Origin of the sequence: Micromonospora sp. NBC_00860 (assembly GCF_045207375.1) — a bacterium.
GTDB classification, from domain to species: Bacteria; Actinomycetota; Actinomycetes; order Mycobacteriales; family Micromonosporaceae; genus Micromonospora; species Micromonospora vinacea.
On the sequence record NZ_CP108825.1, the window covers coordinates 228,092 to 283,592 of the forward strand.

The following is a 55,501-nucleotide window of genomic DNA, read 5'->3' on the forward strand; positions in this document are numbered from 1 at the left end:
TCCCGGATGCCCGGCGCGGACCAGGCCACCTGCTCGACCTCGGCCCGTTCGGGCATCGAGTGCACCAACCCGGCGAGTATCGCTGTGTCGCCGTGCACCCGGACGCTGATCCGTTCGACCTCGGTAGCTCCGGCCCGGGCGAGGGCGTCGACGATCCGGTTGGCCAGGTCGCGGCCGTCCGGCGCGGTGGCCGGTCGGACGGTGATGCCGTTGCTCACCCCGCGTACGCCGGTCAGCCGGGCGACCGCCCGTTCGGCGGCTCGCCGTTGGTACTCCCACTCGACGTCGCCGTGCAGTGTCACCCAGCCGGCCGAGACGGTGACCTGGAGCTTCTCGATGGGCACGAACGCGTCCCACTCCAGCCCGTGGCTGGCCGCGGCGGCCAGGTCGCTGTCGGCGCGCTCGGTGTCGTTGGTGAGCTGTACGGCCACGTCGTTGGCGACCGCCCGGACCGACGCGACCCGGTGGGTGGCCCGTTCGGCGGCCCACTTCTTGGCGTAGCTGTCCACCCGGCCGGTCAGGGTGACGACGCCCTCGGCGACGGTCACGCCGATCTCGTGCGGCTGCACCCGTGGTTCCCAGGTCAGCTCGTCGAGCACGGCGGACTGGATGTCCTGGTCGGTGCGGTTGATCTCGGCGATGGCCATCTGTCCCTCCTCCGCTGTTCCGTTGGCGGACCGGGTGGTGGCTGCGGCCGGAGGTCCGCCGTGCTGCGATCCTGCCGCCGCCCCGGGTGAGCCGTCCTCGCCCGGACCGGGTGACGGCATGGCCGGACCTGGGCGGAGCGGGCGGGAGACGCGGACGAACATCGATGATGGGAGCGCTTCCAAAGCGAGCCGCTTTCGGTTACGGTAATCGCGTTCCTCGATCGCGGGAGCCGTCGCGTCGGGTGGTGGAGCCAGGGCAGCTCCGCCCGTCCCCGTCGTCGTGCTCGTCCCCCGAGCCACGGCGTCACCCGTGCGATCGACCCCGTCCCCCGGGGCTCCATCCGAGAGGAACCGCAGATGCGGAGAAGTCTCGCCGCCACGGTCGTGTCCGTGTTGGCCGCCGCCACAGCCGTCGTGGTGGTCCCGTTCACCGCCGCTGGGTCGGCCCCCACCCCGGCCGCAGCGGAGGCGTACACCTGGCGAAACGTCAGGGTGGGCGGTGGCGGCTTCGTACCCGGCATCGTCTTCAGCCCCACCGAGAAGAACCTCATCTACGCGCGCACCGACATCGGTGGGGCGTACCGCTGGGAACAGGCCAGCCAGTCCTGGACGCCGCTGCTCGACTGGGTCGGCGCCGACCGGTGGGGCTACAACGGCGTGGTCAGCATCGCCACCGACCCGGTGCAGACCAACCGGGTGTACGCCGCTGTCGGCATGTACACCAACGGCTGGGACCCGAACAACGGCGCGATCCTGCGCTCGGCCGACAAGGGCGCCACCTGGCAGGCCACCGAGTTGCCGTTCAAGAACGGCGGCAACATGCCGGGCCGGGGAATGGGGGAGCGGCTCGCCGTCGACCCCAACCGGAACAGCATCGTGTACTACGGCGCCGAGGGCGGCAACGGGCTCTGGCGCAGCACCGACCACGGCGTGACCTGGGCCCGCGTCGCCGCCTTCCCCAACGTCGGCAACTACCGCGCGGACCCCAGCGACCCGAACGGCTACAACGGGCAGAACCAGGGCCTGACCTGGGTCAGTTTCGACAAGAGCACCGGCACCGCCGGCTCCACCACGCAGACCATCTACGTGGGCGTGGCGGACAAGGAGAACCCCGTCTACCGCAGCACCGACGGCGGCGTCACCTGGGCGCGCATCCCCGGTCAGCCCACCGGCTACCTGGCCCACAAGGGCGTCGTCGACCCGGTCGGTGGACACCTCTACATCGCCACCAGCGACACCGGCGGCCCGTACGACGGCGGCAAGGGCGACGTCTGGAAGTTCACCCGGTCGACCGGGGCCTGGACGCGGATCAGCCCGGTGCCCTCCACCAGCGCCGACGCCTACTTCGGCTACAGCGGGTTGACCATCGACAGGCAACGTCCCAACACCCTGCTGGTGGCCACCCAGGTCTCCTGGTGGCCCGACGCCATCTTCTTCCGCAGCACCGACGGCGGGGCGACCTGGACGCGGATCTGGGAGTTCAGCAACTATCCGGAGAGGTCCCGCCGCTACACCATGGACATCAGCTCGGTGCCCTGGCTGACCTTCGGACTCAACCCGGCACCCCCGGAGGACGCGCCCAAGCTCGGCTGGATGAACGAGTCGGTGGAGATCGACCCGCACGACTCCAACCGCATGATGTACGGCACCGGCGCCACCATCTACGGCACCACCGACCTGACCAGGTGGGACACCGGCGGTCAGTTCACCCTCCGGCCGATGGTCCGGGGGCTGGAGGAGACCGCCGTCCTCGACCTGATCAGCCCGCCCAGCGGGGCACCCCTGATCAGCGCGCTCGGAGACGTGGGCGGCTTCCGACACACCGACCTGGACGCGATTCCGTCGATGCTGTTCACCCAGCCGGTGTTCACGAGCACCACCAGCCTGGACTACGCCGAGAGCAAACCCGCGGTGCTGGTGCGCGCCGGCAACTTCACCGACGCCGACCGGCCCAACGACAGTCATGTCGCCTTCTCCACCGACGGCGGCGCCACCTGGTTCCAGGGCACCGAACCGTCCGGGGTCAACCTGGGCGGCACGGTGGCCGCCGCCGCCGACGGCAGCCGCTTCGTCTGGGCACCCGGTGACGCGGGCCAACGCGTCGTCCACTCGGTCGGGTTCGGCAACTCCTGGGCAGCCTCGACCGGCATCCCGGCGAACGCCACGATCGAGTCCGACCGGGTCGACCCCACCCGGTTCTACGGCTTCAGCGGCGGGCGTTTCTACCGGAGCACCGACGGCGGGGCCAGCTTCACCCCGACCGCGGCGACCGGGCTGCCCACCACCGACGTGCGGTTCAAGGCCCTGCCGGGTCGGGCCGGCGAACTGTGGCTGGCCGGGCCTGGTGGTCTGTGGCGCTCCACCGACGCCGGCGCCAGCTTCACCAGGCTGGACGGCGTCAGCGCCTCCGGCAACGTCGGTTTCGGCAAGGCGGCACCCGGGCGGACCAACCCTGCGGTGTTCCTCTACGGCACAGTGAACGGTCAACCGGGCGTGCACCGCTCCGACGACGCCGGCGCGACCTGGGTACGCGTCAACGACGACCGCCACCAGTACGGCAATCCGACCGAGGCGCTGACCGGCGACCCGCGGGTCTACGGTCGGGTCTACCTCGGCACCAACGGTCGCGGCATCCTGGTCGCCGACCCCACCAGCGGCGAGCCCCCGACCACGCCACCGCCGACGACCCCACCGCCCACCACCCCGCCCCCGACCACTCCGCCCCCGACCACCCCGCCCCCGACCACTCCGCCGCCATCCACTGGTTGCGCGGCGACCTACCGGGTGACCGGCTCCTGGTCAGGCGGATTCCAGGCCGAGCTGGTGGTTCGCAACGCGGGAAGCGCCCCCATCGCCGGCTGGACGCTGGGCTGGACCTTCGCCGACGGCCAGCGGATCGACCAGCTCTGGGGCGGCACCCACACCCAGACCGGGGCCGCCGTGTCGGTCCGGGACAGTGGCTGGAACGGCGCGCTCGCCGCCGGGGCCAGCACCACCGCCGGTTTCCTCGGCTCGTGGACCGGCAGCAACACGTCCCCGGCCGCCATCACCTGCACGAGTCGCTGAGCAGGTGATCCGGGCCGGAACCCCGGATCACCACGAAGCACCGGTCCGCCGGGCCGCCTGAGGGGTCCGGCACCCGGCGGACCGGTCCCACCCCACTACCACTGCGGGCCCCGATCGACTCAGGTCGATCGGGGCCTGCAGTGGTGCTGTCGTTCAGACGGCGGGGGAGTTGGGGCGGTCGACATCGACGAACTCCACGTCCTCGACGGCACGGTCGTCCCGGCTGCCGGCGGCCCGTGCGGCGGAGCCGACGGCCCAGCCGACCGCCGCGCCGACGAGCGCGGCGCCGATCAGGAGCGTCCAGGGCAGTGCCGGCTGGCGGCCGGCGAGCGCGTCGAAGGCCAGCGAGGCGCGGCGTCGCGCCTCCTCGGCCGCGGATCCCACCAGGTCACCCGCTCCGTCGGCGAGGTCGCTGCTGTTCTGGCGGGCCGAGCGGGCGGTGTCCCGCACGCTGTCTCCGGCGTAGCTGACGGCTGAGAGCAGGTGCTCCCAGGCCTGGTCCGCGATCCGCTCCGGCTTGCTGCGGCGGTCCAGCAGGTTGGTTCCGAACATCGTGGTTACCTCCTCAGGTGCCGAAGCCGCCGGCCACTTCGGACTTCGGCGTCTTTCCAGCGCGTCACGGTGTCGCCTACCCCGCAGTGCCCCGCGTCAGCCGGCCGCAAACCCCGACCGCCGCGGAGCACCGGTAACTCGGGGCACCGGAACTCCGGCCCCCGACTCAGCGCACCGCTGACACGGCCACGCCCCGGGCGAAGTCGTCGTCGTCATCGTCGTCATCGTCGCCCCCGCCACCGAAACCGCAGGCCAGGACGAGGGCAAGCAGAACGCCGACGCCGGCCAGGCCGGCAAGTCGCTTGATCATCGAAGATCCTCTCCGTCGCGGTGGTGTCCCGGCCGATGCTAGGACGCGTCGGCAACCGGGGCGTGGATCGCCGCTGGCCGGCGGTGGGCGACACGCCGACGGCACACGGGGAAGGTGTAGGTGGTGGGCCGGTTGTCGGGTGTGCCGGCCGCGGACCGCTACCCTGGTTCGGCGGCGCGTCGGTCACGACCGATCGTCGGTGCTCAAATAACAAAAAGTCTTGAGTAATCAGATACTGAAAAGTGCGGATATGGGTGGCTTTGTGGGCCCGGATCCGCGAATTGCTCATCCCGAGGGGTGGCGACCGAGGCCGTCGGAGGAATACTCTCGGTCGCGGCCCGCGTACTGATGAGGCGCCCGGGGGACGGGCGGGTGGAGGTGCTCGCGTGAGCCTGTCGATCGTGAAGTCGGTTCTGTCCGGTGGTGTCGTGGAGATCGCCCCTCGGGGCGAGATCGACGTCGACACAGCGTACGAGGTGCGCGAAGCGATCGCAGAGGTGCTGGCCAAGGGCCGCCCGCTGCGCATCGAACTCAACATGAGGTTGGTCACCTTCATCGACTCCGTCGGCATCAGCGCCATGGTGGCCGGCTTCCAGACGGCCGAGGTCAGCGACGTCAAGCTGGTGGTCACCGAGCCGAGCCGGTTCGTGCACCGGCAGCTGTGGGTGACCGGTCTGCTCGGCCTCTTCGGTGCCCCGGAGCCCTACTTCGCCGGCGCCGCCACCCCCGAGGTGCTGCCCGGCGCCTGAGCGCGCCGCAGCACCCCGTCAGGGCTGCTCGTCCAGGCCGGTCAGGTCGATGTCGGTCGCCTCGGTGACCGCCCGGATGGCCGTCACCGACGCGTACCCGGCGGCCAGCAACGCCACGTCCGTGCCGGGCTGTGCGGCCTGCCCCGGCTCCTCCAGCGAGGTACGGACGAACCCGTGGCCGGACTCGGCCACCGTCATCTGCACCTGACCGAAGCTGGCCAGGCTGCCTCGCCGCACCCCGCGCAACTGCCCGTGCGGCAGGTCCGGGGCGTTCACGTTGAGCACGCTCTCCATCGGCGCGGAGGTCAACCGGGGGAGCAGGTCCAGGGCGACCCGCGCGGCGGTGCCCCAGTGCCGCTCGGCGTCGCGTACCCGGGCGGCGGCGTCCACCGCCGCGCCACCGCTCGCGGCCGTCGCCTCACCGGCCGAGAGCACGTCGAGGGAGACCGCCATCGCCCGGCAGCCATTCGTGGCGGCGGTGAACGCGGCGCCCACGGTCCCGGAGTGCAGCACCGCCCGGCCGGCGTTGGCGCCCCGGTTGACCCCGGAGAGCACCACCGACGGCGGTGGACCGAACGCCCCGTGCAGGGCGATCAGCGTGATGAAGCCGGGGGACCCGGCGACCCCGTACGCAGGCACCCCCGCCAGGTCCGGCAGCGGGTGGTCGTTCACGACGACCCGCCCGTCCCGCTCCATGGCGCTCATCGCGGCGCTGGTGCCGCTCGCCTCCTCCATCGGCGCGGCCACCACCACGTCCAGGCCCCGCTGCCGGGCCGCCCAGGCCAGCGCCTGGATGCCAGGTGCCGCGATCCCGTCGTCGTTGGTGATCAGCACCCGCACTGTCATCGCTCGACCACCCGGCCGGCCAACTCGTCAGGGGTGGTCCGCTCCTGTTGCCGACTGTCCGCCGGCACCAGCCGGACCCGGTCCACCAGGCCGGTGATCGAGTCCAGCCGCCCGGTGCCCAGGCCGTGCCGGGTGACGTTGAGCGCGCCGGCGGCGGCCCCGGTGCGGATGGCGGTCCTGATGTCACCGCCCCTGGCCACGACGGCAGCCACCCCGGCGGTCATCGAGTCACCAGCGCCGCGCGGGTCGGCGGCCTCCAGCCGGGGCATCTCGACCTGGAACAACTCCCCGTCGATGAGCGCCAACGCCGGCTGGTCGGCGCGACTCACCACCACCGTCTCGGCGCCGCCCGCGTGCAGCTCGTACATGGCCCGGGTCAGCTCCTCGGTGTCGTCGCTGCGGGCGCGGCCGTCGCGTATCAACTCCTCGTGACTGACCTTGAGGAAGAACACCCCGCTCTCCAACACCGAACCGAGGTGGTCGCCGGAGAGGTCGACCACCACCCGGCCGCCGTTGGCGCCGAGGTCGGCGGCGAAGCGTCGGTACAGGTCGGCGGGTACGAGCCAGGGCTCGTTCGGCCCACTGAGGATGCTCACCGAGGCCCGTAGGCCCTCGCCGAGGGCGAGGTTGTACAGCTCGTCGATCTCGTGCCGGCTCAGCGGCTGTCCGGGCACGTCGGCGATCTCCTGCCGGGAGCCCTCCCGGCGATCGTGCACGTACCCGCCGCTGCCGGAGTCACGGACCACCACCTTGAGGTTGACGCCCTCGCTGACCAGCAGCGGCTCCAGCACCTGGCCGATCTCACCGCCGAGGGCGGCGCAGAGCACCACGTCGACTCCGAGGGAGATCACCATCCGGGCCTGCCAGACGCCCTGCCCGCCGGGGTGCAGGTGCAGCTCGGGGTGGTCGTTGGGCTGGTCCACTGTCACCGTCAGCTGTGGAGTGGGCGCGAAGACCATCACGTGCCCGCTCATCGGTCGTCGCCGTTCATGCTGGCCGCCCTCCGGCATCTTCGGAAGATTTTGTACTAACCGACCTTAATGGCGCAGGTGGTGACAGGTCGTCGCATCCGCCCGGTCCGGCGCGGCGCTGGGGGCCGCCGGGCGTTGCCAGGCAGACATCGGTACGGGACGATCGGGCGACCAACGACGGCGGGAGACGGTGTGCTCAGCAGCGATACCTTCAGCTACACCGTCCAGGCCCGGTGCTCACCCGCCGAGGCGGCCGCGTTGCTCAGTGACCTGACCCGGCAGGGCGAGCTGCATCCGCTGATCGTCCGGGTCCGCCGGGTGCCGCCCCGGCCCGGCGCCCAGGCCAGTTACACGATCAACGACCGGTTGGCGGCCGGTCCGCTGCGCTTCCGGACCACCTACCACGCGGACGTGCTGATCAGCGAGGCCGACGAGATCGTCATGGTGGCCCGCCAGTGGCCCGCCACCACCGTGCGCAACCACACCCGACTACGCGCCGAGCCGGACGGCCTGGTCCGCATCGACGTCGAGATCACCCTGACCGCGCCGACGCCACTGTTCCGCTACGCGTTCCGCCAGGCGCAAGCCGCTCACCTGGCCCTCGCCACCCGGCTGGGCGCGGCCCTCGACCGCACCGGCAACCCGCCGCCCACCTGAACCCGGCGCCCCGAGGCTCGCGCACCCGCTTCGTCGATCTTGCAGTTCCGGTTGTCGATATCGGTGAGATGCCCCCTTTGTCGGGACAGCAAGTGCAAGATCGCGGCGCAGGGCAGGCCGTGACCTTGGCGCGTACCGCGGGTGGGCACCTAGGTTGTGGTCGCGGCGCGAGCGCGGTTCGTGCGGGTGGTTCGGGCGGCGGGACGCCGGCCCCACGGCTTGTAGGTGGACAGCACCGTCGCGATGATCATCAGGCTGGTCGACACCGCCGGCGCGATGACCAGATCGGCGCGATCGCGTGCGGGCAGGGCGGCGCCGACCGCTCCGGCGTGGCGCAGGTTGGGGGTGAGCAGGAACAGCACCAGCCCGACCATCACAGTGGTGAGCACCAGCTTGACCAGCACCCACCGGTGGCGCAGCAGGCCCCACGGGGTGAGCAGCGAGCTGGCGACTCCGATCAGCCAGACCAGGACGCTCAGCGGCGCGAACAGCAGCGTCCCGACCAGGGCCGTGACCGGATAGACCACCGCCGGGTCGGCGCCCCGCTGCACGGCGATGCCGAGGGTGAGTAGCACCAGGTCGGCGCCCAGCCAGCCGAGCGAGGTGACGAGGTGCAGGGTGAGCAGCGCCTTGCGGGTGGCGGGTCGGATCCGAGGCATACGCCGATGCTGCCCGCCGGCCCCGGCCGGGTCGTCCGACGAGCGACGACATCAGGGGTACGCCCGGCGACGTAGCCCGGCCCCGGACACGCGTGATGCCTGTGAGCCGTCCCGGTGGCTCACAGGCATCACGACGCGTGGGTCAGTAGACCGACAGGTGCACGTGGTTGGTGTGGTCGGTGGACGGGGTGCCGTGCGCCCCGCTGTACGACTTCCACCCGCTGCTGGGCAGCCAGATCTGCCTGTACCAGATCACGTAGAGCACGGCGAGCCGGTCGGCGTTGCGGATGAAGTACGCGGCCAGGTTGTTGCCGTACGTCTTGTCGCCGCCGGTGGCGTTTCCGCCGAAGCCGTTCTTTTGCGCGGCGAAGTCGCAGGCCCGGCCCTTCGGGTGCTCACCGGAGCCGCTGGGGCGGTGGCACGAGACGTACCGGGTGAAGCCCGCGGACTTGGCCTGGTTGAGCGCGTGCAGGGTGCGCGGGGTGATGCAGCCGTTGGCCGGCGTGGGGTCGTTGACGCTGCACGACTCGGAGGGCCAGGAGCCGTCGGAGTTGCGCGGCGCGGCCTTCGCGTTGGCGCTGGAGGTGCCCCGGTTGGAGCCGGCGTCGGCGGTGGTCTGCGGCTTGGGCGTGGTGGCCACGGTCAGGGCCCGTTCGGCCTGGTCCTTGCGCTTGGCCATCACCGCGACCTGCTTGCGCTGTTCGTTGATCTCGCCGTCCAGGGCCACCCGGGTGCGGTTGGCCTTGTCCTTGCTGTCGAGCAGGTCGCGAAGCACCCGGTCCTCGTTGGCGGCCACCGCGTCCAGCGCGGCGGCCCGGTCCATGAAGCCTTCCGGGGTGTTGCTGTTGAGCAGCGCCGACATCGCGCCGAGCCGGCCGGTGCGGTACGCCACCTCGGCGATCTCGCCGACCTTGCCGTTGCGCTGGCCGATCTCGACCTCGATGGTCTTCAACTGGGTGGCGAGCTGCTGTTGCCGTTTCACTGAGGTGTCCAGGGCGCGCTTCGCGTCCAGGTAGCCCTTGCTGGCGGCCTCGAGTTGGGCGCGCAACGCCGGGGTGCCGCCCTCCTCGTCTGAGTCGGGTGCGGCGGCCCGCAGGCCGGTCGGGGGAGCGGCCGAGGCGGTGCCGGCCGGGAGCGCGACGCCGAGGGTGAACATCGCGACGATCAGGGCCGCCAGTCGGGCGGCGGGTGGTCGTGCTGGTGCCACTGCGCATGTCCTTCCGTCAGCCGCCGACCGGGTTAGCTGACGGGTTCGGGACGGAAGATCCCTACCGCTGACGCGGATACACCCCAGGAACATGGTTCCCCGGTTCGCCCGCTTGGGCGATTAGGCGGCGGCCGCCACCGGCGCCGGGAAGGCGCCGCCTGGTGGAGGCCGGGACCGAGCCTACCGGTGCCGGTGGGGCGGCTGCAGCCAATGTGACGGACGGTGCGTGCGTCACCACGGAAAATTACGGCAAGAGCGGAGGAAAGCTCCGAAAAGCCCCCTCACCACTCGATGGAGCCGCACGCTCCGGAGGCGGCGCCCGGCTCGATCTGCAACGTCGCGTGCTCGATGCGGAAGTCGTCGTGCAGGGCGGTACGCGCCGCGGTGAGCACCGCGCCGACCTCCGCGCCGGGTGCCATGGTCAGGTGTGCGGAGGCCACCTCCATGCCCGAGGTGAGCGTCCAGACGTGCAGGTCGTGCACCTCGACGACACCCGGGACGGCGGCCAGTCGGTCGTGCACGGCGGTCACCTGGAGGTGCTCCGGGGCGGCCTGCACCAGGATGCGGATGGCGGCGCGGGCCAGCCGCCAGGTGCGCGGCAGGATGAACACGCCGATGGCGACCGCGACCAGGGGATCTGCCCACCACCAGTCGGTGACGGTGATGAGCAGGGCCGCGCCGATGACGCCGAGCGAGCCGAGCAGGTCGCCGACCACCTCCAGGTAGGCGCCCTGGAGGTTGATGCTCTCCCGGGCCCCGGCGCGCAGCAGGGCGAAGGCGGCGACGTTCGCGAGCAGGCCGAGCACTGCCACCGCGAGCATCGGGCCGGCGATGACCTGGTGCGGGTCGCCGAAACGGCGGATCGCCTCGATCACCACGTAGATCGCCACGCCGGAGAGCAGGACGGCGTTGGCCAGCGCGGCGAGCACCTCGAGCCGGTAGAGCCCGAAGGTGCGCTGCGGGTCGCCGGTGGCCCGCCGGGTCGCCGTGATCGCGGCGAGCGCCATCCCGATGCCGAGTACGTCGGTGAACATGTGCCCGGCGTCGGAGAGCAGGGCGAGTGAGCCGGTGTGCAGGGCGACCACCGCCTCGACCACCATCAGGGTGGCGAGCAGCCCGAACGCCGCCCAGAGTCGACCTCGGTGCTGGTGTGCGGCATTGGCGACGGACCCATGGTGGTGGTCATGACCTGCGCCCACGAGAACCACCTTCCGCCGCTGGTCGGGACCCGGTCAAATGTATGCTCACATCGCTATGTGTGCAAGTGTACGGGCAGCGCCTCCCGCCGGCGGCAGTCCGCACACGTCAGCCGGTCGGGTCGATGGTGGTGAGCCGCTGGGTGGCCCGGGAGAGCGCCACGTACAGGGTGCGTACCCCGGCGCCCGGATCGGCCCGGATCTCGCTCGGGGCGACCAGCACCACCCCGTCGTACTCCATGCCCTTGGCCTCCAGGCTGGTCACCACCTGCAACCTCGGCGCGCCGAGTGCGCCGAGCCAACCGGCGACCTCGTCCCGGCGGGGGACCGGCGTGATCACCCCGACCGTGCCCTCCACCTCGGCCAGCAGGCCGGCGGCGGCCTCCACTGTCGCGGTCTCCAACCCCGACGCGGGCACCACAAGCTCGACCGGCTCGACCCCGGTGGAGCGGACGGCGGTCGGCAGCGGCAGGTCGGGGTAGAGCCGACGGATCTCCGCCGCTGCCACCGCGAAGATCTCCGCCGAGTTGCGGTAGTTCGTGGTGAGCGTGAAATCGTGTCGCTTGCGCCGGCCCAGCGCCTGGTCGCGGGCTCGGGTCAGCTCCTCCGGGTCGCCGGTCCACGCGGTCTGCGCCGGGTCGCCCACCACGGTCCAGGACGCCAGCCGGCCGCGTCGACCGATCATCCGCCACTGCATCGGCGAGACGTCCTGCGCCTCGTCCACCACCACGTGCGCGTACTCCCGGTAGTCCTCCGGACGCTCCCGGGCCGCAGCGCGGGCGGCCCGCTGCCGTTCGCCGAGCGTGCTCAACTCGCGCACGCCGCCGGCGAGCTGGAACGGGTCGCGTCGGGCCTTGGCCGCCTGCGCGGGCTTACCGAGCAGGGCGTCCAACTCGTCCAGCAGCGCCACGTCGGCGATGGTCAGCCCGGCCGAGTCCAGGTTCCGGTACGCGGCGTTGAGCAGCCGGATCTCCGCCGAGGAGAGGATGCCCCCGGCGTAGCGGCGCAGCCGGTCGGGCTGCGCCAGCCAGCCGAGCACGTGCCGGGGGTGCAGCCGGGGCCACCACGCCTTGAGGAACTCCCGGAACTCCGACCGCTCGGCGATCTCCGCCTCGAAGGCCGGCTGCTCCGGCAGCCGGCCGCTGCTCAGCTCACGGGCCTGCGCCCAGAGCGCCGCGAACACCCCGTCGAAACCGGCCCGGCGCACCTCGTTGCGTCGTGCGCCGCGTTGCAGCGCGCGGTCCCGGATCCGGTCCAGCGCGGCCCGGTCCAACCGCAGCAACGTGCCCCGGTAGAGCAGCCGCAGCTCACCCGGGCCGCCCGGCACCGCGTCGCGGGCCGCCCGCTCCAGCACCCGGCGCATCCGCAGCGAGCCCTTCACCGCCGCCACCTCGGGCGGGTCGGGGCGGGTGGCGGTCATCCCCGGAAAGAGCGTGCCCAGCGAGTGCAGGGTCGCGGTGTCCTCACCGAGCGACGGCAGCACGGAGCCGATGTACTCGACGAAGACCGAGGACGGGCCGACCACCAGGATGCCGCCGCCCGCGTAGCGGCTGCGGTCGGAGTACAGCAGGAACGCGGCCCGGTGCAGGGCGACAGCGGTCTTGCCGGTGCCGGGGCCGCCCGCGACGATCGTCACCCCGGAGCCGGGCGAGCGGATCGCCTCGTCCTGCTCCCGCTGGATGGTCGCCACGATGTCGCGCATGCCCCGGCCGGTGGCCTTGGAGAGGGTGGCCAGCAGCGCGCCGTCACCGACGACAGTCATCCCCTCCGGGGCGGCCGACGGGTCGAGCAGGTCGTCCTCGATCCGGGTGACCCGCTCGGCGCGCGACTGGATGGTGCGCCGCCGCACCACGTCCAGCGGCTGTGCCGGGGTGGCCTGGTAGAAGGCGGCGGCGGCCGGCGCGCGCCAGTCGACGACAAGCGTGACGGCGTCCTCGTCGCGGATCCCCAGTCGTCCGACGTGCAGCACCTGACGGTCGCGCAGGTCCAGCCGGCCGAAGACCAGCCCCTCGTGCTCGGCGTCCAGGGTGTGCCGCCGCTGCGCCGCGTGGAAGACCATCGCGTCGCGCTCGACCAGAGCGCCGTGCGTGCCCACCCGGGCCATCCGGTAGCCGTCACGCTCGGCGCGCACGGCCGACCGTCGCAGCTCGGCCAGTCGGGCGTACACCCGGTCGAGGTGTCGTTGCTCGACGGCGATCTCCTGCTCCAGGCCGGTCTGGTCGGTCAACGCACGCTCCTTCAGAGGTCGCCGGCAGGCGGCGGGAACCGCGCGGGCCAACCGAGAAGAGTACGGCCCCGGGCCCGACCCGCCGCGCCCGAGGTGCGCGAACGTACTCAGGCGCCCGTCTCGGCGGGGGTCGCTCCAGGGTGGGCCGGCGACGATTCGGTGAGCACCCGCCGCAGCACGCCGGTGAGCGCGGCGTTGACCTCGTCCGGCCGTTCCATCATCAGCATGTGCCCGGCACCTGGGCAGACGGTCAGCTCGGTGGCCGGCAGAGCGGCCGCGATCGACTCGGCGCACGGCGGTGGGGTCAACCGGTCCCGGTCGCCGACCAGGGCGGCGGCCGGCAGGTGGGCCAACGCGGCGAGGGTGTCCAGTCGGTGCTGGGTGCCGATGGAGGCGCGGAACCCACCGATCGAGCGCAGCGAGGCCCGGGCCACCGCCGACGTCACCAGGCGGATGTCGGCCGGCTCGCAGCGGTCACCGAAGAGCATCCACCGGATGCTCGGTTGCAGCGCGTTCAGCAGTGCCCGGGGCGCGCGCCACGAGCCACACCGGGCCAGCACGCCGGCGCCGGTCGTCTCGGCCAGCCGGATCAACCGGGCGATCCGCGGCGAGAGCCCGTAGACGGTGTGCGTGTGCCCCTCGGCGGTGGTCGAGACGAAGACCAGACCAGTGGTGCGGGCGGCGAAGTGCGCGGGGTGGCGGTGGGCGTACTCCATGATCGTCATACCGCCCATCGAGTGCCCGACCAGCACCACCGGGCCGGTCGGCGCCACGGCGTCGATCACCGCGGCCAGGTCGTCACCCAACTGGGCGACTGTGGCCGTGGGCAGCGCCATGCAGCTGGACCGGCCGTGCCCCCGCGCGTCGTAGGTGACCACCCGCACCGCGTCGCCGAACGGTGCCGCGGTGAGGGCTTCGACCTGCCGGTGCCAGGCCCGCCCGTCCAGCGTCCAGCCGTGCAGCAGGATGGCGGTGACCTGGGCGTCCGTCGGACCCGTCGCCTCGACGTTGAGCCGTACACCGTCCGGCAGGCCGACCTCGAACCGCTCCGGCATCGCCACCTCCCCAGGGCCGCCCAGTACCACCAGCACCGGGATACCCGGCGGTAACACCGGCTACCCGCCATGACACCACGCCAATCGCGCCGTCGCGAACATTCCCGACCTCGCCCGTGCGGGACGGCGGCGGGCCAAGCTGAACGGCATGGGGTCGTCGGGAGCACCCATGGGGGCGACGTCGGGGCAGGGACGGCAGGCCGGCGGTACGCCCCGCGCCGCGCTGGCCGACCTGCTCGCCGGTAACCGGCGGTTCATCAGCGGTCAGCCGGTGCACGGGCACGACGTCACGGCCGCCGCCGCCGCGGCCTCCGGCGACCAGCAGCCGTACGCCGTGGTGCTGGGCTGTATCGACTCCCGGGTGCCGTTGGAGGCGATCTTCGACCAGACCTTCGGTGCGATCTGTGTGATCCGTACCGGGGGCCACGTGCTCGATCGCGCGGTCTGCGGCTCGATCGAGTACGTGGTCGGCCAGCTCGGCGTACCGCTGGTGATGGTCCTCGGCCACGAGCGGTGTGGCGCGGTGGAGGCCGCCGTGGCGGCGCTACGCACGGGGCAGCGTCCCGGGGGGTCGCTGGCGCACCTGGTGGACGAGATCGCCCCGGCGGTGGCCGAGGCGGGGATCGACGATCCGGCGGTGCAGCCGCTGGCGATCCGCCGGCACGTCCGGCGCACGGTGCGCACCCTGCGCGAGGACGACCTGCTGGCCGGCCCCGTGGCTGCCGGCCGGGTCGCCGTGGTCGGTGGCCTCTACGACCTGGCCACCGGCGAGGTCACCCTGCTCGATCCGGGCTGACCCGGACCATGGACACGCGAAACCGCCCGCCGGGAACTCCCGGCGGGCGGTTTCAGTGGTGCGGTGGTGGAGGGCTCAGCCCTCGAAGACGCCGGCCGCGACCAGGCGCTTCTCGGTGGCCTCCCAGCCGTCACCCGGGTGGGTGGCAGCCAGGTTGTTGATCTCCGCCCGGATCTTGGCGGCGTGGCCGGCGGCGGCCAGCACGCGGATCTCCTCGACGAAGGCGTCGGAGTCCGTGCGCAGGTGCGCGGTCTTGCCGTTGGTCAGGTTCCGCACGTAGGCGTGCTTGCCGCCGTTGAGCGGGATGAGGTACTTGAACTCGCCCAGCACGCTGAGGGCGCCACCCTGGCCAGCCTGGCCGGCCCGGACGGACGCGCGCGCGGTCTTAGAGGTGTTGCTCGCCACGGAGGTACTCCTTGCAAGACGTACGGGAGGACTGGACGTCCGGGGGCTGTGTGCGGGTCGTACGTGACTCGGCCCGCGAAGGTGTAACGCGGCATAAGCCGCCGGTGGAACTGTACAGGACCACGACATCATGCTGGTCGTCGCGGTGTCCTGAGAGGCAACGGCGACCACCCGTCCGGCTATTCCACCCGGCGTTTTTTCCGATTCCCTGGCGCACCACGCGTCACAGAAGTCATCATGTGTTGCAGCAGCCACCTGGGTGGACGAGGTCGTAGGGGAAGACGCACCTCGCTCTCCGGGAGGTCACCGTGCCAACGCGTGGCGTCGTATACGTCCACTCGACCCCGCTCGCCGTGTGCTCGCACGTCGAGTGGGCGATCGCGCGCGTCCTAGCCGCGCCGGTCAACCTGCAGTGGACGGCTCAGCCCGTCGACCCCGGCGCACGCCGGGCCGAGTGCGGGTGGACCGGTCGTCCGGGGACGGGCGCCGAGCTGGCTGCTGCCCTACGGCAGTGGCCCATGATCCGTTTCGAGGTCACCGAGGAGCCGAGTCCCGGTGCCGATGGTGAGCGCTTCATGTACGTGCCGGCGCGTGGCCTGTTCCGGGCGACGGTCGGCGTGGCGGGCGACATCCAGCTCGGCGAGGACCGACTTCGGGCGCTGATGGCGGCCTCCCGGGCCCCGGAGGCGCTGGCGCACGCCCTCGACAAGGCGCTCGGCACGGCGTGGGACGCTGACCTGGAGCCCTACCGGTATGCCGGCGACGGCGCCCCGGTGACCTTGCTCACTCGGGTCGGTTGACCCGGCCGCCGGACCGCTGGCCGTACGCCGTCGAGTCGGTGACGACCGGTAAGGTCAAGTTGCCCCGATAAGGGAGAAGCTGGTGGGATGGGCGGCGTGTCGAATCGCCCGTGGCGCGCCCGTGTCGCTGTCGCCGCCCTGACCGCCCTGCTCGTCTCCGGCTGCTCGGGTGGCTCGCCCCGCCCCACGCCGACGCCCAGCCCGGTCGGCACGTCCGCCGGCCCGAGCGTCCCGGCCGCGCCGCCGGCCAGCGACCCCGCCGGCCGGGCCGCCGCGCTGGTCGCGACGCTCTCCGACGAGGACCTGGTCGGCCAGGTGCTGATGCCGTACGCCTACGGCGACTCGGCGACGAAGGTCTCCGCCGGCTCGGCGGCCGGTAACCAGGCCCTCGCCGGGGTCGACACCCCCGCCGACATGATCGCCAAGTACCGGTTGGGTGGCCTGATCCTGGTCGGCTTCAGCGCCGACGACCCGACCAAGGGCAACCAGGAGACCACGAACGTCGACAACCCCAAGCAGGTGCACGAGCTCACCACCGGGCTGCGTACCGCCGCCGGTCGGCTCGCCGCAGGTCCCGCGCCGCTGCTGATCGGCACCGACCAGGAGTACGGCGTCGTCACCCGGGTGACCGACGGGGTCACAGTGCTGCCCAGCGCCCTCGCGGCCGGCGCCGCCGGTGACCCGAAGCTCACCGAGGCCGCCTGGCGGGCCGCCGGCGCCGAGTTGGCCGCGATGGGCATCAACATCGACTTCGCTCCGGTGGCCGACGTGCTGGCCACCCGCAGCACCGTGATCGGCTCCCGGTCGTACGGCGCCGACCCGAAGCAGGCCGCCACGCAGGTGGGCGGCGCGGTCCGTGGCCTCCAGGCGGCCGGGGTCGCCGCCACCCTGAAGCACTTCCCCGGGCACGGCCACAGCGCCGACGACTCGCACCAGGACCTTCCGGTGCTCACCCAGTCCGCCGCGGCGTTGCAGAGCGGAGCGTGGCCGCCGTTCACCGCCGGGATGGACGCGGGCGCGATGGCCGTGATGTCTGGTCACCTGGACGCGCGCGCGATCGACCCGGGGACCCCGGCGACGTTCTCGCACAAGCTGCTCACCGACGTGCTGCGCGGCCAACTCGGCTTCAAGGGCGTGGTGATCACCGACGGGATGAACATGCCGCCCGCGAAGCGCTGGGCTCCCGGTGAGGCGGCGGTCCGGGCGCTCAACGCCGGTAACGACCTCATTTTGATGACCCCGAACGTCGGTCAGGCGTACGACGGGCTGCTCGCCGCACTGCGCGGCGGATCGCTGCCCCGCACCCGGTTGGTCGAGGCGGTCACCCGGGTGCTGACCATGAAGTTCCAGCTCGCGCAGGTGCCGGCGGCGCAGATGTCCACGCTGAACACCCCGGAGCACCGGGCGGCCGCCGACGCGCTGGCCGCCGCCGCCGTCACAGTGCTGCGAGGCTCCTGCGGCGCAGCGGTACGCGGGCCGGTCACCGTCACCTCGTCCGGCGGTCGGGACGGCACCCGGGCCACGCTCACCGCCGCGCTGACCGCCGCCGGTGTGCAGGTCAAGCCCAGCGGCGGCACGATCGTGCACCTGGTGGGCTACGGCGACGGCGCCAAGGACCTGCGCCCGGACGCGGCGGTCACTGTCGCCATGGACACCCCGTACGTGCTGGCCGACGCCAAGTCACCGACGCTGCTGGCCACGTACTCGTCCAGTCGGGCGTCGATGACCGGCCTGGCCGCCGTGCTCGCCGGCAAGGCACGGCCGGGCGGCCGATCGCCGGTGACCGTCCCCGGACTGCCCGCCACGACCTGTCGCACCTGACCGGCCGACCCGGACGGGTCGGAGCCACCTCAGTCGCCCACCTCACTCGCCCTTCGTGAGGCCTCGCACCGCGAGCCGGTACGCCGGCAGCACGTCGGTCCGTTCGGCGATCAGCCCCTCGTTGACGGCGAAGACCAGCGTCTGCCCCGCCGACTGGACGGCCAGCGCCCAGTTCCGCGACTCATCCTCCTCCTCGACCAGCGGGTTGGTGGCGAGCCAGGTCATCTCGGTGGCGTCGAAGCCGCCGGCGCGGAGGTTGCGGAACTGTTGGCCGGCGACCGTCTCGCCGGCCCCGGCGGCGAAACCCTCCAGCGCGGCGCGCGGCGTGACCGTCGGCGAGTCCGCCGCCCAGATCCGCAGGAATCCGCCCCCGGCCGGGCGCCCGTCCACCTCACAGCGCACCGTGGTGCCGCCGCGCTTGGTGAGCGCCTCGCCGAGCAGTTCGGCCAGCTCACCCTTGGGCGGCTCGATCGCCTTGGCCGTCCACCCGTCGGCCAGCGGAAACGTCACAGGTACCCGGCAGGGGGAACCCGTGCCGCCGGCGGTGCCGCTGGGCGACGCCGGGGCCACCTCGTCGTACCAGGGCTCACCAGTGGCCTGCGGGGCCGGGGCGCCGGCCGCGGGCCCGGCGGGAGCGTCCGCGTCGTCGCCGCAGCCGGTCAGCAGGCCGAGGGTGAGCGCCGCCGCCGACACGGCGACGAGGGTACGAGTGTCCATGGTGGTGATCCCCGTCAGTCGATCTTCAGTCGGCCCATCTAAGCCGTGGGGTCTCCCGACGTCAATCGCGATCGCCGCACCCCCTACCGAAATCGGGTCGCCCCGCCCCGGTCGGTCTGACAACCTCCCCCCATGGGAGCGGCAGCAGGATTCCGGCACACGCAACGGGCGGACGGCACCGTGGTGATCACCCACCACGGACGGGTCGCCGGCACGCTGCGCGACGCTCGGGCCGCGGAGTTCCTGGCCGAGGTCGACGACGACCCGCAGTTGGTGATGGCCCGCTGGACCGGCAACTACCGCCACGGCAACGAGCGCACCGCGAAACAGCACCCCCGCAACCGGGGCTGAACGACGCGAAGGGCCCCTCCTCGATGAGAGGAGGGGCCCGTGCGGAGGATCTCAGGGACGAGCGAAGACGAGCGCCACGTTGTGGCCGCCGAAGCCGAACGCGTTGTTCAACGCGGCCGGGATCTCCATGTGGCGGGCCTTGTGCGCGGCGACATCCAGGGTGAGGCCTGGCTCCGGGTCGTCGAGGTTGATCGTCGGAGGGACGACGCTGTCGCGGATCGCCAGGATGGTGGCGATCGACTCCAGCGCACCGGCCGCACCGAGCAGGTGACCGGTCATCGACTTCGTCGCGGACAGCACCGGGTGGTCGCCGAGCGCCTTGTGCAGCCCGCCGATCTCCAGCATGTCCCCGACCGGGGTCGAGGTGGCGTGCGCGTTGACGTGCACGATGTCCCGCTTCGCCACGTCCGCGTCGGCGATCGCCTTGGCGATGGCCCGGATGGCGCCCTCGCCCTCGGCGTGCGGCTGCACGATGTCGTACGCGTCGGAGGTGATGCCGGCGCCGGCGAGGCGCGCGTACACCCGGGCGCCCCGGGCTGCGGCGTGCTCGGCCCGCTCCAGCACCACGATGCCGGCGCCCTCGCCGAGGACGAAGCCGTCCCGGCCCCGGTCCCACGGGCGGGAGGCCCGCTCCGGGTCGTCGTTGCGGGTCGACATGGCCCGCATCGAGCTGAAGCCGGCGATCGGCAGCGGGTGGATGACCGCCTCGGTGCCGCCGGCCACCACCACGTCGGCCCGGCCGGAACGGATGATGTCCAGGCCGAGGGCGATCGCCTCGGCGCCGGTGGCGCAGGCGCTGGCCACCGAGTGCACGCCGGCCTTGGCGCCCAGCTCCAGCCCGACCCAGGCGGCCGGACCGTTCGGCATCAGCATCGGGATGGTGTGCGGGGACACCCGCCGTGGCCCGGAGGCCTCCAGGATGTCGTCCTGGGCGAGCAGGGTGGTGGCACCGCCGATGCCGGAGCCGACGCTGACGGCCAACCGCTCGCCGTCGAGGTCGGAGCCGGCGAGGCCGGCGTCCGCCCAGGCCTGCTGCGCCGCGATGATCGCGATCGCCTCGGAACGGTCCAGGCGGCGCAGGCGGACCCGGTCCAGCACCTCGGACGGCTCCACGGCCAACTGGGCGGCGATCCGGACCGGCAGTTGCGCGGCCCACTCCTGGGTGAGGGCACTCACCCCGGAGCGGCCGGCGAGCATGGCGTCCCAGGTCGACGCGACGTCCCCGCCAAGCGGGGTCGTCGCGCCGAGCCCGGTGACGACGACGTCAGGACGACTCATGATCAGGACTGCGCCGCGATGTAGCTGACAGCGTCGCCGACGGTCTTGAGGTTCTGCACCTCGTTGTCCGGGATCTTGACGCCGAACTTCTCCTCGGCCGCGACAACGACCTCCACCATGGAGAGCGAGTCGACATCGAGGTCGTCGGTGAAGGACTTCCCCTCGGCCACGTCGTCCGGGTTCACTCCGGCAACCTCTTCGAGGATCTCGGCGAGGCCGGTGGTGATCTCGTCACGGGTCATTGCGGTTGGTTCCTTTCATCGGGGTTCTCCGGCGGTCGGCGTCGCCGACCGCCACTCCTCGACGCGTACGCGCCCGAGGGGGTCATCAGGGGCAGCGGACGACCTGACCGGCGTAGGTCAGGCCACCGCCGAAGCCGAACAGCAGCACCGGCGCGCCCGAGGGCACCTCCCGGCGCTCGACCAGCTTGGAAAGGGCCAGCGGCACGCTCGCCGCGGAGGTGTTGCCGGACTCGACGATGTCCTTCGCGATGATCGCGTCGGGGATGTTGAGCCGCTTGGCGATGCCGTCGATGATCCGGGCGTTGGCCTGGTGCGGCACGAACGCGGCCAGCTCCGACGGGTCGACCCCGGCCCGCTCGCAGGCCTGGAGCGCCAGGGGCGCGATCGCGGTGGTGGCCCAGCGGAAGACCGCCTGACCCTCCTGCTGGATGTACGGGCGCCAACCCTCGATGCGGACCGCGTCGCTCTTGTCCGGCACCGAACCCCAGACGACCGGGCCGATTCCGGTCGGCTCGTCGTCGGCGGTGGCGGAGACCACCGCGGCACCGGCCCCGTCCGCGAAGATGATGCAGGTGGAGCGGTCGGTCCAGTCGGTGAAGTCGGACAGCTTCTCCGCACCGATGACGATCGCGTTGCGCGACGCCCCGGCCCGGATGGCGTGGTCGACGGTGCCCAGCGCGTAGGCGAAGCCCGAGCAGGCGGTGTTGAGGTCGAACGCACCCGGCGCGGTGATGCCCAGCTTGGCGGCGACCCGGCAGGCCACGTTGGGGCTGCGGTCGATGGAGGAGCAGGTGGCGACCACGACCAGGTCGATGTCGGCGGCGGTCAGGCCCGAGTTGGCCAGCGCCTTGCCGGCGGCCGCGGCGGCCATGTCGGCGACCGTCTCGCTGTCGGCGATCCGCCGGCTGACGATGCCGACCCGGTCGCGGATCCACTCGTCGTTGGTGTCGACGAGCTGGGCGATGTCGTCGTTGGTCACCACCCGGGAGGGCTGGTAGTGCCCCATCGAGACGATGCGACTGCCAGTCATGAACGACCTCCGATACGGGCGATCAGGTCCCGTGCGGCCGGCAGGTCGTCCGGGGTGTTGAGGGTGACGATCTCCGGGGCGCCGTCGCCCTTGAGTTCCCGCTTGACCAGGCCGGCGAGGGTGCCGGCCGGGGGCAGTTCGATCACGCCGGTGACCCCGAGGTCGGCCAGCGTACGCATGCACAGGTCCCAGCGCACCGGCGCGGTGACCTGACGGACGAGGCGCTGAACCATGGCCGCGCCGTCGTCGACAGCGGTGCCGTCGAGGTTCGACAGCAGGGTCCGGGCCGGGTCGGCGGGGGTGATTCCGGCGGCCTCCGCGGCGAGCGCGGTCTCGGCCGGAGCCATGTACGGCGTGTGGAACGCGCCAGCCACCTGGAGCCGGATGATCCGGGTCCGGGCGGGCGGCGCGGCGGCGAGCTTGTCCAGCCCGTCCAGGGCGCCAGCGGCGACGATCTGCCCGGCGCCGTTGCGGTTGGCCGGGTAGAGCCCGTTCGCCTCGATCGCGGCGATCACCTCGTCGGGGTCGCCGCCGAGCACCGCGGCCATTCCGGTCGGCTCCAGCGCGCACGCCGCGGCCATCTCCCGGCCGCGTACGCCGGCCAGGGTGATCGCGGCGTCGGCCGACAGCACACCGGCCAGTGCGGCGGCACCCAGCTCGCCGACGCTGTGGCCGGCGGTGAGCGCGATGCCGTCCAGCGGCAGGTGCTCGGCCGCGAGCAACGCAGCGGCGACCAGCAACGGCTGGGTGCGGGCGGTGTCCTTGATCTCGTCGGCGTCGGCGGCGGTGCCCAGGTGCAGCAGGTCGACCCCGGCCAACGCCGACCACTCGCGCAGTCGCGCCTCGGTGCCGGTCAGGTCGAGCCAGGGGGTCAGGAAGCCGGGTTTCTGAGAACCCTGGCCGGGACTAAGTACGGCGAGCACGCCTATGACTCTCCCGGATAAAGGCGGGTAACGCGGTGCCGCCTTCGACCAAACCACACTAGGACCTTTGGAGGTTTCCTACAAAGATCGGCGGGGATCATCCTCGGTTTGGGCAGGTTTCCGGCTGCCCGGGGTGATTGTCTGAGTCGGGACCGGCGAGGCGAGCGGGGCGACCGGGTCCAACCGACCCACTGTCAGCGCGACCTGAAGGGCGAACGCGTCCCGCGGCGACAGCGGCGAGAACCCTGTCACCTCGGCGATCCGGCGCAAACGGTAACGCACCGTGTTCGGGTGCACGAACAGCGCCCGGGCCGCGCTCTCCAGCGTGCCACCGGCCGCCAGGAAGGCGTCCAGGGTCGCCAGCAGTTCCCCACCGGCGCGCACCAGTGTCGCGTACACATCGTGACGGAGCCGCCGACGGGCCTCCGCGTCGCCGGCGAGCGCCCGCTCCGGCAGCAGGTCCGCGGCCGGTACCGGTCGGGGTGCGCTGGGCCAGGCCGGGGCGGCCCGAAAACCGGAGAGCGCGGCCCGCGCCGACTCGGTCGCCTCGTCCAGGCTCGGTACGGCGGGACCGACCACCACCGGGCCGTCCCCGAACGCGCCCAGCAGCTTCGCGGTAGCGGTCAGCGGGTCCGGTGCGCCGCCGAGCACGATCACCAGCCGGTCGCCGTGGACGCCGCCGATCACCTCCACGCCGATCCGGCGGGCCTGCCGGTAGACCACGTGCAGCACCGCGGAGACCTCACCGCCGGGCGACCGGCCGACCGCCACCGCCACCGGCGGCGCGTCCGCCCAGCCCAGCGCGGCGGCCCGACTGGCCAGGACGTCCGGCGAGTCACCGCGCAACAGCGCGTCGACCAGCAGCGCCTGCAACCGGGCGTCCCAGGCGCCGCGCGACTCGGCGGCCCGTGCGTACACCCGGGCGGCGGAGAACGCGATCTCCCGAGAGAAGCGCAGCACCGCCTCGCGTAGCTGCTGCTCCTCGCCCTCGGCGGCCAGGTGCGACACCTGCTCCTCGACCACGTCGATGGTCACCTTGATCAACGCGACGGTCTGCTGGAGGGTGATCGACCGGGCCAGCGCCTGCGGGGCGGCGGCGAAGACCTCGTCCGAGACCTCCTGGGTGCTGTCCGCCGTGCCGCCGCCCTCGCGCAGCCACTGCACCAGCGACCTCGCGCCCGCCTGGGCGACCAGCATCACCCAGGAACGCTGGTCGGCAGGCAGCGCCCGGAACCAGGGCAGCGTCTCGTCCATCCGGGCCACGCTGGAGGTGGCCAACGCCCCCGCCGATCGTTCGATCCGGCGCAGCGTGGCCGACAGCTCCCCACCGCCCGGCGTGCTCACCGCCCTAGCCTGACACGTCGTGAGCAGGCCAACCACGCCGGCACCGGTCCGCCGGCCAGCGTCGGCGCCCGTCTCACGGCTGCGGGGGAGGGGGCAGACCCACCTCCTGGGCCAGGATCGCGGCCTGCACCCGACTGCGCAGGTCCAACTTCGCCAGGATCCGGCTCACGTGGGTCTTGGTGGTGCTCTCCGCCAGCACCAGCCGGTCGGCGATCTGCTGGTTGGACAGGCCCAACCCGAGGCAGGCCAGCACGTCACGCTCGCGCGGGGTGAGGGTGCCCAACGCGGCCCGGGCGTCCGCCGACGCGCCGGGCGCGGTGGCCGCGAACGCGGTGATCAGCCGGCGGGTCACGGTGGGCGCGATGAACCCGTCGCCCCGCGCCACCGTCCGCACCGCGCCGACCAGGCCGTCGGCGTCGGTGTCCTTGAGCAGGAACCCGGCCGCGCCGGCCCGCAACGCCCCGAAGACGTACTCATCGAGGTCGAAGGTGGTGAGCACCAGCACGTCGGCGAGCCCGTCGCCGACGATCGCCCGGGTCGCGGAGATCCCGTCCCGGTGCGGCATCCGCACATCCAGCACCGCCACGTCGGGGCGCAACTCCCGGCACAGGCGCACCGCGGCGTCGCCGTCGGCCGCCTCACCGACCACCTCGACACCCGGTGAGCCGTTCAAAATCAGTGCCAGTCCGGCCCGTACCGCCGGTTGGTCGTCGGCGAGCACCACCCGTACCGTCGCCGCGCGCGCGGCGTCCGGTGGCCGCGCCGGCCCGGTCACCCGACCTCCCCGGTGGGCAGGGCCGCCCGCACCCGCCAGCGACCGTCGTGCGGCCCGGCGGTGAACCGGCCGGCCAGCAGGGTGGCCCGCTCCCGCATACCGATCAGCCCGGCCCCGGCGCCCGGCAGGCCGGCACCGCCCCGCCGGACCGGGTTCTCCACAGTCAGCACCACCTCGGCCGGCCGGTACGCGATCGTCAGCTCCGCCTCACCCGTACCGTGCTTGAGCGCGTTCGTCAGTGACTCCTGCACGATCCGGTACGCGGCGAGGTCCACCCCCACCGGCAGTGCGCCCGGCGTGCCGTCGGTCCGGACCCGCACCGCGAGGCCGGCCGCCCGAGCCCGCTCGACCAGTCCGTCCGCCTCGGCCAGCCGCGCGGTGACCACCTCCGGCGTACCCGGCCCGGCGCTGGTCCCGGGCTCGCGCAGCACCTCGATCATCTGCCGCATCTCCGCCAGCCCCTGCACGCTGCTCTCCCTGATCACCCGCAACGCCGACTCCACCTGCCCGCGATCCAACCCCGGCACGGAGAGCACGGCGGTGGCGTGGATGGCCACCGCGCTCAGGTGGTTCGCGACCACGTCGTGCAGCTCCCGGGCCATCCGGGCCCGCTCGGCGCTGACCGCCTGCCGACGGTCCAACTCCACCAACCGGGCGGTCTGTTCGGCCCGCGCCCGCTCGGCGGCGGCCTGGTCGCGGTACTGCCGCACACTGATGCCGGTCAGCACCGGCAGCAGCCCGACGAGCACCACCAGCACCCCGAGCGCCGCCCCGCTCCACTGGCCGTGCACGAGCACACCGACGACCACCCCGATCAGGCTCAGCGCCACGGTGATCCGCAGCAACCACCGCCACAGCCGGGGCGGGCCGTACACACAGGCGTCGTAGAGCACCTGCGTGTAGACCAGGAGCGTGCCCAGCGAACTGCCCAGCGCCGTGTCGGCCACCAGCGCGCCGGTCCCCACGGCCAGGCTGGCGCGCGGTGCGACCCGCCGCAGGCCGACGGCGACGCAGACCGCCAGCAGCGGCGGCAGGAACAACGCCGACGGCACGTCAGCGTCCGGACGGACCTGCGGTTGCCAACCCAGGGTGTAGAGCACCAGGCCGCCGGCCAGCGACGCACCGGCCAGCACGAGGTCACGGCCGAGGGTGCCGGAGTCGAGCCATGGTGGCGGACGCATGCCCCGATCCCACCACAGCCGTCGCCCGCCCAACTCCGACCGGGGGAGGACCTCGACCGCACCGCCATGCGCCGAAAGGGGTACCCGGACCACTCCCCGCAGCCGGTGCGCCCTCGGCCGTGACGCGCCGGGTGAACGGCGCGGAAAGAAGCTGTGAACTGCGTAACCGGGTCCCGCGCTCAGCGGCGTCTTCGCGGACCGGCCGGCCGGGACCCCGGGTACGCTGCGCGCGGCCCGTCGGTCCCGGCCAGTACGGTGACAGGGCACCTCGGGGAGAGCACCCGAGGGTGGGACGAGCGTGAGGAGACCGGGGATGGCGCACGGGGAGGCCGAGCACGGCTGCGCCCAGGGCGAGCCCTGCCGGCCGGGGCACCACGACCCGCAGGCGGCTGGCAAGCACCGCCGGGCGGTCGGTGGCGCACCATCGCACCCGGTGGAGCCGCTCGCCGGCCGGGCCGACGAGGACATCCCGCGTCAGCGCTCCGCCGAGCCCGCCGGTCCCGCCGAGCCCGACTCGGACGTTCCCGCTGGTTGCCTCAGTGAACTTCCCGGCTGGGCCGGGGCGCATCGGCATGGCGCGGTCCGGCCGCGGCCACGGGCCACCCGCCGGGAGCGCCCACCGCGTCGCTGGTGCTGACCGCCGCCGACGCACTCGCTGATCAGCGAGTGCGTCGGCTCAGCGAGTGTGTCGGGTCAGCGAGTGCGGCGGCGGATCAGCAGGGCGATTCCGGCGAGGCCGACGGTGATGGTCAGCATCACGCCGATGTTGAGCAGCAGCAGGCGTTGCAGGTCGCCGAGCGCCTCGTCGAGGTCCTTCGCCGGGTCGAGCGTGTCCTCCGGGAGCACCCGCTCGCCGCCGCCCGCGCCGCCGCTGACAGTGTCGAACTGCCGCTCCAGCGGCACACCGGCGGTGCGCAGGGTCTCGGACATGCTGAGCCGACCCAGGAACCATCCGGCGCTGGTCTTGCGGCCGTCCGGCTGCTTCGCCGGCCGGTAGACACGCGGGCCGCCGATCGCCTTGGGATAGAGGTCGTAGGTCTGTTTCGGCGTCTCGCCGGCGAGCACCACGACAGTGTATTTCGGACCGAGGTTGGCAGCCTTCGGACCGGTCGGCATGCCGGTGCGAGCGAGGAAGTTGACCTGGTCGATGACCGCGCCCACGAGGGCCGGCTCCTTGTCCGCGTGCATCCGCAGCGGCGCGGACAGTCCCGTGCCGGTGATGTCCACTCCGGCGGGTGCCGGCTTCGGCGCCGCCGAGGCCGAGCCAGCGGTGCCCAGCGTCAGCAGCGCCGCCGCCAGCGTGCCCGCCAACACGGCGGCCAACCGCCTCATGTGTCGGACCATCCCGCCTCCTCGCCCCGTTCGATGGATGGCTTCGTCGTGACGTCCGGACCGACCTGCCGGTGCGGCATCGACCAGATGGTCGCGTCCACTCCTACAGACTCCGCAGAACGTCGATGAGTTGCAGCTTTTGGAACACTAATTGGAACTATCTGCGATCTCTGCTCGACTAATGAGGAGCCGTTTGATCAGCGGGCGGATCGTACCCTTACGGAGGGGTTCATGGGGGGCAGGGTTACACGTACGGTGCGGGTCGTGCCAGTGGTGCTCGGCGTGGCGTTCGGTGTGTCGTTTCTGGTGCCGGCGACACCAGCCGCCGCCCACAACGAGCTGACCGGCAGCGACCCGCGCAACGGCGCCCGCGTGGCGACGGCACCTGCCCGGATCGAACTGCGGTTCCTCGCCAAGCCGTCACCGGCTTCGACGAAGATCACAATAACCGGACCGGACAATGTGGTCGCTGGCGGGACTCCCGCCTTCGACGGCAGCCGGGTGCGGGTGCCGTTCAAGCCGGCCGCCGCGGGGCTCTACATCGTCGGCTACCAGCTTGCGTCGTCCGACGGGCATCCGGTGAAGGGCGAGGTGCGGTTCACCCTGACCAGCGGCACCGCGGCGGACCCGTCCGCCTCGCCGTCGGCCGCCGCCAGCACCAGCCCGGTCGGGTCGCCCTCGGCTGGCGCGCCCGCCGTCGGCGCACCCTCCGCAGGGCCTACGTCGGCGACGCCCGGCAGTTCGACGGTGCCGGCGGCGTCGGAGCGGTCCGACTCCGGCAGTCGTTGGTGGCCCTGGGCGCTCGGCGGCCTGGTGCTGCTGGCCGCCCTCGCGGCCGGCCTCGTGTTCCGCCGCCGCTCCGCAGGCCACTGAACGACGGGCGTCACGGCGCCCAGCAGTCGGATGCCGATGCCGGCGGACCAGGCCGGTGCTGGACACCCACCTTTGCTCTGCTTCAACGAACGCAACACCGACCGTCCGATAGTCGGGCGGTCGGTGTTGCGTGGAGTGAAGCAGAGCAAAGGTGGCGTTGAGGGAATTGCCGGCCCGGCCCGGCCCGGCCCGGCCCGGCCCGGCCCGGCCCGGCCCGGCCCGGCTCGCCCTTGTCTCCGTCAGACCAGGCGCAGGCGGGCGGCGCGGATCCGGGTCAGGGTGCGCTCGCGACCGAGCACCTCCAGCGACTCGAACAGCGGCAGGCCCACGGTGCGGCCGGTGACCGCGACCCGCACCGGCGCCTGCGTCTTGCCGAGCTTGAGGCCCCGCTCGGCGCCGACCGCCTCCAGCGTCGACTTCAGCGACTCGGCGTCCCACGCCTCCAGTGCCTCGAACGCTGCGACCGCGTCGTCCAGCAGCTCGGCGGAGCCGTCCTTCATGGTCTTGGTCCAGGCGGCCTCGTCGATCAGCGGCGAGGCCAGGAAGAGGAAGTCGACGTTCGGCACGATCTCGCTGAGCACCGCGATGCGCGTCTGGGCCAGCGGCGCCACGGCGGCGAACGCGTCGGCGTCGAACTCCTCTGGCTGCCACGGCGGTGGCGGGATGGTCCCGGTGCCGGTCAGCCACGGCTGGCAGGCGTCGATGAACTCGGCTACCGGCAGCGCGCGAATGTACTCACCGTTGAACGCCCGCAGCTTCTTCTCGTCGAAGAACGCCGAGGAGAGGTTGACCTCGTCCAGCCGGAACTCGTCCTCGATCACCGACCAGGGGACGATCTCCCGGTCGCCGGAGGGGGCCCAGCCGAGCAGCATGAGGTAGTTGCGCATCGCGCCGGCGAGGTAACCCTCGTCGCGGTACGCCTCCAGGGCGACCTTGTCCCGGCGCTTGGAGAGCTTCTGCCGCTTCTCGTTGACCACCACCGGCACGTGCGCCCAGACCGGCGGCTTGACCCCGAGGGCTTCCCAGAGCAGCTGCTGCTTGGGGGTGTTGGGCAGGTGCTCCTCGGCCCGGATCACGTGGGTGATCCCCATGGTCATGTCGTCGACGACGTTGGCCAGCAGGAAGACCGGCGAGCCGTCGCCCCGGGCGATGACGAAGTCCTCGATGAGCTTGTTCTCGAAGGTGGGCTCACCGCGGATCAGGTCGACCACCACTGTCGTGCCCTCGTCCGGCGTACGGAAGCGCAGCGCGTGCCCCGGGCCCGGGCCGAGGCCACGGTCGCGGTGGTAGCCGTCGTAGCCCTGGTACTGCGAGCCGGTGCGGGCCTGCACGTCCTCGCGGGTGCAGTCGCAGTAGTAGGCGCGGCCCGACTCGTACAGGCGCGCGGCGGCGGCCCGGTGCTCGCCCGCATTCGCCGACTGGAAGTACGGGCCCTCGTAGCTGCCCCGGGAGATCCCGATCCAGTCCAGCGCGGAGAGGATGCCCTCGGTCCACTCGGGCTTGTTGCGCGCCGCGTCGGTGTCCTCGATGCGCAGCACGAACACGCCGCCCTGCTGCTTGGCGAAGATCCAGTTCTGCAGCGCCGAGCGGGCGCCGCCGACGTGGAACATACCGGTCGGGGAGGGGGCGAATCGCACACGTACTGTCACGTCCCCCAGCCTACGGCGGTACGCGACTGCTTTCCGCCACCGCCCCCAGGCTCACGGCACCGAGCGGATCTTGACGACCAGGGCGCTGCCGAGCACTGTGACCACGGCGGTGACCGCGTAGAGCGTGGGATAGCCACCCAGGTAGACCACGAGCGGGGCGGAGAGCGCCGGGCCGAGCACCTGCGGCGCCGAGTTGGCGATGTTGATGACTCCCAGGTCCTTGGCCCGGTCGGTGGCCCGGGGCAGCACCTGCGTGATCAACGCGGCGTCCACCGAGAGGTAGATGCCGTAACCGGCGCCGAGCAGCAGCGCCGCGACGATGGCCATCGGCCAGACCGGCGCGACAGCGAGCAGCAGCGCCGCCACTGCCATGATCAGCCCGGAGACGATCACGTAGATCTTGCGCCGGCCGGACCGGTCGGACATCCGGCCGGCGACCACAGCGGTCAGCATCATCCCGAGCGTGTAGAGCAGGATCAGCACCAGCAGGCCGCCCTCGGGGTCGGGGTGGCGCACCCCGTCGCTGAGGAAGTACAGCAGGTAGAGGGTGCCCAGCGCATTGCCCAACTGGACCAGGAACCGGGTGATCCAGGCCCAGGCGAAATCCGGGTGCCGGCGGGGGCTGATCCACATCGAGGCCAGCAGCGCCCGCGTCCGGATCACCGGCCGATGCGTACGCGGCAGCGGCTCGTCGGGGGTGAGCAGCGCGAACGGCAGCGACAACAGCAGGATGGCCACGGCGATGGCCAGGTAGCCGGCGGTGTTGCCGGTGACCACTGCGGTCACCAGCACCGCGCCGAGCACCAACCCGAGCGCCTGCGGGATGCCCACCCAACCCGAGACCCCGCCGCGCTGGCGCACCGGAACCCGGTCCGGGATGGCCGCGCTGAGGCTGGCCAGCATCGCGTTGAAGCAGACCTGCGCGGCGACCCAGCCGAGGGCGACCCCGAGGATGGTCTGCTGCTGGGCCAGCAGCACCAGGGCCGCCGCGCCCAGCACGGCCCCGCCCGCCGTCCAGATGTGCCGACGACCGAACTCGCGGCCGGCGATGCGCAGGCAGGTCCGGTCGGAGAGTGCGCCAGCGAGGGGGTTGGCCAGCACCGCGGCCAGCGCACCGAGGCCGGTGACCACGGCCAGCATGTTCTCCTTGTCGCCGGGCGCGATCTGCTCGATCTGCTGCGGCAGCAGCACCTGGATGGGCGTGAAGAACGCCATCCACACGCCGAGGTTGGCCGCGAAGATCAAACCGATCCAGCCGCGCCGCACCGGCACCGTCGGTTCGGCGAGCGACGCCGGCAGCGACGCCGGCGTCGGGTCGAGGGTGGTCACCGCGTCGACCCCGGCCGGCTGGCCGCGATCACGTCCCGCAACCAGGTGTACGACGACTTCGGCGTACGGGTCTGGGTGGCGTAGTCGACGTGCACCAGACCGAAGCGCTTGGTGAACCCCTCGGCCCACTCCCAGTTGTCCAGCAACGACCAGACGAAGTACCCGCGGACGTCCACCCCGTCGTCGACGGCGGCCCGCACCGCGCGCAGGTGCCCGTCGAGGTACGCGATCCGCTCCGGGTCGGTCACCTGCCCGTCGGCGTCGGGTACGTCGTCGTACGCGCAGCCGCTCTCGGTGATCTCGATGGGTGGCAGCTCGTCGCCGTACGTGTCGCGCAGCCAGCCGAGCAGTTCGCGTAGCCCGTCGGGGGCCACCGGCCAGTCGAAGGCGGTACGTGGGTAGCCGTCCAGCGGCACGAGGTCGAACGGCAGGGGCGAGCCCTCCTCGGCAGCACGTACCCCGGTGGGGTTGTAGTAGTTGACCCCGAGCACGTCGAGCGGCGCGGCGATCGTGTCGAGGTCGCCGGGGTGGATGACGCTCGGGTCGAAGCCGGGCAGCTCCGGGTAGCCGCGGCCGAGCAGCGGGTCGGTGAAGAGCCGGTTGTGCAGCGCCTCGTACGCGGCCCCGGCGGCCCGGTCGGCGTCGCGGTCGCCGAGCACCCGCACCGGCGAGTAGTTGTTGGCGATCGCCACCGGACTGGCGGTGTGCGCCCGCAGCGCGGCGACCGCGAGTCCGTGCCCGAGCAGTTGGTGGTGGGCGACCGGGAAGGCGTCGAACAGCAGCATGCGGCCGGGGGCGTGCACGCCCATGCCGTAGCCGAGGCTCATGTGGATGAACGGCTCGTTCAGGGTGATCCAGAGCCGGACCCGGTCGCCGAGCCGGGCGGCGGTCTTCTCGGCGTACTCGGCGAACCGGGCGGCGGTGTCGCGGTGCAGCCAGCCGCCGGCGTCTTCGAGGGGTTGCGGCAGGTCCCAGTGGTAGAGGGTGGCCACCGGGTCGACGCCGGCGGCCAGCAACTCGTCCACCAGCCGGTCGTAGAAGTCCAGGCCGGCCGGGTTGGCCGGGCCGGCGCCGGTGGGCTGGACCCGGGGCCAGGCGATGGAGAACCGGTACGCGGAGACGCCCAGGCCGGCCAGCAGCGCCACGTCCTCGGTGCGCCGGTGGTAGTGGTCGCAGGCCACCTCGCCGCTGCTGCCGTCGCTGATCCGCCCGGGGGAGCGCGCGAAGGTGTCCCAGATGGACGGGGCTCGGCCGTCGGCAGTGGTGGCGCCCTCGATCTGGTGGGCCGATGTGGAGACGCCCCAGCGGAAGCCGGTGGGGAACTGGGGCAACGGTGCGGTCGACATGCGCCCTCCCGGTCAACGTGAAACGTGCTCGGGACTTTAGGGCGCTGTCGATGAATGCGCCATAGGCCGGCCTGGCGCATTCCGCAATGGTTGATCGGCGTGTCTTTTTCCGAACCCGTCCAGGTAAGTCCGATTTAACGCATAGAGTGCCGATATCGTGGGATGTCCTCACCGGAGGAAAGACGGAAATGATCCTCGTGGAACGCAGTGCGCACGTGGCGGCGCCAATTGAAGTGGTCTGGGATGTCGTGCAGCGGGCCGAGCAGTTGCCGGCCTGGCTGGCCGGGGTCCGCGCGGCCGAAGTGCTCTCGGGAGAGGGCTTCGGGCGGCGACAACTGGTCCAGGCGGGGCGCGGCTCGGCGCATGAGGCCGAGGTGATCGCCTACCAGGAGCCGACGCTGATCGGCTGGCGGGAACGGGCCAAGGGAGCGGGATCTCGCGCGGAGGCGCGCACCGAGATCTACGTCCAGCTCACCGGAGACGAGGAGGAGGGCGGGACCATCGTGCGCCTCATCGTGGTCCGCTGGCCGGCCGGCCCGGTCAAGGCGGCCCTGCTGCGCCTCGGACTGCGTCGGGTCGGCGCCGACCTGGAGGACTCGCTGGCCCGGCTCACCGACCTGGCCGCCGTCGGCTGACGAGAGCCCATCCTCCCGGCGTCACCCGCGACGGCGGTGGTCCGGATCCCCGCCAGGGCCCCCGGACCACCGCCGCTCCGTACACCGAAAGGGCCCGGCGCGGATGCGCCGGGCCCTCCTCAGTGGTGCTGGGTCAGCTGTCGCCGCCGGTCTCGCCGACCGGGGCGGCGTTGACGTCGTCGATCGCGTACTTCTTGGCGGCCTCGGCCGGAACCGTGGTCGCCACCGCGCCGCTGCGGGCGAGCTGCCGCAGCGTGGCCACCACGATCGACTCCGCGTCGACGTGGAAGTGCCGGCGCAGCGCGTGCCGGGTGTCCGACATGCCGAAACCGTCGGTGCCGAGCGACGTGTAGTCGCCGGGTACCCAGCGGGCGATCAGATCCGGTACCGCACGCATGAAGTCGCTGACCGCGACCTTCGGGCCGTCCGCGTCGGCCAGCTTCTGCTGGATGTACGGAACCTTCGCCTCGGCGCCCGGGTTGAGCAGGTTGTACTCCTCGGTCTCCACCGCGTCGCGGCGCAGCTCGGTCCACGAGGTCACCGACCAGACGTCCGCGCCCACACCCCAGTCCTGGGCGAGCAACTGCTGGGCCTTGAGCGCCCACTGCATCCCCGTGCCCGAGGCGAGCAGGTTGGCCTTCGGGCCGTCGACCTGCGGTGCCGGCGAGTAGCGGTAGATGCCCTTGAGCAGGCCCTCCACGTCCACGTCGGCCGGCTCGGCCGGCTGGAGCGTCGGCTCGTTGTAGACAGTCAGGTAGTAGAAGACGTTTTCCTGCGCGTCCCCGTACATCCGGTGCAGACCCTGCTCCAGGATGTGCGCGATCTCGTACGCGAACGCCGGGTCGTACGCCACCACTGCCGGGTTGGTGGCCGCGATCAGCAGCGAGTGCCCGTCCTCGTGCTGAAGGCCCTCACCGTTGAGCGTGGTCCGACCCGCTGTGGCGCCGAGCAGGAAGCCCCGGGCCATCTGGTCGGCCGCAGCCCACAGCCCGTCGGCGGTCCGCTGGAACCCGAACATCGAGTAGAAGATGTACATCGGGATCATCGGCTCGTCGTGCGTGGCGTACGCCGAGCCGGCCGCGGTGAACGAGGCCACCGAACCGGCCTCGTTGATCCCCTCGTGCAGGATCTGCCCGGAGGTCGACTCCTTGTACGACAGGAACAGCTCGCGGTCGACCGAGGTGTAGCGCTGGCCGTGCGGCGAGTAGATCTTCGCGGTCGGGAAGATCGAGTCCAGACCGAAGGTGCGGGCCTCGTCCGGGATGATCGGCACCCAGCGCTTGCCGAACTCCTTGTCCTTCATCACGTCCTTGAGCAGACGGACGAAGGCCTGCGTGGTGGCCACCTTCTGCTTGCCCGAGCCGCGCTTGATGTCGGCGAACCGCTCCGGGCCGGGGATGGCCAGCCGCTTCGTGCTGGTCCGCCGGGACGGCAGGTACCCGCCGAGCTGCTCGCGCCGCTCCTTGAGGTACGTCAGCTCCTCGGACTTCTCGCCCGGGTGGAAGTACGGCGGCAGGTAGGGGTTGTCCTCCAGCGCCTTGTCCGGGATGTCCAGGTAGAGCCGGTCGCGGAAGGTCTTCAAGTCCTCCAGCGTCAGCTTCTTCATCTGGTGGGTCGCGTTGCGGCCCTCGAAGTGCGAGCCGAGGGTCCAGCCCTTGATCGTCTTCGCCAGGATGACGGTGGGCTGACCGGTGTGCTCGGTGGCCGCCTTGTAGGCCGCGTAGAGCTTGCGGTAGTCGTGCCCACCCCGCTTGAGGTTCCAGATCTCGTCGTCGCTGAGCGGCTCGACCATCTTGCGGGTCCGGGAGTCCCGGCCGAAGAAGTGCTCCCGCACGTACGCGCCGGACTCCGCCTTGTAGGTCTGGTAGTCGCCGTCGGTGGTGGTGTTCATCAGGTTGACCAACGCGCCGTCGGTGTCCGCGGCGAGCAGCGGGTCCCACTCACGACCCCAGACGACCTTGATGACGTTCCAGCCGGCACCCCGGAAGAACGCCTCCAGCTCCTGCATGACCTTGCCGTTGCCCCGGACCGGGCCGTCCAGCCGCTGCAGGTTGCAGTTGATCACGAAGGTGAGGTTGTCCAGCTCCTCGCGGGCGGCCACACCGATGGCGCCGAGCGTCTCCGGCTCGTCCATCTCGCCGTCGCCGAGGAACGCCCAGACGTGCTGCTGGGAGGTGTCCTTGATGCCGCGGTGCTGCAGGTACCTGTTGAACCGGGCCTGGTAGATCGCGTTCAGACCGCCGAGGCCCATCGAGACGGTGGGGAACTCCCAGAAGTCCGGCATCAGCCGAGGGTGCGGGTACGAGGGCAGCCCACCGCCGGGGTGCGACAGCTCCTGGCGGAACCCGTCGAGCTGGTGCTCGCTGAGCCGCCCCTCCAGGAACGCCCGCGCGTACATGCCGGGGGAGGCGTGGCCCTGGTAGAAGATCTGGTCGCCACCGCCCGGGTGGTTCTTGCCCCGGAAGAAGTGGTTGAAGCCCACCTCGTAGAGCGACGCCGAGCTGGCGAAGGTGGAGATGTGCCCGCCGACGCCGATCTCCGGGCGCTGCGCCCGGTGCACCAGCATGGCGGCGTTCCACCGGACGTACGCCCGGATCCGCCGCTCGACGTGCTCGTCACCCGGGAACCAGGGCTCGCGCTCGGACGGGATGGTGTTGATGTAATCGGTGGTGGTCAGGGGCGGAACCCCGACCTGGCGCTCACGGGCCCGCTCCAGCAGGCGCAGCATGACGTAGCGGGCGCGTTTGGCGCCGCGTTCGTCGATGACACCGTCAAGCGACTCGACCCATTCGCTTGTCTCTTCAGGGTCGATGTCCGGAAGCTGGCTCGGTAGGCCGTCGCTGATCACCGGGCGCTTGCGTTCCGTAGCCACAGGCGTTCCCTCGGTTGTGTGTGGGATAGGTCTCTAGCGCCATCCTGCCCCCTGGTGGCACCCCTCGTCACGTCTAGGTGCCCCCGACGCGATGCTGAACACAGGTACTCGCCGGTAACTTAGCGCGACGACCGGGTGGAACCTGAGTGGTTTGACCGCCACTCCTACCGTTGCCGACATGAACGGACGCCGTGTCGCGGTCGCCGCGAGCATGATCGTTGTCGGAGTGATCGGCCTGGTCGTCGGCGCGGTCGCCCTCGCCTCCGGCAGCCTGCCGATGGTCGGACTGGTGGCCGTCGGCGCCCTGGTGGCCGTGCTCGGCGTGGGCCTGCTGCGGGACGCGATCCGCGCGGCCCGTCTGAGCGGCCAGTCCGGAGGGCGTCGCCGTCGTCCGGACTCGGACGGCGGCGGGTACGGCTTCTACCCGGTGCCTGCCGGGGATGCCGGGAGCGGGCACGTCGGCCGCCAGCGGGACGGCGACCACGACAGCTCCGACGACACGGAGCCAGCCGGCAGCAGCGGCGATTCCGGGGGCGGCTGGTCCGGCTGGGGCTGGTCCGGCGGTGACTCCGGCGGCGGCTGGTCCGGCGGCGGCGACTCTGGCGGCGGCGGCGGTGGCGGCAGTTCCTGACCGCACCCTGCGGCAGAATGCGACGTATGCGCAGCGACGTGATCACCGTCCAGACCGGGTCCCGGCCGACCGTCCGGGACATCACCGCCGAGGCCCAGCAGTTCGTCTCGGGCGAGAGTGACGGCCTGCTGCACGTCTTCGTGCCGCACGCCACCGCCGGCCTGGCGATCATCGAGACCGGGTCGGGCTCCGACGACGACCTGCTCAGAGCCCTGGACGACCTGCTCCCCACCGACGACCGCTGGCGGCACCGCCACGGCTCGCCCGGCCACGGCCGCGACCATGTGCTGCCGGCGTTCATCCCGCCGTACGCCACAGTGCCGGTGCTCGGCGGCCGGCTGGCGCTTGGCACCTGGCAGTCGATCTGCCTCGTCGACACCAACGGCGACAACCCGACCCGCCAGGTCCGTTTCTCCTTCCTCCCGGCCTGACCGCCGTCCCGGTCCGTCGTCCCGCGCCGCCCTGTGCCTCAAGATCCGCACAACTTCCCCGAAACTGCTGCCTCAGCCCGTGGCGAGGCAACAAGTTCCCTCATGTTGCGCGGATCTTGAGGCGTCGGGCGGGTTACGGGCGAACTGTCTCCTGCTGGACGGTCTGCTGGCCGGGGTCCGCGGATGGCGTGGCAGTGCGGGCCGCTGACGGGAGCGGGTTGTCCGCCGTCTGGTGCAGGCCGGGCACGCGGTCCTCGATCACGAACGAGGCCCGTGTGTACGCGGGCGCGTCCGGCCGAGTGACGTACGGCAGCACGTCGAAGTCGGCCGTGAGCTGCCCCGGAGTGATCGTCGTGCGGACGTACCCCCGCAGGTTGTTCTGGAAGCGCAGGTGCGGGTTGAACGCGAACCACGGGTGCGAGCCGGAGACCGAGTCCGCGCCGTCGCCGGTCGAGGTGATCGACGAGCAGACCAGCTCGGTGCCGACCGTGCGTGAGGTCGGGTCGGAGTAATCCAGCTTGAGGTCGCTGGCCCAGTGGGCGTGCACGTCGCCGGTCAGCACCACCGGGTTGCGTACCCCGGCGCCGAGCCAGCCCCGGGTGATCCGGTCCCGGGAGGCGACGTAGCCGTCCCAGGCGTCCATGCTGGTAACGGTGAGCGGGCCCGCGTTGTTGTCCCGCTGGGCGAAGAAGACCTGCTGGCCCAGGATGTCCCACCGGGCGTCCGACCGGCGGAAGCCGTCCAGCAGCCACGCCTCCTGCTCCGCACCGGTGATGGAACGGGCCGGGTCCGACGCCGCCGCGCAGTCCCGGTAGCCGTCGCCGCAGGCCTGGTCGTCGCGGTACTGCCGGGTGTCGAGCATGTGGAACGTGGCCAGCCGCCCCCAGCGCACCCGACGGTAGAGCTGCATGTCGATGCCCCGGGGGATCGAGGTGCGTCGTAGCGGCATGTTCTCGTAGTACGCCTGGAACGCCGCCGCCCGACGCGTGGGAAACTCGGGGTCCGGCGCCTCGGGCACCTCGTCGGCCCAGTTGTTCTCCACCTCGTGGTCGTCGAACACCACCACCCAGGGCGCCACCGCGTGCGCGGCCTGCAGGTCGGTGTCGGTCTTGTACTGGGCGTGCCGCTGCCGGTAGTTGGCCAGCGTCCGCGTCTCCGGTCCCTCGTGGTCACGCGGGTTGCCACCCGGGATGTTGTACGTGTCCGGGGCGTATTCGTACTGGTAGTCGCCCAGGTGCAGGATCAGCTCCGGCTCGGTCTCGGCGAGGCGGCGGTAGGCGGTGAAGTAGCCGTGCTCGTACTGGGAGCAGGACGCGAAGCCCATCGCCAGGGCGGCCGGCATGCTCGACGGCGAGGGAGCGGTGCGAGTGCGCCCGATCGGCGAGAGGTGTCGCTCGGCGCGGAACCGGTAGAAGTATTCGCGCCCGGGCAGCAGGCCGGCCAGCTCCACGTGCACGCTGTGCGCCGAGCGGGTGCGGGCGACCGAAACCCCACGGCGCACCACGTGCCGGAACCGCTCGTCAGCGGCCAGCTCCCAGTGGACCGGTATGTCGCGGTCCGGCATGCCGCCGAGGCCGTCCTCGGCCAGTGGTTGCGGGGCCAGGCGGGTCCACAGCACGAACCCGTCGTGGTCGGGATCGCCGGAGGCCACACCGAGGGTGAACGGATAGGCCAGCGGCCGGTGGGCCGCCGCCGCGCCGGCCGCCACCGGCAGCCCGGTGACCGCGCCCGCGGCGCCGAGTGCGGCGCCGGACAGCAGGATGGTACGTCGGGACAGTGACACGAAATCCTCCCCAGAATCCGATCTCTCGTGACCAGGGCGTGTTTCAGAAGGGCGGTCGAGCCGAGGTGGAGTCCAGGCGGGCCAGTTCTTCTGAAACACGCCTAGGGGAGCCTCGCGAGCGTTGGTGGCCGGGAGGTGACGACGAGGGCCCCGGCCCGTCGCCGGCAGTCGAACACCGACTATCGCGGTCGATCCGTCAGTGCCGGGCTTCAGTCCTCGCCGAGGAGTTTGATCGATGACCCGGCGGCGAGATGGCGTGCGTACGATGTGGCGGTGGCGCAGCAGGTCGTTCCCGCAACAGGTGAGCCGGTGGATCGGGCCGGTCTCGCCGCCGACGTGGTGCGGCGGATGGCGCACGTCACCGACGCTCTGCGACACCGGCAGGGCTCCGCGTTCGCCGAGTTGGGGCTCACCCCGGCGGCGGCCCGGGCGCTGCGGGAGTTGGACCCGGACCACCCGCTGCCGGCCCGTGATCTCGCCGGTCAGCTGGGTTGCGACCGGTCGAACGTGACGGTGCTGGTCGACAAGCTGGAGCAGGCCGGGCTGGTCGAGCGCCGCACCGACCCGACGGACCGGCGGCAGAAGACGCTGCTGGTGACCGGGGAGGGCCGGGTCGTGCGGGCCCGGGTGATCGAGGTGATGTCCGACTCCCGACTCCTGTCCGGGATGAGCGACGAGGAGCTTGGCACCCTTCGTGACCTGGTCTGGAAGGTGTCCGACGACGGCTGTCCGGAGTCCTGCGGGTCGGAGTGAGCGCACCCCCGCCGGCCGTGTCCCACTGGGCGAGCAGGGCTTCCGTCGGTAATGCTGTCCGACGTGACCACCCCGCAAGATCTCGACGACCGGTTCCGGGAGACGCTGGCGGCGCTGCCTGCCGCCGAGCGGCGGCGTGACCCCGCCGACCCGGTCACCGACGACGCCCCACTGACCGGCGCGCAGGTGCTGGACCTGTTCGACGCGCAGGTGACCAGCCGGCAGCTCGACCTGGCCGGCCGCTGGTTGCGCAGCTTCGGGGAGGGTTTCTACACGATCGGCTCCGCCGGGCACGAAGGCAACGCCGCGGTCGCCGCCGCGCTGCGTCCCACCGATCCGGCGCTGCTGCACTACCGCTCGGGCGCCTTCTACTGCCTCCGCACCTCCCAGGCCGCCGCCGACCCAGCGTTGGCCGCCGACCGAGCCCTGACCGCTGACCCGTCGCGGGCCGCTGACCCGTCGCGGACCGCCGACTCCGGGCCGCCCGCCGGCCCCGAGTCGACAGTCGACGGGGGGCCGACCCCTGGCCCCGAGTCGACCGCCGATCGGGAGCTGTCCGAATCGGAGTCGCCCGGGACCGAACCGACCGTGGCCGCCAACGGGTTCGCCGCCTACGCCGACGCGGCCCGGGACGTGCTGCGCGGGATGGTCGCGTCCAGCCTTGAGCCGATCGCCGGGGGCCGGCACAAGGTGTTCGGCCGGGCCGACCTGGCCATCGTGCCGACCACCTCCACCATCGCCTCGCACCTGCCCCGCGCGGTCGGGATGGGACTGGCCGTGGAGCGGCTGCGCCGGCTGGACAGCGCCGGTCGGCGTACCGGCGCCGGGGTGCGGGTGGGCAGCGGCGCGGGCGCCGCGCACGCCCCCTGGCCACCGGACGCGATTGTGGTCTGCTCCTTCGGTGACGCCTCGGTCAACCACGCCAGCGCCACCGCCGCCTTCAACACCGCCGGGTGGTACGACCACGCCGGGCTGCGGATTCCGGTGCTCTTCGTCTGCGAGGACAACGGGCTGGGCATCAGCGTCCGCTCGCCGGAGGGCTGGGTCGAGGCGACCCTGCGGGCCAAGCCGGGCATCCGCTACTTCAGCGCCGACGGGGCCGACCCGGTGCGGACGTACGAGGTGGCGGCGGAGGCCGCGGCCTGGGTACGCCGCAACCGGCGGCCGGCCGTGCTGCACCTGCGCACCGTACGGCTGATGGGGCACGCCGGCGCGGACGCGGAGTCGGCGTACCGGAGCCCCGCCGAGCTGGCCGAGGACCTGGACCGGGACCCGGTGGCCGCCACCGCGCGGCTGCTGGTCGACGCCGGCGTGGCGACCGGCGAGGAGCTGCTGGCCCGGTACGACGAGACCGGCTGGCAGGTACGCCGGCTGGCCGAGGAGGTGCTGGGCGAGCCGAAGCTGGCCTCCGCGGCCGACGTGGTGTCGACGCTGGCACCCCGCCGTCCGGTGCGGGTGGCGCGGGCGGTGGCCGACGCCGCGGCGCGGGCCAGCGGACCGGGGGCGGGCGCCCGGGCCGAGGCGTTCGGCGGCAAGCCGCCGGAGCTGGCCGGGCCGATGACGCTGGCGCAGAGCATCAACGCCGCGCTCGCCGACGGGATGCTCGACCACCCGCAGATGGCGATCTTCGGGGAGGACGTGGCCGCGAAGGGCGGCGTGTACGGGGTGACGAAGGGGCTGCGCGACCGGTTCGGGGCGGCCCGGGTCTTCGACACCCTGCTCGACGAGACGTCGGTGCTCGGGCTGGGCCTGGGTGCCGGGCTGGCCGGGATGCTGCCGGTGCCGGAGATCCAGTATCTGGCGTACCTGCACAACGCCGAGGACCAGCTGCGCGGTGAGGCGGCCACCATGCGGTTCTTCTCGCAGGGGGCGTTCCGCAACCCGATGGTGGTGCGGGTGGCGGGCCTGGCGTACCAGGAGGGGTTCGGCGGGCACTTCCACAACGACAACTCGGTGGCCGTACTCCGGGATGTGCCCGGTCTGGTGATCGCGGTGCCGGCGCGGCCGGACGATGCCGCGCCCATGCTGCGGACCTGTCTGGCGAGCGCGGCGGTGGACGGCAGTGTCTGCGTGTTCCTGGAACCGATCGCGCTCTACCACACCCGCGACCTGTACGCGGAAGGTGACGGAGAGTGGCTGGCCGGCTATCCGGAGCCGGGTGGCTGGGTGGCCGGGCACGTGCCGATCGGGCGGGCCCGGGTCTACCGGGTGGGCTCGGCGGACGACCTCACCATCATCACTTTCGGTAACGGGGTACGGATGTCGCTGCGGGCCGCGGCCGTCCTCGCCGAGGAGGGGGTGGGCACCCGCGTGGTGGATCTGCGCTGGCTCGCCCCGCTGCCGGTGGCCGACATCATCAGGGAGTCCTCGGCGACCGGCCGGGTGCTGGTGGTGGACGAGACGCGCCGCTCCGGCGGGGTGGGCGAGGGGGTGATCGCCGCGCTGGTCGACGCCGGATATGTCGGTGCCGCGCGTCGAGTGGCGGGAGTTGACTCGTTTGTACCATTAGGTCCGGCAGCACGTCACGTACTGGTCTCCGCGGAAGCCATTACCGACGGTGCCCGTACGCTGCTGGCACGGTAAATTCCGTTCCACCCGGTGCGCCACTTGCGCGCAGACCAACAACTGTGTGGACTTTGCCTGACGGCGTCGCAGCGACGCCGCGAGCAGGGACGAGATGAGGAGGCACGCGACAGTGAGCGCGACCGCTGGTCAGGCCGCCGACGGGGTACGCAGCCTGGCGGACCGGTTCGGAATCGAACCGGGGATGGTCGTCATGGAGATGGGGTACGACGACGACGTCGACCAGAATCTCCGAGACGCCCTGACCGACCGCTGTGGAGATCTGGTCGACGAGGACACCGACGAGGTGGTCGACGCGGTGCTGGTCTGGTACCGGGACGGCGACGGTGACCTCTTCGAGCTGCTCGTCGATGCCCTCGGCCCGCTGGCCGACAACGGCGTCGTGTGGCTGCTCACCCCGAAGGCAGGGCGCGAGGGGCACGTCGAGCCGAGCGAGGTCGCGGAGTCCGCGCCCACCGCCGGCCTTCAGCAGACCTCGACCGTCAACGCCGGCCGGGACTGGAGCGGCGCACGCCTGGTGCTGCGCCGAGGGGCCAAGGCCAAGAAGTAGCCGCCGCCGCTCTCGCTCGCCCGACGGTCCGCCCACCGCCGGGTAGCCGGCTGGTGCCGTTCACCCGACTCGACGCGAGGAGAGTTCGCATGCCCATCGAGGTTGGTGCCGAGGCACCGGACTTCGTGCTCAAGGACCAGAACAACCAGGAAGTCCGACTCTCGGACTTCCGGGGCAGGCGCAGCGTCCTGCTGGTCTTCTACCCGCTCGCCTTCACCGGCACCTGCCAGGGCGAGCTGGGCGAGGTGCGGGACAACCTCGGCGAGTACGTGAACGACGACGTCCAGGTGCTGACCATCAGCGTCGACTCGGCCTACAGCCACAAGATCTGGGCCGACCGTGAGGGCTACCAGTTCCCGATGCTGGCCGACTTCTGGCCGCACGGCGCCGTCGCCCAGGCGTACGGGGTCTTCAACGACGTGGCCGGCTTCGCCAACCGGGGCACCTTCGTCATCGACAGGACCGGCGTGGTCCGCTTCGCCGAGATGAACGGCCCGGGCGAGGCCCGCGACCAGCAGGGCTGGCGCAAGGCCATCGCTGAAGCGACCAGCTGACCGGGGTACGCCGTGCGCCCGGGTCGGTGGCGGGCAGGTAAGCTTGCCAGCCACCGGCCCGCCACACGGGCGATCCGGGCGCGTAGCTCAGTGGGAGAGCACCCGCCTTACAAGCGGGGGGTCGCAGGTTCGAAACCTGCCGCGCCCACACTCCGACCAGTAAGCGAAGAGGGCCACCGGATCACCGGTGGCCCTCTTCGTCTCAGTTGTCGTCTCAGTCGGCCTTCCAGAGCAGCCCGGCGACCTGTGCAGCCATGCCCTCGACCTGGACACCCCATGAAACTGAACGCCGTCCCCGCCGCTGCGCTGCCAAGGCATTTGACCAGTTCCCGAGCGGTTCGGAGCACATCAGGGCAGTCCTTTCGGGCGTCAACGCGACGCGGGGCGGGGCGACCTGAGATCGACTCGACGGCCAGTCCGCGGAGCAGGTGCGGCGACAGCGCCGCTCGCCCTCGGACCTCGGCGCCTGAACACTTTCTCGCCTGATCGGCAATGACAGGTTGAAGCGCCGACTTTGCCGAGGAGGGCCATGGCTTCGGATGCGGATTTGATAGGCCGGTCGCTGGATGGCGATGTCGACGCCTTCGTGGAGGTGGTCGAGCGTCATGAGGTCGCCGTCGGTTCTTACCTCGTTCGCCGGGCGGGGCGGGATGCGGCTGAGGACCTCCTGGGCGAGGTGTGGGTTGCGGCGTTCGAGTCGCGGCGGTTGTACGACCGGTCGTACAACGATGCGCGGCCGTGGCTGTACGGGGTGGCATTGAATCGCTTGCGGCGCTACTGGCGGTCCCGGCCGGCCGAGGACCTGGTCGCGGACGTACCGGACGTGGCTACTGAATGGGATCCGTGGTCGGCGGTGGACCTCGGCGTGGACGCCCGGGCGGTGCTCCGGTCGGCCCTGACGCGGCTCAAACCCGAAGAGCGGGAGGTCCTGAGGCTCGTCGCCTGGGAGGACCTGACCGCAGCCGACGCCGCGCGGGCACTCGGCATACCGGCCGGCACCGCGCGGCGGCTGCTGAGCCAGGCCAGGACGGCATTGCGCGACGCGCCGGGAGTGTCCGCGCTTCTGAAGGACCGCAACAGCGCGAAGGAGAGACACCGATGACAGACGAGCTCGATCTGGTCGGTGCGTTGGGCAGCGCAGAACCACTGCGCCCGGAGGCGTATCAGCGGGCGCGGGCGGTGCTGCGGGCGGCTATGGCCGACCCCGGAACCGTGCGGCTGCTGGGCGCGATATCAGCGGAGGACACGACTATGGAGGCGACTTCAACCATGGAAACGACGACAACCACGCGGGACCACGAATCCAGCCCGGCGATTCAGCGCCGCCGCCGGATCGGTATCGCGGGCCGACTGGGCATCGGCGCCGGGGTGGGGGTTGCCGCCGCGGCGGCAGTCGTCGCTGTGGTGCTCAACTCGCCGGCGACCGGGGGCTTGGAGGCCGGCAAGGATTCGTCGGCCGCCACCTCGGCTTCGACCACCGTCGACGGGTCCGCCGAGCGCGCACCGCTGATGACCCTGGCCGGCTCCATCACGACGATCACCCCGTCGGCGGGCGACGCGTGGCTGGTGAAGGCGACGCAGGTCCACGGCACCAAGACCATGCAGGTCGTCTACACGCTGTACACCGACGGTCACGCGATCTATACGGGCAACAGCGTGCAGGACATCAAGCGTGCGATCGCCCGTAACCAGGACCAGATGACGGACGGCGGGTACGCTCCGCTCCTCAAGGCAGCCGTCGCCGCGGCGGACATCAGCCCGGCCGACGGCCGGACCCAGATGCTCAAGGCGGCCAAGGATCCGCTGGTGGGCCTCGACCCCGCAGCGCAGAAGGCGGTGTGGGACAAGCAGCAGGCCGCCGCCCAGGTGATTATCAAGCAGAAGGGCGGCAACGCCGAGCCGAAGCCGTACAGCCCTCAGGCCGTACAGCGGCACTTCGACAACGCCCTGTGGACGTTCAGCACCCAAGCGCTGTCCGCTGGCGACGGCAACACGCAGGTCCGGGCCGGTGTGTTGCGTCTGCTGTCCACCATCTCCGCGGTCAGCGTCAAGAACTCGACCACCCACGGCAAGGCCACGCTGACGATCACCGCTGGCCCCGAGGTGTTCGGCGGCGGGGTCAGCGAGGTGCTGACCATCGACGCCAAGACCGGCATGCTGGTCAAGGACGTCTCCACCGTGCCGGGCCTCCCCCAGTCCTCCACGACGTACGAATCCTCCCGCGTGACGAAGGCCGACCTGTAGGCCGGGAACTCCCACCCGCCAGCATTGCGGCAGACGGGCGTAACGCGCCCGGCGTTCGATAACGGTGCGGGCCGCCCAGAGGTGGCCCGCACCGTCCTTTTGGTTGTTCGCGCGGCCGAGGGTTGTGTGCACCTGGCAGAAGGCTGCTCACCATCCGGCTGGAGGGTCACCGTAGGAGGCGACCACCTCGGCCTCCGCCCGTTGGTCGGCCACCTCGGCCTCCGCCCGTTGGTCGGCCACCTCGCACACGATCATTCGGGGCGCAGCAGCCTGGCCAGGACGGTACGCAGCGCGTCGGCGGCCTCGCTCCGGGGCATCCGGCCGGCGTCGACTTCCTCGCCCGCGGCGTGGCCGATCTTGATAGTGATCGCGGCCAGCCAGGCGGCCGGGAGTCCTTTGTCGAACTCGCCGCTCGCCTGACCGCGCTGGATCACTCGGTTGATCCGGGCGGCGACCGGCGCGTGGCGTTCTTCGTCGACGTGCGGGCTTACCGGAATTGACGCGATCTGCTGGATGAGGGCCGGGTAGCGCCCGGCGGTCTGGGCGCCGGCCTCGAGGACGCGGATCAGCGCGTCCATAGCGGATCCGTTGTCTGGCTCGGCGGCGTCCATCGCGGCGACGGCCTCGTCGGTGATCCGTCGGACGACGGCTGCCATCAGGTGCTCGCGGGACGGGAAGTGGGCGTAGACAGTCTGCCGGGTCACCCCGGCGGCGCCGGCGATGGCGTCGAGGCTCGCGTCGGGTTGCGCGTCGAGCAGTCGGACCGCCGCGTCGAGGATCGTGCTGTTGTTGCGGCGGGCGTCGGCGCGTCGGTTGCGGTCTGCTGAGCCACTCATCTCTTACACCTTGCCAAAGTTCTCGGAGGTCGATATTTTACAAGCCGTAAAGGTTTGCCGAATCCCGAGCTGACGGTGGTGACATGGGCGTTTTCGCCGACATCGACCCGAAGGAGTTCATCGCCAACTTCTTCACCTCCTTCATGGGCGAGCTGGTTCACGGCGACGAGGATCCGGCAGTGGTCGTCGACCGGTACCACACGCCCGACATTGTGCAGGTCGCCGACGGCAACCTGATGGACCGCGCCAAGCTCATCGCGCACACCCGCCCGGCGCGGAAGCACCAGACCGACGCCCGGTGGGAGGTGCACGAGGCGATAGCGGACGGGGACCGGATCGCTGCCCGCTACACGCTGCATTTCCAGACCTCCAAGCGCGAGGGCAGTGTGGACGTCCACTTCTTCGGGCAGTTCGCGGTCGACGGGCGGATGCGCCGGGCGCACATGCTCACCCGCTCGGTCCCGGTAAAGGCCAACGGTGTCACCCCAGCCGAGGTCAGCTCGGAGCCCTCGCCACCGGAGGCGCCCGACCGAAGGCAGTCGCCGGCATGACCGTCAGCAGCTACCGGGTGATCGGGATGGCCTGCGGACACTGCGCAGGCTTCGTCACCGAGGAGATCGAACGGATTCCCGGTGTCACCGCCGTGGCGGTGGACGTCGAACGCGACACCGCCACGGTGACGAGCGACCGACCTCTCGACATCGCCGAGGTACGTGCCGCAGTCGAGGAAGCCGGCTACGAACTGCCCTGACGTCCAGCGGTACCGCAACTCCAGCCACCCCGGCGCATGCGATCCCCGGCAGCTCAGCAGTTAGGTTCTGGGTTGTGAAGACGATGGGTTGGATGCGGGCGTTCCTGGATGCGGGCACCAAGGGGCGTCCCGAGGGGCCGCCTGAGCCCGAGCCCTCCGCACCCGAGTGCATGTCGCTGCTTGAGTTGGCCCGGTTGCTCGCTGGCCGGGAATACAGCGAGCGAGTTGCCAGTGCGTACGTCGAGGTGGTGACCTTCGCGTCAGCCGACGAGATCGTGGCGATGCTGGAGGTGATGCTGGAGGAGGACTGGATGGGCCTTCCGGTGTGGGCGCGAAACCTCGCGTTCCGGCTGGCCTGCCTCCAACGGCCGGAAGATGTCGAGCTGTTGCGTGTGGCGGCCGCCGACCTGCACGCCTTCGGCCCCGACTGGGATGCGATCGCCGCGGAAATGCGCCGACGAGCCGACCGATTGGACGCCGCGCGGGAACAAGACCCCTCCTGACCTACACGGCGGCGCACCGGGCTGCGGGTGACGAGTCGATCCACCACCACCGGCGACGACGTTCACGTCGGCCACCGCCATGATGGGCGGGTGCAGGACACCGTCGCCGTCGCGCTGATCACCTCACTGTCCACCCTGGCCGCCGCCGCCCTGACCGGGCTGGTCGGAGCGCTCAGCACCCGTCGGCAACTGGCCCACCAGCTCACCGTGGCCCGACAGGAGAGTGTCGAGCGCCGGGCGACGCGTCGGGGCGAGCTGCGGCGGGACGCGTACGTCGGGTTCCTGAGCGCCTGCGACCAGGCGTACCGGCAGTTGGACCGGCGGTGGCTCGACGCCGGCGGGGGTGAGCCGGTGCCCGGCTACGACGAGGCGTACGCGGCGATGCGCGCCGTGGACGAGGCGTACAACCTGGTGTTGCTGGAGGGCCCGGCGGAGGTCGCCGCAGCCGGCCGGGCCGTGTTGACCAGCCTCACCACTGAGTACGCCGACCAGCGGCGGTTCGGCGACGAGCCGGGCGACGGGAGCGCGCCACTGCGGGACCGGCACCGGGAGCGCTGGCTCGCGGCGATCGAGGTACGGACGAAGCGCCGGATCTCGTTCGTCGACGCGGTACGCCCGGTGCTGGATCCCGACGCCGCTCAGTAGCCGGTGGCCGGCGTGTGGCGGCCGTCGAGCCACCGTCGGGTCCGTCGGCGGGTGCCGTAGAGGACGGCCCCGGCGACGAGCACCGTCACCAGTCCCGTCCAGAGCCAGAACCGCCCGCCCACCCCGCCCGGTGGTTCTGCGTCGCGGACTCGTCCGCCGCGGATCACCTGATCGGCGATGTCGACGGCGTTCACCTGGGCGGGCGCGGTCAGCACGGTCCGTGGCGCGGTGGCACCGGGCGTGAGCGCCAACACCCGTACGCTGCTCACCTGCTCGGCCGTCGCGGGCGGCCCGGTCTGCTCCTCCAGGGGACGCTCGGGCGCGTCAGGGTCCTGCTGGTGGGCGGCCACCAGTGCCGAACCGTCCGGTGCCCAGCCGAGCAACCGGACGGAGACCGCCCCGGTCACCGCGGGCAGCCGTAGTGCCTTGCCGTCGCGCCCGGTGCGGGGGTCGACCTGGCGCAGGGTCCACTCGCCGGTGTCCGCCCGACGGGTGGCCAGCGTCAGCGTGGCACCGTCGGGGCTCCACGCACCCTTGCCGGCCAGCCAGGATTCGTCGGGCAGGGGGAACGAGGAGAGTTCCCGACCCTGCGCGTCGGCCACCGTGACAGTGCGGCCGTACTGGTAGGCGAGTCGGCCCGGGGCGGCGGCGACTGTCGACCCGAAGCGCGCCTCCTGCGCGCCGGACGCCAACGCCGTCCAGCGCCCACCGTCCAGGGGGACGATGCTCAGCACCGACGTGTAGGTGGCACCGTCGAAGGCGACGGGCACCTCGTCCCGGACGACCAGCGACGAGCCGTCGGCGGACCAGCCGACCGGCGTGCTCGCCACTGTGTCGGTGACGCTGGACCTGAGGTGCCGGGTCCGGCCGGTGCCCAGGTCGACGACGTCGACGCCGGGCTCGTCCTCTTCGCCGTCGGGTCGGGCGACGTGCTGGCCGTCGGGGGAGAGGTGCACCGTCTCGCCGGCCGCCGCCTCCCCACCCACACGCATGATCCGATAGTTGTCGGAGTCCGCGCCGACCAGCCCGACGATGCTCGTGTTGTTCCACCCGCGCAGGCGTGGCGCGGGGCCGGTGAAGACGACCGAGGCGGACCCGAGCCGGGGACGGTCGGTGACGTGCAGCGTGCCGATCGGCGGCAGGCCGAGCCGGTCGGGCAGCGCGGCGTCCGCGGCGGCCGGGTCGAGGGCAGGGGTACGGGTCAGCGGCACCGTCACCCCGGCCAGCGCGAGCAGCGCCACCGCCCCGGCGGCAGCGGCCAACCGGCGGCGGCGGGAACGACGGGCGGTGGCGAGAGCGCGCTCGTACACCGGGTAGGTGGGCACGTCCTCGGCGGTGGACCGCAGCGCCTCGCGGAGTCGGACGGTCATCGGGTGCTCCTCTCCGCGGTGTCCTGCACCAACTCCGGAGCGACGGCTCGTAGCCGGCGCAGGCCGTCGTGGCCGTGTCGCTTCACGGCACCGACCGAGCAGCCCAGCACCTCGGCGACCTGGGCCTCCGTCAGGTCCTCGTAGTAGCGCAGCACGATCACCGCCCGCTGCCGGGGGCTGAGCTGACGCAGCGCCGCGTTCAGGGTCAGCCGTAGGGTGGTGGCCTCGCTGTGATCCACGTCGGCCCGCTCGGTGGGCGTCGGCTCCAGCCGCTCGACCAGTCGACGGCGTCGCCACCAGGAGATCTGCTGGTGGTACATGACCCGCCGCACGTACGCCTCCGGGTTGCCGTCGCGGACACGCCGCCAGTGCCGGTAGGTCCGGGCGAGGGCTGTCTGCACCAGATCCTCGGCGAGCTGGTGGTCACCGGTGAGCAGGTACGCGGTCCGGCACAGCGCCGGCGAACGATGCACCACGAACTCGTGGAACGACTCGACCATGCCCACCCCCTCGCACAGGAGAAACGCCTCCCGTCCAGGAGATGGTTGAGGCCGGGCGGCGCCGGATGTGCGCGACGACGCCGCCCGGGTTCCTCAGCTGGTGAAGCCGCCGTCCACGTTCACCACCGCACCGGTCACGTAGCCGGCCTCGGGGCTGGCCAGGTGCGCGACGGTGGCGGCGATGTCGGCGGGGCGAGCGTACCGGCCGACGGCGGTGAATCCGCTGATCGCCGCCGCGTTCGGTCCGTCCGCCGGGTTGGCGTCGGTGTCCGTCGGCCCGGGGTTGACCAGGTTGACGGTGATGGCCCGTGGGCCCAGTTCACGGGCCAGGCCCCGGGTCAGCCCGACCAGAGCGGTCTTGCTCATCGCGTAGAGCGTCAACCCGGGAAAGACCGCCCGTTCACCGACGTTGCTGCCGATGCTGATGATCCGTCCACCGTCGCCAAGGTGCCGCAGTGCCGCCCGCGCGGCGACGTACGGTGCCCGGACGTTGACCGCGATCGTCTGCTCCACCTCTGCCGAGCCGAGCTCGTCCAGGGCGCCGACCAGGAACACCGCGGCATTGTTCACCAGGATGTCCAACCGACCCAGTTCGGCGGCCGTCCGGTCGACAGCGCCCTCCACGGCGACCGGGTCGGCGCCGTCCGCCTGGATCGCCAGCGCTCTGCGGCCCAGCGCCTCGATCTGCTTCACCACCATCGCGGCCCGCTCGGCGTCCTGCCGGTAGGTCAGCGCCACGTCGGCCCCGTCCTGTGCCAGGCGCAGGACGATGCCGGCCCCGATGCCTCGGGAACCCCCGGTCACCAGGGCGACCTTGTCGTTGAGTGTCGTCGTCATGCAAACGATCATGTGGCCGAGCCGACCTCCTGTCTGGCGGTCATCGGACGCCTCGCTCCGACCGCCAGGTCCGATACCCGCGATCCTCGACGGCTTGCAACCCGGCGGGCACCCACGGTCTTCGCAACTTCACGGATCCTGCTGCCTCGGCGGCCGCGCAGGCAGCAGGATCACCGAAGTTGCGCGGATCTTGCGAGGTGGGGGAGGGTGGGGCGGGGACTCGGGGAGCGTGGTCGTGGAACTGGCAGGCATTGGCGCGGTGCTGTTCGACATGGACGGCACCCTTGTCGACTCCGACGCCGCCGTCGAGCGGGCCTGGGAGCGGTGGGCCGCCGAGTACGCCGTCGACCCGGCGGCGGCGCTGGCGATCGCGCACGGCAGCCCCGCCGACCGGACCATCCGTCGGCTGCTGCCCGCGCTGGACGAGGCGGCGATCGCCGCTGCCGCGGCCCGGCAGTTGGCGTTGCAGTACGACGACCTGACCGACGTGACTGCCACCCCCGGAGCGCACGAACTGCTGGACGCGCTGGCCCGGTTGGGTTTGCCCTGGGCGGTGGTGACCAGCGCCGACAGGCGGCTCGCCGAGGCCCGGCTCGGCGCCGCCGGCATCAAGGCGCCGGTGCTCGTCACGGTGGAGGACGTCAGCGTCGGCAAGCCGGACCCGGAGGGCTATCTGCGGGGCGCGGCGCTGCTGGGCGTACCCGTGGGGCGGTGCCTGGTCGTCGAGGACGCCGAGGTCGGCCTGCGGGCCGGGCGGGCGGCCGGGGCGATGACCGCCGCCCTGAAGGGCCTCGACGGCGACCTGCGCCTGCCCGACCTGGCCCAACTGGCCCGCCAGTTGGAGTCCACGCCGACGGCACCCTGACCACTGTCAACCAGTGCGCCGTTGAGTCAGCGGCGGCGACCATCACCGCGGTGCTCACCCGCAGGACCCGGTCGGCCATCGGCGGACGCTACCACCGCCGCATCGATGAACGCCACGACGGCCGCTGTGCCCGACGCCGGTTTACGGCGGCAGCGACGCGTACAGCTTGACCAGCTCCGCCAGGTAGTGCTCGGCGGACCAGCCCGTCGCCGCCGCCCGGCCGTCCCGGATCACGCCCGCGCGTAGCTCCCGCCCGGTCAGCAGCCGGGTGAGCAGCGCCCCGAACGCCACCGGGGTGGGCTCGGTGACCGGCCTGGTGGTGCCGGTGCCGGGCCGTTCGGCCAGCCGGGTGTCCACCATGGCCACCGGTAGTCCGTACGCCTCGGCCTCGGCGAGCACCAGACCCTGCGTGTCGGTGGTGGAGGCGAACGCCAGCACGTCCGCCGCCCGGTAGTGGGCGCCGACCCGGTGGCGTGGCACCGGTCGAAGCAGGTGCAGCGCGTCGCTGACGCCGTACCGGCGTGCCATCCGGCGGATCGCGAGCCGGTGCCGCCGGGCACCGAGCAGCACCAGCCGGGCGGCCGGCAACTCGCGGCGGACCTGGGCGAACGCGGCCAGCAGCAGATCCGGGTTCTTCTCCGGTGTGGCCCGGCCCACCGACAGCAGTACCGGCGCGTCCGCCGGGATGCCCAGCCGGGCCCGCAGTCGCCGCCGGTCGTCGGCGTCGGGATGCGGCGCGGCGGCCGGGGTCGGCAGGACCACGATCGGGGTACGCCCCGCCATCGCCGCCATCATCGTCGCGGTCTTCGCCGAAGGGGCGATCAGGACAGTGGTGTGGGCCAGCAGGGTTCGCCCGAGCGCCACCAGTCGGGCCTGTCGACCCGGCCCGGGGTGGGCGAGCGCCCACAGGTCCCGGGCCCGCCAACGCAGGCCCAGCCGCAGCCCGGCGTACGCGGCCCCGATCGGGATCTCCGGGTAGTGCGCGGCGTACGCGACGAGGTCGGTGTGCCAGGTCAGCACGGTCGGTACGCCCCGGGTGGCGGCCCAGCGCAGGCCGGCGACGCCGAGCGGACCGGTGGTGTGCACGTGCACCACGTCGGCCGGTGCATGGGGCGGCCGGGGCAGCACCAGCCGGTACGGCCGGGTCGGCACCGACAGCGAGGGCACCTCGCCCGGTTGGCGGCGATGCCGGGACAGTGGGCCGGGGCAGTACAGCACGACCCGGTGCCCGGCGGCGCGCAGCAGCGCCACTGTGGTGCCGACCGAGGTGGCCACCCCCTCCGGGTTGGTGAGGTGGCTGTCGCTGACGTGGGCGATCCGCACTGTGCCATCGTGGCCGGGCCGCGCACCCCCGCCGACCCGTCCGCCCCGGGCGGGGAAACAGTTGGCGTGGCCGGGCGTGTTCTGCTGCACTACCCGCTCGCGACGACGAAGGGGAGACGCGGTGGAGTTGACGTTGACGCCGATGACGGCCCAGGAGCTGGACCGCCTGCTGGGGTCACTGGAGCAGGGGTACGCCGAGGACCTGGTGGCGCACCGGGGGATGACCCCGGAGGCGGCCCTGGAACGGTCGGTCAGCAAGATTCGGGAGTCGCTGCCGGCGGGCGCGGCCACCGACGGGGCGCTGCTGCGGGTGGGCCGGATCGGTGACACCGAGGTCGGCTGGATCTGGGTGACAGTGCCGACGGCCGCTGCCCCGGAACAGGCGTGGATCCACAACATCGAGGTGCACGAGGAACACCGGGGACACGGGTACGCGCGGCGGATGATCCAGCTCATCGAGGCCGAACTCGCCCAGCTCGGCGTGCCCGAGCTGGGGCTGAACGTCTTCGGTACGAACGCCGTGGCGATCGGCCTCTACCGCAGTCTGGGCTTCGAGGTCACCTCGCAGCAGATGGCGAAGCGCCTCACCCGGGCGAGCTGAACCGGTCGGCGCCGACCCCGGGGGACGGGTCCCTTCGGCAGGACTGTTCACCTGCCCAGCGGGAAACCGGCGCGGACCGCACCTGGGGAGGAGCGACGGATGACGCACGGCGCCGGACTGACCATCGGTGTGCTGGGCTCGTACGGTGGGCGAAACCTCGGCGACGAGGCGATCCTCACCGGCCTGCTCACCGATCTGCGTACACAGGAACCGAACGCCCGGATCATCGTCTTCTCCCGGAACCCGGAGCACACCCGAGCCGCCCACCCGGATGTCGAAGCGGTGCCCTGGGAGGGCGTGAGCCGTACCGACTCGGCCCTGGTCCTGGCCCAGCTCGACCTGCTCATCCTGGGCGGCGGTGGCATCCTCTACGACCGGGAGGCCCGCCGCTACCTGCGGGTGGTCCGGGTCGCCCAGGAGCGGGGCCTGCCCCTGATCACGTACGCGGTGGGGGTCGGGCCGCTCAGCGACGGGGTGGACACCGGCATGGTCCGGGAGACGCTCTCCAGCGCGATCCAGGTGACCGTCCGGGACCAGGAGTCCCGGATGGTGCTGGAGGAGGCCGGCCTGCTGAACCCCATCACCGTCACCGCGGACCCGGCGTTCCTCCTGCAACCCGAGGAGTTCCCGGCCCACCTGCTGGCCGAGGAGGGTGTGCCGGTCGGCAAGCGGTTGGTCGGGATCAGCGTGCGGGAGCCGGGCCGCGCCGCCGAACGCCTCGACGTGGACGGTTACCACCGGCTGCTGGCCCAGATCGGTGACTTCCTGGTGCACCGGATCGACGCGTACGTGCTGTTCGTGCCGATGGAGCGCGACGACATTCGACATGCCCACGGGGTGCTGTCGCACATGGTCGCCGCCGAGCGGGGTCGAATCCTGCACGGCACCTACTCTCCGCAGCAGGTGCTGGGGTTGATGCGCCACTTCGACCTGGCCGTCGGCATGCGCCTGCACTTCCTGATCTTCGCGGCGATGGTCGGTACGCCGTTCCTGCCCCTGCCGTACGCCGGCAAGGTCTTCGACCTTGCCCAACGGCTCGGTGTGCCGGCGCTACGCGGCGTGGAACGCGAGGTCGAGGGGCCGCTGCTGGCCGAGGTCGACCGACTGTGGGACGAGCGGGAGCAACGCGCCGAGGCCACCGCACGGCGGGTGGCTGAGGTGTGCGATCAGGCGCGGGGCACCTCGGAGGTCACCCGCGGCGTGTTGGAGAGCCTGCGCAGCCAGTCCTTCACCCGGGTCTGAGCGGGGCGGGTCACACCGCCGGGCCGGTCCACCGGTAGCGCCACTCGCGGGCCTCCTCGCGGGCGGTCTCCAACTCGTAGATCTGCGCGTCGGCCAGCCCACCGGAGCCGAGGTGGTGGTGGGTCAGCGGCGGACGGCCGTTGCTGTCCAGTTCGACGGTGATGGTCTCGCCGTCCGCCGTGCCGCCGACGAGAAGGATCTGCACGGATGAAGCCATGCGCCCATCCTGCCCGGCGTGACGCCTGCCCGCAGCGGATAGCGGGGCAGCGGGGGATCCCGGCCCGTGACTAGGGTCGGTGGATGGAGCAGACGATCGATCCCACGCTCGGTCCGGTGCTCGCCCGCACCGGCGACGAGCGCGCCGTCCTGACCTCGTTCCTCGACTTCCACCGGGCCGTGCTGCTGCGCAAACTGCGCGGTCTCTCCGACGCCGACGCCCGCCGCCGGCTGGTGCCCTCGGCGACCACGCTCGTCGGGCTGGTCAAGCACCTGACAGTGGTCGAGCGGAACTGGTTCCCGACCCTGCTGGCCCCCGAGCCCGGCGACGTCTACCTGACCTCGGAGGAGGACGCCGTCGCCAGCTTCACGCTCGACGAGCAGGAGACCATCGTCGGGCTCACCGAGGCGTACGAGCGGGCCTGCGCCCGTTCCCGGGAGG

The 55,501-nt window shown here is 72.1% G+C and carries 56 protein-coding genes, 1 tRNA gene, 1 pseudogene and 1 riboswitch (2 of these 59 cut by a window edge); of the genes and pseudogenes, 27 read left to right on the forward strand and 31 right to left on the reverse strand.

Annotated elements, in window-relative coordinates:
* Positions 1-647, reverse strand: partial view of a BON domain-containing protein gene (locus tag OH804_RS01110; protein WP_196919154.1) — the 5' portion only. It extends 40 nt beyond the left edge of the window; 647 of the gene's 687 nt are visible here — the first part of the coding sequence; it begins with the start codon at positions 645-647; its stop codon lies off the left edge, out of view.
* Positions 648-1,004: 357 nt separating this feature from the next.
* Between OH804_RS01110 and OH804_RS01115 the strand changes: the two genes are divergently transcribed.
* The gene (locus OH804_RS01115; protein WP_406062180.1) at positions 1,005-3,713 is read left to right on the forward strand and encodes a cellulose binding domain-containing protein; all 2,709 of its coding nucleotides are present in this window, start codon (positions 1,005-1,007) and stop codon (positions 3,711-3,713) included.
* A 153-nt stretch (positions 3,714-3,866) separates the two neighbouring features.
* Here OH804_RS01115 and OH804_RS01120 read toward each other — a convergent pair whose 3' ends face one another.
* Together OH804_RS01120 and OH804_RS01125 are read right to left on the reverse strand one after the other, a co-directional pair.
* Entirely contained in the window at positions 3,867-4,265 is a 399-nt protein-coding gene (locus OH804_RS01120; protein ID WP_196919152.1) for a hypothetical protein, read from the reverse strand.
* A 166-nt stretch (positions 4,266-4,431) separates the two neighbouring features.
* Positions 4,432-4,575 carry a hypothetical protein gene (locus tag OH804_RS01125; protein ID WP_158629639.1) on the reverse strand — a complete coding sequence of 48 codons (144 nt, stop codon included), beginning with the start codon at positions 4,573-4,575 and terminating at the stop codon, positions 4,432-4,434.
* 386 nt (positions 4,576-4,961) lie between these two features.
* Here OH804_RS01125 and OH804_RS01130 point away from each other — a divergent pair, with 386 nt between their 5' ends.
* Positions 4,962-5,324, forward strand: coding sequence for an STAS domain-containing protein (locus OH804_RS01130; protein ID WP_030330302.1), 363 nt, complete (start codon positions 4,962-4,964; stop codon positions 5,322-5,324).
* Between the two features lie 18 nt (positions 5,325-5,342).
* On the opposite strand, the gene surE is transcribed toward OH804_RS01130, so the two are convergent.
* On the reverse strand, positions 5,343-6,170 hold the full coding sequence (gene surE, locus OH804_RS01135) for a 5'/3'-nucleotidase SurE (protein WP_406062183.1): 828 nt from the start codon (positions 6,168-6,170) through the stop codon (positions 5,343-5,345).
* A complete protein-coding gene (locus OH804_RS01140; protein WP_196919150.1) occupies positions 6,167-7,144 on the reverse strand; it encodes a 1-phosphofructokinase family hexose kinase in 978 nt (325 codons plus the stop codon). The genes surE and OH804_RS01140 overlap by 4 nt, the downstream gene beginning before the upstream one ends.
* A 189-nt stretch (positions 7,145-7,333) precedes the next feature.
* Between OH804_RS01140 and OH804_RS01145 the strand changes: the two genes are divergently transcribed.
* Entirely contained in the window at positions 7,334-7,798 is a 465-nt protein-coding gene (locus OH804_RS01145; RefSeq protein ID WP_196919149.1) for an SRPBCC family protein, read from the forward strand.
* A gap of 149 nt (positions 7,799-7,947) precedes the next feature.
* Here OH804_RS01145 and OH804_RS01150 read toward each other — a convergent pair whose 3' ends face one another.
* The 5 genes from OH804_RS01150 to OH804_RS01170 form a co-directional block, all read right to left on the reverse strand.
* A complete protein-coding gene (locus OH804_RS01150; protein ID WP_406062185.1) occupies positions 7,948-8,457 on the reverse strand; it encodes a hypothetical protein in 510 nt (169 codons plus the stop codon).
* A gap of 142 nt (positions 8,458-8,599) precedes the next feature.
* Positions 8,600-9,664 (reverse strand): coiled-coil domain-containing protein, encoded by a 1,065-nt coding sequence (locus OH804_RS01155; protein WP_372432922.1) that lies wholly within the window; start codon positions 9,662-9,664, stop codon positions 8,600-8,602.
* Positions 9,665-9,669: 5 nt separating this feature from the next.
* A riboswitch (cyclic di-AMP (ydaO/yuaA leader) is annotated at positions 9,670-9,801 on the reverse strand.
* 144 nt (positions 9,802-9,945) lie between these two features.
* Positions 9,946-10,863: a cation diffusion facilitator family transporter gene (locus OH804_RS01160; RefSeq protein WP_196919147.1), complete on the reverse strand. Its 918-nt coding sequence runs from the start codon at positions 10,861-10,863 to the stop codon at positions 9,946-9,948.
* A 106-nt stretch (positions 10,864-10,969) separates the two neighbouring features.
* The gene (locus OH804_RS01165) at positions 10,970-13,087 is read right to left on the reverse strand and encodes a HelD family protein (RefSeq protein WP_406062187.1); all 2,118 of its coding nucleotides are present in this window, start codon (positions 13,085-13,087) and stop codon (positions 10,970-10,972) included.
* A 107-nt stretch (positions 13,088-13,194) separates the two neighbouring features.
* Positions 13,195-14,142: an alpha/beta fold hydrolase gene (locus OH804_RS01170; protein ID WP_406062189.1), complete on the reverse strand. Its 948-nt coding sequence runs from the start codon at positions 14,140-14,142 to the stop codon at positions 13,195-13,197.
* Between the two features lie 169 nt (positions 14,143-14,311).
* On the opposite strand from OH804_RS01170, the gene OH804_RS01175 reads away from it, so the two are divergent.
* Positions 14,312-14,938: a carbonic anhydrase gene (locus tag OH804_RS01175; RefSeq protein WP_196919144.1), complete on the forward strand. Its 627-nt coding sequence runs from the start codon at positions 14,312-14,314 to the stop codon at positions 14,936-14,938.
* Between the two features lie 75 nt (positions 14,939-15,013).
* Here the strand turns inward: OH804_RS01175 and OH804_RS01180 are convergent, their stop codons facing one another.
* Complete coding sequence (locus tag OH804_RS01180) at positions 15,014-15,343, reverse strand: hypothetical protein (RefSeq protein ID WP_030330285.1); 330 nt, start codon at positions 15,341-15,343, stop codon at positions 15,014-15,016.
* Between the two features lie 308 nt (positions 15,344-15,651).
* Here OH804_RS01180 and OH804_RS01185 point away from each other — a divergent pair, with 308 nt between their 5' ends.
* The gene (locus OH804_RS01185; RefSeq protein ID WP_091409261.1) at positions 15,652-16,143 is read left to right on the forward strand and encodes a DUF3145 domain-containing protein; all 492 of its coding nucleotides are present in this window, start codon (positions 15,652-15,654) and stop codon (positions 16,141-16,143) included.
* 87 nt (positions 16,144-16,230) lie between these two features.
* On the forward strand, positions 16,231-17,964 hold the full coding sequence (locus tag OH804_RS01190; protein ID WP_406062192.1) for a glycoside hydrolase family 3 protein: 1,734 nt from the start codon (positions 16,231-16,233) through the stop codon (positions 17,962-17,964).
* Positions 17,965-18,006: 42 nt separating this feature from the next.
* On the opposite strand, the gene OH804_RS01195 is transcribed toward OH804_RS01190, so the two are convergent.
* On the reverse strand, positions 18,007-18,681 hold the full coding sequence (locus OH804_RS01195) for a lipoprotein (protein ID WP_406062193.1): 675 nt from the start codon (positions 18,679-18,681) through the stop codon (positions 18,007-18,009).
* A gap of 132 nt (positions 18,682-18,813) precedes the next feature.
* On the opposite strand from OH804_RS01195, the gene OH804_RS01200 reads away from it, so the two are divergent.
* Positions 18,814-19,032, forward strand: coding sequence for a hypothetical protein (locus tag OH804_RS01200; RefSeq protein ID WP_406062195.1), 219 nt, complete (start codon positions 18,814-18,816; stop codon positions 19,030-19,032).
* A gap of 51 nt (positions 19,033-19,083) precedes the next feature.
* On the opposite strand, the gene fabF is transcribed toward OH804_RS01200, so the two are convergent.
* The 7 genes and pseudogenes from fabF to OH804_RS01235 form a co-directional block, all read right to left on the reverse strand.
* The gene (gene fabF, locus OH804_RS01205; protein WP_112582580.1) at positions 19,084-20,310 is read right to left on the reverse strand and encodes a beta-ketoacyl-ACP synthase II; all 1,227 of its coding nucleotides are present in this window, start codon (positions 20,308-20,310) and stop codon (positions 19,084-19,086) included.
* A gap of 2 nt (positions 20,311-20,312) precedes the next feature.
* Positions 20,313-20,552 carry an acyl carrier protein gene (locus tag OH804_RS01210; protein ID WP_030330276.1) on the reverse strand — a complete coding sequence of 80 codons (240 nt, stop codon included), beginning with the start codon at positions 20,550-20,552 and terminating at the stop codon, positions 20,313-20,315.
* A gap of 85 nt (positions 20,553-20,637) precedes the next feature.
* The gene (locus OH804_RS01215; protein ID WP_091409280.1) at positions 20,638-21,582 is read right to left on the reverse strand and encodes a beta-ketoacyl-ACP synthase III; all 945 of its coding nucleotides are present in this window, start codon (positions 21,580-21,582) and stop codon (positions 20,638-20,640) included.
* Between the two features lie 5 nt (positions 21,583-21,587).
* Positions 21,588-22,505: pseudogene (locus tag OH804_RS01220) on the reverse strand (ACP S-malonyltransferase); the annotation flags it as partial.
* Positions 22,506-22,583: 78 nt separating this feature from the next.
* A complete protein-coding gene (locus OH804_RS01225; RefSeq protein WP_406062198.1) occupies positions 22,584-23,885 on the reverse strand; it encodes a PucR family transcriptional regulator in 1,302 nt (433 codons plus the stop codon).
* A gap of 37 nt (positions 23,886-23,922) precedes the next feature.
* Entirely contained in the window at positions 23,923-24,624 is a 702-nt protein-coding gene (locus OH804_RS01230) for a response regulator (protein WP_406062200.1), read from the reverse strand.
* The gene (locus OH804_RS01235; RefSeq protein WP_406062202.1) at positions 24,621-25,805 is read right to left on the reverse strand and encodes a sensor histidine kinase; all 1,185 of its coding nucleotides are present in this window, start codon (positions 25,803-25,805) and stop codon (positions 24,621-24,623) included. Before OH804_RS01235 ends, OH804_RS01230 begins: the two co-directional genes overlap by 4 nt.
* Positions 25,806-26,118: 313 nt before the next feature.
* Between OH804_RS01235 and OH804_RS01240 the strand changes: the two genes are divergently transcribed.
* A complete protein-coding gene (locus tag OH804_RS01240) occupies positions 26,119-26,442 on the forward strand; it encodes a hypothetical protein (RefSeq protein WP_196919138.1) in 324 nt (107 codons plus the stop codon).
* Positions 26,443-26,498: 56 nt separating this feature from the next.
* Here the strand turns inward: OH804_RS01240 and OH804_RS01245 are convergent, their stop codons facing one another.
* The gene (locus OH804_RS01245; protein ID WP_196919137.1) at positions 26,499-27,149 is read right to left on the reverse strand and encodes a hypothetical protein; all 651 of its coding nucleotides are present in this window, start codon (positions 27,147-27,149) and stop codon (positions 26,499-26,501) included.
* Positions 27,150-27,401: 252 nt separating this feature from the next.
* On the opposite strand from OH804_RS01245, the gene OH804_RS01250 reads away from it, so the two are divergent.
* On the forward strand, positions 27,402-28,010 hold the full coding sequence (locus OH804_RS01250) for a copper resistance protein CopC (protein ID WP_406062204.1): 609 nt from the start codon (positions 27,402-27,404) through the stop codon (positions 28,008-28,010).
* Positions 28,011-28,249: 239 nt separating this feature from the next.
* Here OH804_RS01250 and gltX read toward each other — a convergent pair whose 3' ends face one another.
* Genes gltX through OH804_RS01265 form a run of 3 tightly spaced genes read right to left on the reverse strand, consistent with a single transcriptional unit; the run spans position 28,250 to position 32,334 of the window.
* Positions 28,250-29,659, reverse strand: a complete 1,410-nt coding sequence (gene gltX, locus OH804_RS01255; protein ID WP_406062206.1) for a glutamate--tRNA ligase — start codon at positions 29,657-29,659, stop codon at positions 28,250-28,252.
* Positions 29,660-29,710: 51 nt separating this feature from the next.
* Positions 29,711-30,988, reverse strand: coding sequence for an MFS transporter (locus OH804_RS01260; protein ID WP_406062208.1), 1,278 nt, complete (start codon positions 30,986-30,988; stop codon positions 29,711-29,713).
* Complete coding sequence (locus OH804_RS01265; protein WP_406062210.1) at positions 30,985-32,334, reverse strand: GH1 family beta-glucosidase; 1,350 nt, start codon at positions 32,332-32,334, stop codon at positions 30,985-30,987. Before OH804_RS01265 ends, OH804_RS01260 begins: the two co-directional genes overlap by 4 nt.
* A 188-nt stretch (positions 32,335-32,522) precedes the next feature.
* On the opposite strand from OH804_RS01265, the gene OH804_RS01270 reads away from it, so the two are divergent.
* Positions 32,523-32,969, forward strand: coding sequence for an SRPBCC domain-containing protein (locus OH804_RS01270; RefSeq protein WP_030488771.1), 447 nt, complete (start codon positions 32,523-32,525; stop codon positions 32,967-32,969).
* Positions 32,970-33,102: 133 nt separating this feature from the next.
* Here the strand turns inward: OH804_RS01270 and aceE are convergent, their stop codons facing one another.
* Complete coding sequence (gene aceE, locus OH804_RS01275; RefSeq protein WP_196919133.1) at positions 33,103-35,841, reverse strand: pyruvate dehydrogenase (acetyl-transferring), homodimeric type; 2,739 nt, start codon at positions 35,839-35,841, stop codon at positions 33,103-33,105.
* 178 nt (positions 35,842-36,019) lie between these two features.
* Between aceE and OH804_RS01280 the strand changes: the two genes are divergently transcribed.
* Together OH804_RS01280 and OH804_RS01285 are read left to right on the forward strand one after the other, a co-directional pair.
* A complete protein-coding gene (locus OH804_RS01280; RefSeq protein WP_406062213.1) occupies positions 36,020-36,472 on the forward strand; it encodes a hypothetical protein in 453 nt (150 codons plus the stop codon).
* A 26-nt stretch (positions 36,473-36,498) separates the two neighbouring features.
* Positions 36,499-36,903 (forward strand): secondary thiamine-phosphate synthase enzyme YjbQ, encoded by a 405-nt coding sequence (locus OH804_RS01285; protein WP_406062215.1) that lies wholly within the window; start codon positions 36,499-36,501, stop codon positions 36,901-36,903.
* 133 nt (positions 36,904-37,036) lie between these two features.
* Here the strand turns inward: OH804_RS01285 and OH804_RS01290 are convergent, their stop codons facing one another.
* Positions 37,037-38,686: an alkaline phosphatase D family protein gene (locus tag OH804_RS01290; RefSeq protein WP_406062217.1), complete on the reverse strand. Its 1,650-nt coding sequence runs from the start codon at positions 38,684-38,686 to the stop codon at positions 37,037-37,039.
* A gap of 273 nt (positions 38,687-38,959) precedes the next feature.
* Between OH804_RS01290 and OH804_RS01295 the strand changes: the two genes are divergently transcribed.
* From OH804_RS01295 to OH804_RS01325, 7 genes are all read left to right on the forward strand, one after another.
* Positions 38,960-39,439: a MarR family winged helix-turn-helix transcriptional regulator gene (locus tag OH804_RS01295; RefSeq protein WP_372432921.1), complete on the forward strand. Its 480-nt coding sequence runs from the start codon at positions 38,960-38,962 to the stop codon at positions 39,437-39,439.
* 51 nt (positions 39,440-39,490) lie between these two features.
* Positions 39,491-42,022, forward strand: a complete 2,532-nt coding sequence (locus OH804_RS01300; RefSeq protein WP_406062219.1) for a thiamine pyrophosphate-dependent enzyme — start codon at positions 39,491-39,493, stop codon at positions 42,020-42,022.
* A 112-nt stretch (positions 42,023-42,134) separates the two neighbouring features.
* Positions 42,135-42,572: a DUF3052 domain-containing protein gene (locus OH804_RS01305; RefSeq protein ID WP_196919128.1), complete on the forward strand. Its 438-nt coding sequence runs from the start codon at positions 42,135-42,137 to the stop codon at positions 42,570-42,572.
* A gap of 89 nt (positions 42,573-42,661) precedes the next feature.
* Positions 42,662-43,126, forward strand: coding sequence for a peroxiredoxin (locus OH804_RS01310; protein ID WP_196919126.1), 465 nt, complete (start codon positions 42,662-42,664; stop codon positions 43,124-43,126).
* Between the two features lie 76 nt (positions 43,127-43,202).
* Positions 43,203-43,274 (forward strand) — tRNA-Val (locus OH804_RS01315).
* Between the two features lie 381 nt (positions 43,275-43,655).
* A complete protein-coding gene (locus OH804_RS01320; protein ID WP_196919124.1) occupies positions 43,656-44,228 on the forward strand; it encodes an RNA polymerase sigma factor in 573 nt (190 codons plus the stop codon).
* Complete coding sequence (locus tag OH804_RS01325; RefSeq protein ID WP_406062222.1) at positions 44,225-45,370, forward strand: hypothetical protein; 1,146 nt, start codon at positions 44,225-44,227, stop codon at positions 45,368-45,370. Before OH804_RS01320 ends, OH804_RS01325 begins: the two co-directional genes overlap by 4 nt.
* A 251-nt stretch (positions 45,371-45,621) precedes the next feature.
* Here OH804_RS01325 and OH804_RS01330 read toward each other — a convergent pair whose 3' ends face one another.
* On the reverse strand, positions 45,622-46,206 hold the full coding sequence (locus OH804_RS01330; protein WP_196919121.1) for a TetR/AcrR family transcriptional regulator: 585 nt from the start codon (positions 46,204-46,206) through the stop codon (positions 45,622-45,624).
* Positions 46,207-46,289: 83 nt separating this feature from the next.
* Here OH804_RS01330 and OH804_RS01335 point away from each other — a divergent pair, with 83 nt between their 5' ends.
* From OH804_RS01335 to OH804_RS01350, 4 genes are all read left to right on the forward strand, one after another.
* Complete coding sequence (locus tag OH804_RS01335; protein WP_196919120.1) at positions 46,290-46,757, forward strand: nuclear transport factor 2 family protein; 468 nt, start codon at positions 46,290-46,292, stop codon at positions 46,755-46,757.
* A complete protein-coding gene (locus OH804_RS01340; protein WP_196919118.1) occupies positions 46,754-46,957 on the forward strand; it encodes a heavy-metal-associated domain-containing protein in 204 nt (67 codons plus the stop codon). The genes OH804_RS01335 and OH804_RS01340 overlap by 4 nt, the downstream gene beginning before the upstream one ends.
* Positions 46,958-47,049: 92 nt before the next feature.
* Complete coding sequence (locus OH804_RS01345; RefSeq protein WP_406062225.1) at positions 47,050-47,460, forward strand: hypothetical protein; 411 nt, start codon at positions 47,050-47,052, stop codon at positions 47,458-47,460.
* A gap of 90 nt (positions 47,461-47,550) precedes the next feature.
* The gene (locus OH804_RS01350) at positions 47,551-48,105 is read left to right on the forward strand and encodes a hypothetical protein (RefSeq protein WP_406062227.1); all 555 of its coding nucleotides are present in this window, start codon (positions 47,551-47,553) and stop codon (positions 48,103-48,105) included.
* On the opposite strand, the gene OH804_RS01355 is transcribed toward OH804_RS01350, so the two are convergent.
* From OH804_RS01355 to OH804_RS01365, 3 genes are all read right to left on the reverse strand, one after another.
* Entirely contained in the window at positions 48,099-49,475 is a 1,377-nt protein-coding gene (locus OH804_RS01355; protein ID WP_406062229.1) for a hypothetical protein, read from the reverse strand. The two genes, OH804_RS01350 and OH804_RS01355, sit on opposite strands and share 7 nt — an antisense overlap.
* The gene (locus OH804_RS01360; protein ID WP_406062231.1) at positions 49,472-49,975 is read right to left on the reverse strand and encodes a SigE family RNA polymerase sigma factor; all 504 of its coding nucleotides are present in this window, start codon (positions 49,973-49,975) and stop codon (positions 49,472-49,474) included. The genes OH804_RS01355 and OH804_RS01360 overlap by 4 nt, the downstream gene beginning before the upstream one ends.
* Before the next feature lie 93 nt (positions 49,976-50,068).
* Entirely contained in the window at positions 50,069-50,812 is a 744-nt protein-coding gene (locus tag OH804_RS01365; protein WP_406062233.1) for an SDR family NAD(P)-dependent oxidoreductase, read from the reverse strand.
* Between the two features lie 235 nt (positions 50,813-51,047).
* On the opposite strand from OH804_RS01365, the gene OH804_RS01370 reads away from it, so the two are divergent.
* Positions 51,048-51,677, forward strand: a complete 630-nt coding sequence (locus tag OH804_RS01370; protein ID WP_406062235.1) for an HAD-IA family hydrolase — start codon at positions 51,048-51,050, stop codon at positions 51,675-51,677.
* 141 nt (positions 51,678-51,818) lie between these two features.
* Here the strand turns inward: OH804_RS01370 and OH804_RS01375 are convergent, their stop codons facing one another.
* Positions 51,819-53,000, reverse strand: a complete 1,182-nt coding sequence (locus OH804_RS01375; RefSeq protein WP_406062237.1) for a glycosyltransferase — start codon at positions 52,998-53,000, stop codon at positions 51,819-51,821.
* Between the two features lie 121 nt (positions 53,001-53,121).
* Between OH804_RS01375 and OH804_RS01380 the strand changes: the two genes are divergently transcribed.
* Together OH804_RS01380 and OH804_RS01385 are read left to right on the forward strand one after the other, a co-directional pair.
* On the forward strand, positions 53,122-53,601 hold the full coding sequence (locus OH804_RS01380) for a GNAT family N-acetyltransferase (protein ID WP_406062239.1): 480 nt from the start codon (positions 53,122-53,124) through the stop codon (positions 53,599-53,601).
* Between the two features lie 99 nt (positions 53,602-53,700).
* Positions 53,701-54,843 (forward strand): polysaccharide pyruvyl transferase family protein, encoded by a 1,143-nt coding sequence (locus OH804_RS01385; RefSeq protein ID WP_196919106.1) that lies wholly within the window; start codon positions 53,701-53,703, stop codon positions 54,841-54,843.
* Between the two features lie 10 nt (positions 54,844-54,853).
* Here OH804_RS01385 and OH804_RS01390 read toward each other — a convergent pair whose 3' ends face one another.
* Positions 54,854-55,060, reverse strand: coding sequence for a hypothetical protein (locus OH804_RS01390; protein ID WP_196919104.1), 207 nt, complete (start codon positions 55,058-55,060; stop codon positions 54,854-54,856).
* Positions 55,061-55,143: 83 nt separating this feature from the next.
* Here OH804_RS01390 and OH804_RS01395 point away from each other — a divergent pair, with 83 nt between their 5' ends.
* Positions 55,144-55,501, forward strand: the 5' portion of a protein-coding gene (locus OH804_RS01395; protein WP_406062241.1) for a DinB family protein. 161 nt of this gene lie beyond the right edge of the window; the window shows 358 of its 519 coding nt (coding positions 1-358); the start codon lies at positions 55,144-55,146; the stop codon falls past the right edge of the window.

What these genes read in the sequence shown, in the direction of transcription:
- OH804_RS01115 (WP_406062180.1), top strand. Translation starts at nt 1,005, where the DNA reads ATGCGGAGAAGTCTCGCCGCCACGGTCGTGTCCGTGTTGGCCGCCGCC.
- OH804_RS01120 (WP_196919152.1), bottom strand. Translation starts at nt 4,265, where the DNA reads ATGTTCGGAACCAACCTGCTGGACCGCCGCAGCAAGCCGGAGCGGATC.
- OH804_RS01125 (WP_158629639.1), bottom strand. Translation starts at nt 4,575, where the DNA reads ATGATCAAGCGACTTGCCGGCCTGGCCGGCGTCGGCGTTCTGCTTGCC.
- surE (WP_406062183.1), bottom strand. Translation starts at nt 6,170, where the DNA reads ATGACAGTGCGGGTGCTGATCACCAACGACGACGGGATCGCGGCACCT.
- OH804_RS01140 (WP_196919150.1), bottom strand. Translation starts at nt 7,144, where the DNA reads ATGAGCGGGCACGTGATGGTCTTCGCGCCCACTCCACAGCTGACGGTG.
- OH804_RS01150 (WP_406062185.1), bottom strand. Translation starts at nt 8,457, where the DNA reads ATGCCTCGGATCCGACCCGCCACCCGCAAGGCGCTGCTCACCCTGCAC.
- OH804_RS01170 (WP_406062189.1), bottom strand. Translation starts at nt 14,142, where the DNA reads ATGCCGGAGCGGTTCGAGGTCGGCCTGCCGGACGGTGTACGGCTCAAC.
- OH804_RS01175 (WP_196919144.1), top strand. Translation starts at nt 14,312, where the DNA reads ATGGGGGCGACGTCGGGGCAGGGACGGCAGGCCGGCGGTACGCCCCGC.
- OH804_RS01190 (WP_406062192.1), top strand. Translation starts at nt 16,231, where the DNA reads ATGGGCGGCGTGTCGAATCGCCCGTGGCGCGCCCGTGTCGCTGTCGCC.
- OH804_RS01195 (WP_406062193.1), bottom strand. Translation starts at nt 18,681, where the DNA reads ATGGACACTCGTACCCTCGTCGCCGTGTCGGCGGCGGCGCTCACCCTC.
- OH804_RS01200 (WP_406062195.1), top strand. Translation starts at nt 18,814, where the DNA reads ATGGGAGCGGCAGCAGGATTCCGGCACACGCAACGGGCGGACGGCACC.
- fabF (WP_112582580.1), bottom strand. Translation starts at nt 20,310, where the DNA reads ATGAGTCGTCCTGACGTCGTCGTCACCGGGCTCGGCGCGACGACCCCG.
- OH804_RS01210 (WP_030330276.1), bottom strand. Translation starts at nt 20,552, where the DNA reads ATGACCCGTGACGAGATCACCACCGGCCTCGCCGAGATCCTCGAAGAG.
- OH804_RS01215 (WP_091409280.1), bottom strand. Translation starts at nt 21,582, where the DNA reads ATGACTGGCAGTCGCATCGTCTCGATGGGGCACTACCAGCCCTCCCGG.
- OH804_RS01235 (WP_406062202.1), bottom strand. Translation starts at nt 25,805, where the DNA reads ATGCGTCCGCCACCATGGCTCGACTCCGGCACCCTCGGCCGTGACCTC.
- OH804_RS01240 (WP_196919138.1), top strand. Translation starts at nt 26,119, where the DNA reads ATGGCGCACGGGGAGGCCGAGCACGGCTGCGCCCAGGGCGAGCCCTGC.
- OH804_RS01245 (WP_196919137.1), bottom strand. Translation starts at nt 27,149, where the DNA reads ATGGTCCGACACATGAGGCGGTTGGCCGCCGTGTTGGCGGGCACGCTG.
- OH804_RS01265 (WP_406062210.1), bottom strand. Translation starts at nt 32,334, where the DNA reads ATGTCGACCGCACCGTTGCCCCAGTTCCCCACCGGCTTCCGCTGGGGC.
- OH804_RS01270 (WP_030488771.1), top strand. Translation starts at nt 32,523, where the DNA reads ATGATCCTCGTGGAACGCAGTGCGCACGTGGCGGCGCCAATTGAAGTG.
- OH804_RS01280 (WP_406062213.1), top strand. Translation starts at nt 36,020, where the DNA reads ATGAACGGACGCCGTGTCGCGGTCGCCGCGAGCATGATCGTTGTCGGA.
- OH804_RS01285 (WP_406062215.1), top strand. Translation starts at nt 36,499, where the DNA reads ATGCGCAGCGACGTGATCACCGTCCAGACCGGGTCCCGGCCGACCGTC.
- OH804_RS01300 (WP_406062219.1), top strand. Translation starts at nt 39,491, where the DNA reads ATGCTGTCCGACGTGACCACCCCGCAAGATCTCGACGACCGGTTCCGG.
- OH804_RS01310 (WP_196919126.1), top strand. Translation starts at nt 42,662, where the DNA reads ATGCCCATCGAGGTTGGTGCCGAGGCACCGGACTTCGTGCTCAAGGAC.
- OH804_RS01320 (WP_196919124.1), top strand. Translation starts at nt 43,656, where the DNA reads ATGGCTTCGGATGCGGATTTGATAGGCCGGTCGCTGGATGGCGATGTC.
- OH804_RS01325 (WP_406062222.1), top strand. Translation starts at nt 44,225, where the DNA reads ATGACAGACGAGCTCGATCTGGTCGGTGCGTTGGGCAGCGCAGAACCA.
- OH804_RS01330 (WP_196919121.1), bottom strand. Translation starts at nt 46,206, where the DNA reads ATGAGTGGCTCAGCAGACCGCAACCGACGCGCCGACGCCCGCCGCAAC.
- OH804_RS01335 (WP_196919120.1), top strand. Translation starts at nt 46,290, where the DNA reads ATGGGCGTTTTCGCCGACATCGACCCGAAGGAGTTCATCGCCAACTTC.
- OH804_RS01340 (WP_196919118.1), top strand. Translation starts at nt 46,754, where the DNA reads ATGACCGTCAGCAGCTACCGGGTGATCGGGATGGCCTGCGGACACTGC.
- OH804_RS01345 (WP_406062225.1), top strand. Translation starts at nt 47,050, where the DNA reads ATGCGGGCGTTCCTGGATGCGGGCACCAAGGGGCGTCCCGAGGGGCCG.
- OH804_RS01355 (WP_406062229.1), bottom strand. Translation starts at nt 49,475, where the DNA reads ATGACCGTCCGACTCCGCGAGGCGCTGCGGTCCACCGCCGAGGACGTG.
- OH804_RS01360 (WP_406062231.1), bottom strand. Translation starts at nt 49,975, where the DNA reads ATGGTCGAGTCGTTCCACGAGTTCGTGGTGCATCGTTCGCCGGCGCTG.
- OH804_RS01365 (WP_406062233.1), bottom strand. Translation starts at nt 50,812, where the DNA reads ATGACGACGACACTCAACGACAAGGTCGCCCTGGTGACCGGGGGTTCC.
- OH804_RS01385 (WP_196919106.1), top strand. Translation starts at nt 53,701, where the DNA reads ATGACGCACGGCGCCGGACTGACCATCGGTGTGCTGGGCTCGTACGGT.
- OH804_RS01390 (WP_196919104.1), bottom strand. Translation starts at nt 55,060, where the DNA reads ATGGCTTCATCCGTGCAGATCCTTCTCGTCGGCGGCACGGCGGACGGC.